At 70.1% G+C, this 56,239-nt stretch carries 51 protein-coding genes, 2 tRNA genes and 1 pseudogene (2 of these 54 cut by a window edge); 26 read left to right on the forward strand and 28 right to left on the reverse strand.

Annotated elements, in window-relative coordinates; all coding sequences use genetic code 11:
* From EOINJALH_RS16610 to EOINJALH_RS16645, 8 genes are all read right to left on the reverse strand, one after another.
* Positions 1-167 carry the beginning of a TRAP transporter large permease gene (locus EOINJALH_RS16610; RefSeq protein WP_088282027.1) on the reverse strand. 1,111 nt of this gene lie to the left of the window's left edge, so 167 of the gene's 1,278 nt are visible here — the first part of the coding sequence; it begins with the start codon at positions 165-167; the stop codon falls past the left edge of the window.
* A complete protein-coding gene (locus EOINJALH_RS16615; RefSeq protein WP_088282235.1) occupies positions 164-658 on the reverse strand; it encodes a TRAP transporter small permease in 495 nt (164 codons plus the stop codon). Before EOINJALH_RS16615 ends, EOINJALH_RS16610 begins: the two co-directional genes overlap by 4 nt.
* A 161-nt stretch (positions 659-819) precedes the next feature.
* The gene (locus tag EOINJALH_RS16620) at positions 820-1,791 is read right to left on the reverse strand and encodes a TRAP transporter substrate-binding protein (protein WP_088282029.1); all 972 of its coding nucleotides are present in this window, start codon (positions 1,789-1,791) and stop codon (positions 820-822) included.
* Positions 1,792-1,911: 120 nt separating this feature from the next.
* On the reverse strand, positions 1,912-2,757 hold the full coding sequence (gene otnI, locus EOINJALH_RS16625; protein WP_088282031.1) for a 2-oxo-tetronate isomerase: 846 nt from the start codon (positions 2,755-2,757) through the stop codon (positions 1,912-1,914).
* Positions 2,758-2,796: 39 nt separating this feature from the next.
* Positions 2,797-3,468 (reverse strand): aldolase, encoded by a 672-nt coding sequence (locus tag EOINJALH_RS16630; RefSeq protein WP_088282033.1) that lies wholly within the window; start codon positions 3,466-3,468, stop codon positions 2,797-2,799.
* Positions 3,469-3,481: 13 nt separating this feature from the next.
* Positions 3,482-4,759, reverse strand: coding sequence for a 3-oxo-tetronate kinase (gene otnK, locus EOINJALH_RS16635; RefSeq protein WP_088282035.1), 1,278 nt, complete (start codon positions 4,757-4,759; stop codon positions 3,482-3,484).
* The gene (gene ltnD / locus EOINJALH_RS16640) at positions 4,756-5,649 is read right to left on the reverse strand and encodes an L-threonate dehydrogenase (RefSeq protein ID WP_088282037.1); all 894 of its coding nucleotides are present in this window, start codon (positions 5,647-5,649) and stop codon (positions 4,756-4,758) included. Before ltnD ends, otnK begins: the two co-directional genes overlap by 4 nt.
* Before the next feature lie 195 nt (positions 5,650-5,844).
* A complete protein-coding gene (locus EOINJALH_RS16645; RefSeq protein ID WP_088282039.1) occupies positions 5,845-6,885 on the reverse strand; it encodes a quinone-dependent dihydroorotate dehydrogenase in 1,041 nt (346 codons plus the stop codon).
* Positions 6,886-6,925: 40 nt separating this feature from the next.
* Here EOINJALH_RS16645 and rpiA point away from each other — a divergent pair, with 40 nt between their 5' ends.
* A complete protein-coding gene (gene rpiA, locus EOINJALH_RS16650; RefSeq protein WP_088282237.1) occupies positions 6,926-7,591 on the forward strand; it encodes a ribose-5-phosphate isomerase RpiA in 666 nt (221 codons plus the stop codon).
* A 3-nt stretch (positions 7,592-7,594) separates the two neighbouring features.
* Here rpiA and mnmC read toward each other — a convergent pair whose 3' ends face one another.
* From mnmC to earP, 4 genes are all read right to left on the reverse strand, one after another.
* Positions 7,595-9,538, reverse strand: a complete 1,944-nt coding sequence (mnmC, locus tag EOINJALH_RS16655; protein WP_088282041.1) for an FAD-dependent 5-carboxymethylaminomethyl-2-thiouridine(34) oxidoreductase MnmC — start codon at positions 9,536-9,538, stop codon at positions 7,595-7,597.
* Complete coding sequence (locus EOINJALH_RS16660) at positions 9,535-10,503, reverse strand: heme-dependent oxidative N-demethylase subunit alpha family protein (RefSeq protein ID WP_144290054.1); 969 nt, start codon at positions 10,501-10,503, stop codon at positions 9,535-9,537. The genes mnmC and EOINJALH_RS16660 overlap by 4 nt, the downstream gene beginning before the upstream one ends.
* 155 nt (positions 10,504-10,658) lie before the next feature.
* Positions 10,659-11,213 (reverse strand): elongation factor P, encoded by a 555-nt coding sequence (gene efp / locus EOINJALH_RS16665; protein ID WP_088282045.1) that lies wholly within the window; start codon positions 11,211-11,213, stop codon positions 10,659-10,661.
* 79 nt (positions 11,214-11,292) lie between these two features.
* The gene (earP, locus tag EOINJALH_RS16670; protein WP_088282047.1) at positions 11,293-12,339 is read right to left on the reverse strand and encodes an elongation factor P maturation arginine rhamnosyltransferase EarP; all 1,047 of its coding nucleotides are present in this window, start codon (positions 12,337-12,339) and stop codon (positions 11,293-11,295) included.
* 83 nt (positions 12,340-12,422) lie between these two features.
* On the opposite strand from earP, the gene uvrC reads away from it, so the two are divergent.
* The 8 genes from uvrC to EOINJALH_RS16710 all read left to right on the forward strand — a co-directional run bounded on the left by uvrC (position 12,423) and on the right by EOINJALH_RS16710 (position 19,208).
* Entirely contained in the window at positions 12,423-14,399 is a 1,977-nt protein-coding gene (gene uvrC / locus EOINJALH_RS16675; protein WP_088282239.1) for an excinuclease ABC subunit UvrC, read from the forward strand.
* A gap of 55 nt (positions 14,400-14,454) precedes the next feature.
* On the forward strand, positions 14,455-14,949 hold the full coding sequence (locus EOINJALH_RS16680) for a hypothetical protein (protein WP_234413889.1): 495 nt from the start codon (positions 14,455-14,457) through the stop codon (positions 14,947-14,949).
* 112 nt (positions 14,950-15,061) lie between these two features.
* The gene (gene pgsA / locus EOINJALH_RS16685) at positions 15,062-15,628 is read left to right on the forward strand and encodes a CDP-diacylglycerol--glycerol-3-phosphate 3-phosphatidyltransferase (protein ID WP_088282051.1); all 567 of its coding nucleotides are present in this window, start codon (positions 15,062-15,064) and stop codon (positions 15,626-15,628) included.
* A 4-nt stretch (positions 15,629-15,632) separates the two neighbouring features.
* Complete coding sequence (locus EOINJALH_RS16690; RefSeq protein ID WP_088282053.1) at positions 15,633-16,541, forward strand: DMT family transporter; 909 nt, start codon at positions 15,633-15,635, stop codon at positions 16,539-16,541.
* A 163-nt stretch (positions 16,542-16,704) separates the two neighbouring features.
* A complete protein-coding gene (locus EOINJALH_RS16695) occupies positions 16,705-16,977 on the forward strand; it encodes an HU family DNA-binding protein (RefSeq protein ID WP_088282055.1) in 273 nt (90 codons plus the stop codon).
* A 16-nt stretch (positions 16,978-16,993) separates the two neighbouring features.
* A tRNA-Val gene (locus tag EOINJALH_RS16700) sits at positions 16,994-17,069 on the forward strand.
* 120 nt (positions 17,070-17,189) lie between these two features.
* A complete protein-coding gene (locus EOINJALH_RS16705; protein ID WP_088282057.1) occupies positions 17,190-19,100 on the forward strand; it encodes a SurA N-terminal domain-containing protein in 1,911 nt (636 codons plus the stop codon).
* A 32-nt stretch (positions 19,101-19,132) separates the two neighbouring features.
* Positions 19,133-19,208: transfer RNA gene (locus EOINJALH_RS16710), tRNA-His, on the forward strand.
* Between the two features lie 463 nt (positions 19,209-19,671).
* Here EOINJALH_RS16710 and EOINJALH_RS16715 read toward each other — a convergent pair.
* Positions 19,672-19,899 (reverse strand): hypothetical protein, encoded by a 228-nt coding sequence (locus EOINJALH_RS16715; RefSeq protein ID WP_088282060.1) that lies wholly within the window; start codon positions 19,897-19,899, stop codon positions 19,672-19,674.
* A gap of 20 nt (positions 19,900-19,919) precedes the next feature.
* Positions 19,920-21,644 carry a lipid A export permease/ATP-binding protein MsbA gene (msbA, locus tag EOINJALH_RS16720; RefSeq protein WP_088282241.1) on the reverse strand — a complete coding sequence of 575 codons (1,725 nt, stop codon included), beginning with the start codon at positions 21,642-21,644 and terminating at the stop codon, positions 19,920-19,922.
* A gap of 251 nt (positions 21,645-21,895) precedes the next feature.
* On the opposite strand from msbA, the gene imuA reads away from it, so the two are divergent.
* Complete coding sequence (imuA, locus tag EOINJALH_RS16725; RefSeq protein ID WP_234413890.1) at positions 21,896-22,807, forward strand: translesion DNA synthesis-associated protein ImuA; 912 nt, start codon at positions 21,896-21,898, stop codon at positions 22,805-22,807.
* Between the two features lie 39 nt (positions 22,808-22,846).
* Positions 22,847-24,418, forward strand: a complete 1,572-nt coding sequence (locus tag EOINJALH_RS16730; RefSeq protein ID WP_088282062.1) for a DNA polymerase Y family protein — start codon at positions 22,847-22,849, stop codon at positions 24,416-24,418.
* Positions 24,419-24,488: 70 nt separating this feature from the next.
* Here EOINJALH_RS16730 and EOINJALH_RS16735 read toward each other — a convergent pair whose 3' ends face one another.
* The 4 genes from EOINJALH_RS16735 to EOINJALH_RS16750 are packed head-to-tail and all read right to left on the reverse strand — an operon-like array spanning position 24,489 to position 27,361.
* Positions 24,489-25,130 (reverse strand): LysE family translocator, encoded by a 642-nt coding sequence (locus EOINJALH_RS16735; RefSeq protein ID WP_310732313.1) that lies wholly within the window; start codon positions 25,128-25,130, stop codon positions 24,489-24,491.
* 15 nt (positions 25,131-25,145) lie between these two features.
* Positions 25,146-25,712, reverse strand: coding sequence for a chromate transporter (locus tag EOINJALH_RS16740; RefSeq protein WP_234413891.1), 567 nt, complete (start codon positions 25,710-25,712; stop codon positions 25,146-25,148).
* Positions 25,709-26,305 carry a chromate transporter gene (locus tag EOINJALH_RS16745; protein ID WP_088282064.1) on the reverse strand — a complete coding sequence of 199 codons (597 nt, stop codon included), beginning with the start codon at positions 26,303-26,305 and terminating at the stop codon, positions 25,709-25,711. Before EOINJALH_RS16745 ends, EOINJALH_RS16740 begins: the two co-directional genes overlap by 4 nt.
* A gap of 48 nt (positions 26,306-26,353) precedes the next feature.
* Positions 26,354-27,361, reverse strand: coding sequence for a D-2-hydroxyacid dehydrogenase family protein (locus tag EOINJALH_RS16750; protein WP_088282066.1), 1,008 nt, complete (start codon positions 27,359-27,361; stop codon positions 26,354-26,356).
* An 86-nt stretch (positions 27,362-27,447) separates the two neighbouring features.
* Between EOINJALH_RS16750 and EOINJALH_RS16755 the strand changes: the two genes are divergently transcribed.
* Positions 27,448-27,957 carry a DUF1993 family protein gene (locus tag EOINJALH_RS16755; protein WP_088282068.1) on the forward strand — a complete coding sequence of 170 codons (510 nt, stop codon included), beginning with the start codon at positions 27,448-27,450 and terminating at the stop codon, positions 27,955-27,957.
* Between the two features lie 29 nt (positions 27,958-27,986).
* On the opposite strand, the gene EOINJALH_RS16760 is transcribed toward EOINJALH_RS16755, so the two are convergent.
* A complete protein-coding gene (locus EOINJALH_RS16760; protein WP_144290055.1) occupies positions 27,987-28,286 on the reverse strand; it encodes a hypothetical protein in 300 nt (99 codons plus the stop codon).
* Between the two features lie 17 nt (positions 28,287-28,303).
* A complete protein-coding gene (locus EOINJALH_RS16765) occupies positions 28,304-28,771 on the reverse strand; it encodes a hypothetical protein (RefSeq protein ID WP_088282072.1) in 468 nt (155 codons plus the stop codon).
* A 148-nt stretch (positions 28,772-28,919) separates the two neighbouring features.
* Between EOINJALH_RS16765 and EOINJALH_RS16770 the strand changes: the two genes are divergently transcribed.
* A complete protein-coding gene (locus EOINJALH_RS16770) occupies positions 28,920-31,367 on the forward strand; it encodes a penicillin acylase family protein (RefSeq protein WP_088282074.1) in 2,448 nt (815 codons plus the stop codon).
* A 54-nt stretch (positions 31,368-31,421) separates the two neighbouring features.
* On the opposite strand, the gene glp (EOINJALH_RS16775) is transcribed toward EOINJALH_RS16770, so the two are convergent.
* The 3 genes from glp (EOINJALH_RS16775) to EOINJALH_RS16785 are packed head-to-tail and all read right to left on the reverse strand — an operon-like array spanning position 31,422 to position 34,294.
* Positions 31,422-32,705 (reverse strand): gephyrin-like molybdotransferase Glp, encoded by a 1,284-nt coding sequence (glp, locus tag EOINJALH_RS16775; RefSeq protein WP_088282076.1) that lies wholly within the window; start codon positions 32,703-32,705, stop codon positions 31,422-31,424.
* A gap of 17 nt (positions 32,706-32,722) precedes the next feature.
* Positions 32,723-33,847 carry a GTP 3',8-cyclase MoaA gene (moaA, locus tag EOINJALH_RS16780; RefSeq protein WP_088282077.1) on the reverse strand — a complete coding sequence of 375 codons (1,125 nt, stop codon included), beginning with the start codon at positions 33,845-33,847 and terminating at the stop codon, positions 32,723-32,725.
* A gap of 24 nt (positions 33,848-33,871) precedes the next feature.
* A complete protein-coding gene (locus tag EOINJALH_RS16785; protein WP_310732314.1) occupies positions 33,872-34,294 on the reverse strand; it encodes a C40 family peptidase in 423 nt (140 codons plus the stop codon).
* A 299-nt stretch (positions 34,295-34,593) separates the two neighbouring features.
* On the opposite strand from EOINJALH_RS16785, the gene EOINJALH_RS16790 reads away from it, so the two are divergent.
* Positions 34,594-36,531 carry a propionate--CoA ligase gene (locus EOINJALH_RS16790; protein WP_088282081.1) on the forward strand — a complete coding sequence of 646 codons (1,938 nt, stop codon included), beginning with the start codon at positions 34,594-34,596 and terminating at the stop codon, positions 36,529-36,531.
* Between the two features lie 83 nt (positions 36,532-36,614).
* On the opposite strand, the gene EOINJALH_RS16795 is transcribed toward EOINJALH_RS16790, so the two are convergent.
* From EOINJALH_RS16795 to EOINJALH_RS16805, 3 genes are all read right to left on the reverse strand, one after another.
* Positions 36,615-38,318 (reverse strand): PhoH family protein, encoded by a 1,704-nt coding sequence (locus EOINJALH_RS16795; protein WP_088282083.1) that lies wholly within the window; start codon positions 38,316-38,318, stop codon positions 36,615-36,617.
* Between the two features lie 132 nt (positions 38,319-38,450).
* Complete coding sequence (locus tag EOINJALH_RS16800; RefSeq protein WP_088282085.1) at positions 38,451-38,930, reverse strand: peroxiredoxin; 480 nt, start codon at positions 38,928-38,930, stop codon at positions 38,451-38,453.
* A 102-nt stretch (positions 38,931-39,032) separates the two neighbouring features.
* Complete coding sequence (locus tag EOINJALH_RS16805; protein WP_199873395.1) at positions 39,033-39,419, reverse strand: Mth938-like domain-containing protein; 387 nt, start codon at positions 39,417-39,419, stop codon at positions 39,033-39,035.
* Between the two features lie 176 nt (positions 39,420-39,595).
* On the opposite strand from EOINJALH_RS16805, the gene EOINJALH_RS16810 reads away from it, so the two are divergent.
* From EOINJALH_RS16810 to EOINJALH_RS16845, 8 genes are read left to right on the forward strand one after another with little or no spacing between them, the layout of a single operon-like run.
* Complete coding sequence (locus tag EOINJALH_RS16810) at positions 39,596-40,822, forward strand: pyridoxal phosphate-dependent aminotransferase (RefSeq protein ID WP_088282089.1); 1,227 nt, start codon at positions 39,596-39,598, stop codon at positions 40,820-40,822.
* Positions 40,823-40,847: 25 nt separating this feature from the next.
* Entirely contained in the window at positions 40,848-42,158 is a 1,311-nt protein-coding gene (locus tag EOINJALH_RS16815; RefSeq protein ID WP_088282091.1) for a homoserine dehydrogenase, read from the forward strand.
* 45 nt (positions 42,159-42,203) lie between these two features.
* Positions 42,204-43,547: a hypothetical protein gene (locus EOINJALH_RS16820; protein WP_088282093.1), complete on the forward strand. Its 1,344-nt coding sequence runs from the start codon at positions 42,204-42,206 to the stop codon at positions 43,545-43,547.
* Positions 43,519-46,068 carry a tetratricopeptide repeat protein gene (locus EOINJALH_RS16825; protein ID WP_158219795.1) on the forward strand — a complete coding sequence of 850 codons (2,550 nt, stop codon included), beginning with the start codon at positions 43,519-43,521 and terminating at the stop codon, positions 46,066-46,068. Before EOINJALH_RS16820 ends, EOINJALH_RS16825 begins: the two co-directional genes overlap by 29 nt.
* Positions 46,065-47,477, forward strand: coding sequence for a threonine synthase (gene thrC, locus EOINJALH_RS16830; RefSeq protein WP_088282097.1), 1,413 nt, complete (start codon positions 46,065-46,067; stop codon positions 47,475-47,477). The genes EOINJALH_RS16825 and thrC overlap by 4 nt, the downstream gene beginning before the upstream one ends.
* A complete protein-coding gene (gene mobB / locus EOINJALH_RS16835) occupies positions 47,474-48,004 on the forward strand; it encodes a molybdopterin-guanine dinucleotide biosynthesis protein B (RefSeq protein WP_088282099.1) in 531 nt (176 codons plus the stop codon). Before thrC ends, mobB begins: the two co-directional genes overlap by 4 nt.
* Complete coding sequence (gene glp / locus EOINJALH_RS16840; protein WP_088282101.1) at positions 47,997-49,250, forward strand: gephyrin-like molybdotransferase Glp; 1,254 nt, start codon at positions 47,997-47,999, stop codon at positions 49,248-49,250. Before mobB ends, glp (EOINJALH_RS16840) begins: the two co-directional genes overlap by 8 nt.
* Positions 49,251-49,256: 6 nt before the next feature.
* A complete protein-coding gene (locus EOINJALH_RS16845) occupies positions 49,257-49,508 on the forward strand; it encodes a MoaD/ThiS family protein (protein WP_088282103.1) in 252 nt (83 codons plus the stop codon).
* On the opposite strand, the pseudogene EOINJALH_RS16850 reads toward EOINJALH_RS16845, so the two are convergent.
* A pseudogene (locus EOINJALH_RS16850) lies at positions 49,495-50,390 on the reverse strand (4-hydroxy-tetrahydrodipicolinate synthase family protein). The gene EOINJALH_RS16845 and the pseudogene EOINJALH_RS16850 overlap by 14 nt on opposite strands.
* Positions 50,391-50,740: 350 nt before the next feature.
* Between EOINJALH_RS16850 and EOINJALH_RS16855 the strand changes: the two are divergent.
* The 4 genes from EOINJALH_RS16855 (at position 50,741) to EOINJALH_RS16870 (ending at position 53,552) form a co-directional block, all read left to right on the forward strand.
* Entirely contained in the window at positions 50,741-51,247 is a 507-nt protein-coding gene (locus tag EOINJALH_RS16855) for a molybdenum cofactor biosynthesis protein MoaE (protein WP_088282105.1), read from the forward strand.
* Between the two features lie 58 nt (positions 51,248-51,305).
* Positions 51,306-51,701 carry a fluoride efflux transporter CrcB gene (gene crcB / locus EOINJALH_RS16860; RefSeq protein WP_234413894.1) on the forward strand — a complete coding sequence of 132 codons (396 nt, stop codon included), beginning with the start codon at positions 51,306-51,308 and terminating at the stop codon, positions 51,699-51,701.
* Positions 51,698-52,216, forward strand: a complete 519-nt coding sequence (locus EOINJALH_RS16865; protein ID WP_199873396.1) for a flavin reductase family protein — start codon at positions 51,698-51,700, stop codon at positions 52,214-52,216. The genes crcB and EOINJALH_RS16865 overlap by 4 nt, the downstream gene beginning before the upstream one ends.
* A 127-nt stretch (positions 52,217-52,343) precedes the next feature.
* The gene (locus EOINJALH_RS16870) at positions 52,344-53,552 is read left to right on the forward strand and encodes an acyl-CoA dehydrogenase family protein (RefSeq protein WP_088282250.1); all 1,209 of its coding nucleotides are present in this window, start codon (positions 52,344-52,346) and stop codon (positions 53,550-53,552) included.
* Between the two features lie 55 nt (positions 53,553-53,607).
* On the opposite strand, the gene EOINJALH_RS16875 is transcribed toward EOINJALH_RS16870, so the two are convergent.
* Positions 53,608-56,239: the 3' portion of a bifunctional diguanylate cyclase/phosphodiesterase gene (locus EOINJALH_RS16875; protein WP_088282109.1), read on the reverse strand. 2 nt of this gene lie beyond the right edge of the window; the window shows 2,632 of its 2,634 coding nt (coding positions 3-2,634); only part of the start codon is in view: it crosses the right edge, with 1 base visible at position 56,239; it ends in the stop codon at positions 53,608-53,610.

The following is a 56,239-nucleotide window of genomic DNA, read 5'->3' on the forward strand; positions in this document are numbered from 1 at the left end:
GCCGCCAGCGGAAACTTGTTGATGGAGGAGAACATCTCCTTCACCGACAGCAGCATGTTGGCGTTGGAGGCCTGGATGCCCAGCATCGCGGCCAGGCCGATCGAGACCGCCACCGAGACGCTGAGCGCGAAGCACAGCACCATGGTCAGCAGCATGGCGGTGGTCATTGCGCGGTCTCCAGTTCATGGCGCTGCGGGTCGATCAGGTTGCCGATCAGGGCCACCACGCTGAACAACCCGCCCACCGGCATGGCCAGGTAGGCCCAGAACATCGACACCTCTTCCAGGCCGGTGACGGTCTGCACCTTGCCGCGGTTGGCGTAGTCCCAGCCCCACCAGATGATGATGCCGATGAGCACCAGCGCGGCCAGACACACCACCCCGTCGAGCACACGCCGGCCGCGTGGGCCGCTGCGCCGGTAGAGCACGTCGACGCTCACCATCGAGCCCTGGCGGAAGGCCATCGGGATGCCCATGAAGACCATCCAGATCAGCGTGAAGCGGATCAGCACCTCGGTCCACTCGGCGGGTGTCTCGAGCACGAAGCGCGTGATGATCTGGAGCATGCCCAGGCCCGAGGCCGTGGCCAGCATGGCACAGGCCACGGCCATCGACACGGCGGTGGTGATCCGTTCCACGCGCAAGAAACCGTCCTTGATGCCAGGCATCCTCGCTCCTGTGAGGTTCAATCGAAGGGGGTGCCGGCACGGCCGCAGGCCCGAAGGGCTGCGCCGCCCACCAGCAGACGCCGCGGAACCGGCTTTGCCGGGCCGCCAGCGTCCGCCCCCTTGGGGGGAAGCGCCGCAGGCGCTCCGGGGGGTTACTTGTAGTTCCGGATGCGGTCGATGTTGGCCTTGCCGAACTGCTTCTCGAACTCGGCATTCACCGGCGTCAGCGCCGCCACGAACTTGGCCTTGTCGACGTTCTCGACCACGCTCATGCCCTTGCTGCGCAACTCGGCCACGCCCTTGGAATCGTCTTCGTCGACGCGGGCCCGGTTGGCCTTGACGCCTTCCTTGGCGGCTTCGAGGAAGGCCGTCTTGTCGGCGGCCGAGAGCTTGTCGAACGAGGCCTTGTTCATCAGGAAGATGGCCGGCGAGTAGACATGGCCGGTCAGCGACAGGTGCTTCTGCACCTGGTCGAACTTGGCGGCCATGATCACCGACAGCGGGTTCTCCTGGCCGTCGACCGTGCCCTGCTGCAACGCGGTGAACACCTCGGGGAAGGCCATCGGCGTGGTGACGATGCCGAAGCCCTTGTAGGCGGCCACGTGCACCGGGTTCTCCATCGTGCGCATCTTCAGGCCCTTGAGGTCATCGGGGGCGTTGACCGCGCGCTTGCTGTTGGTCATGTGGCGCACGCCGTTCTCGCCCCAGGCCAGCGCCTTGAAGCCCTTGGACTCGAACTTGGCGAGCAGTTCCTGGCCGATGCTGCTGTCGAGCACGGCGCGGGCGTGCGGCTTGCCGCTGAACAGGAACGGGATGTCGAGGATCCGCGCCTCGGGCACGAAGTTGGGCACCGGGCCGGTGGAGGTGAAGGTGAGTTCCTGCGTGCCCAGTTGCACCGCCTCGATCGACTCGCGCTCGCCGCCGAGCGAGCCGGAGTAGAAGGGCTGCACCTTGATGCGGCCCGCGGTGCGCTTCTCGACTTCCTTGGCGAAGGTGTCGATGGCCACGCCCTGGTGCGAGTTCTGGGCCACCGAGATGCTGATGCGCATGGTGGTCTGGGCCATGGCCGCAGGGGCCAGGGCGAAGGCGAGGCTGATGCCGAGGGCGAGCGAGGCGAGTTTCATCGGAGATCTCCTGGGGTGAGGCGGCCTGTCTGTGCGGGCCGCAGGGGAACGGAAAAGTTGTCGGACAAGTCTAGGTGGCGCTGGCCCCTGCCGCCGCCGTTGGCGGCTCGGGGTTTTCGCTCAGCGGCCGGGCGAGCTGGCGGTGGCCAGGCGGTTCATCCAGCCCAGGCCGGCCGAGGTGCCGCCGGGTTGGGCGCCGCGGCTGGGCCGGTATTCGCAGCCGATCCAGCCGTCGAAGCCGAGTTCGTCGATCACCTTGAACAGGTAGTCGTGGTTCAGTTCGCCGATGTCCGGCTCGTGGCGCTCGGGCACGCCAGCCACCTGCAGGTGGCCCACGCGGCCGGTGGGCAGGTACTGGCGCAGCTTCATCGCCACGTCGCCCTCGACGATCTGGCAGTGGTACAGGTCCATCTGCACCTTGAGGTTCGGCGCGCCGACCTCGGCGACGATGGCGTGCGCCTCGGCCTGCCGGTTGAGGAAGAAACCGGGGATGTCTCGGGTGTTGATCGGCTCGATCAGCACGTCGAGGCCGGCCCCCGCGGCCTGTTGCGCGGCCCAGGCCAGGTTGGCGACGTAGGTGGCGCGCAGCGCGGCACGGTCCGCGCCGGCGGGGGCCAGGCCGGCCATCACGTGGATGCGCGGGCAGGACAGCGCGGCGGCGTACTCCAGCGCCATCGCCACGCCGGTGCGGAAGTCGTCCTCGCGCCCCGGCAGGCAGGCGGTGCCGCGCTGGCCGGCGTCGAAGGCGGCCACCGCCGAGGCGCCGTCGCGGCCGCCCGGCGGCGCGTTGAACAGCACCTGCTGCAGGCCGTGGTCCTGCAGGCGCGTGCGCAGCGCGGCGGCGTCGAAGGCGTAGGGGAACAGGTACTCGACGGCACGAAAGCCGTCGCGCGATGCCGCCTCGAAGCGATCGAGGAACGGCAGCTCGGTGTACAGCATCGACAGGTTGGCGGCGAAGCGCGGCATGGTTCGTGTCTCCGGAAATGGGGCGGTGCGGCCGTGGCGTCACCAGGTGGCGCCGAAGGCCTGGCGAAGCTCGTCGATCTGTCCGGGCTGCAGCGGCGCGATGGCGCGCTGGCCCAGCAGCCACAGCCGCGCCGTCTCTTCGAGTTCTTCCAGCACGGCCATCGCCGCGGCGGGGCTGTGGTGCCAGACGTTGGGGCCGAGGCGGTCGAGCATCACGGCACGGATGGGCGCGCCGCGTTCGCGTGCGTCGGCGATGGCCGCTGCGACCAGCTCGCCCACCTCGGGGCTGCCCGGCCGGCGGTAGGCGATCAGCGGCACATGCCCGACCTTCATGACGAAGTAGGGCGTGATCGGTGGCAGCATGTCCTGCCCCGGCGACACGCCACCGAGCAGGGTCAACGCCACCAGGTGCGTCGAATGGGTGTGGATGACGCAGCGCGCCGCGTCGTCGGCGGCGTAGATGCGGCGGTGCAGGGCGAGTGTCTTGCTGGCCGCGTCACCTGAGTGCTGCTGTCCGTCCGGGCCCACGTGGGCGAGCCGCGCCGGGTCGAGGAAGCCCAGGCAGGCGTCGGTGGGCGTGATGAGGTAGCCGCCACCGGCCTCGGCCGGCAGGCGCACGCTGAGGTTGCCGGCCGTGGCATGCACCAGCCCGCGCTCGAACAGGCTGCGGCCGACGCGGCAGATCTCGTCGCGGAGAGGGTCGATGCTCATGCCAGCCCCGTGCTCACGCCAGTTGCGCGAAGGCCTTGGTGAAGAAGTCGTCGCTGCCGAAGTTGCCCGACTTCAGCGCGAGGTGCAGGCCGGGCTGGCCCGGCACGTCGGACGGCGCATGGCACCACGGCACACCAGGATCGATCTGCGGGCCGATGCGCAGCCGCGAGACCTGCAAGGCCTGCACGCAGGCGCCGGACGTCTCGCCGCCCGCCACCACCAGCTGGCGCACGCCGCGCTCGACCAGGCCGCGTGCCACGCCGGCCAGCGCGTGCTCGACCAGGCTGCCGGCGGCCTGGGTGCCCAGCTGCTGCTGCACCGACTCCACCGCGCTGGCGTCGGCCGACGAATACACCAGCACCGGCCCGCTGGCCAGCAGCGGCTCGGCCCAGGCCAGCACCTGGTCCACGCTGTCGGCGCCCGACGCGAGTCGCAGCGGATCGATGCTGCGCACCGGGAGCCCCTGGGCCTGGAAGTGCGCCACCTGGCGCAGCGTGGCGCGCGAGCAGCTGCCCGACAGCACGGCCCGCAGGCCTTGGGCCGGCGGCAGGACGGCGGCGGTGGTCGACGGCGCGATGCCGAAGTTGGCCGGCAGCGCGATCGCCAGGCCCGACCCGGCCGTCACCACGGGCATGTCCTTCAGCGCGGGGCCCAGGCGCAGCAGGTCGGCGTTGGACACCGCATCGACGATGGCGATGCCCACGCCGTCGGCGCGCAACGCGGCAATGCGGGCGCGCACGGCGGCCTCGCCCGCGGCCACCGCCGCGTGGTCGATCAGCCCGACGCGGCGACGGCATTGCGCCTGCATCACGCGCACGAGGTTGGGGTCGGTCATCGGCGTCAGCGGGTGGTGCTGCATGCCGCTCTCGTTGAGCAGGCCGTCGCCGACGAACAGGTAGCCCTTGAACACGGTGCGCTGGTTGTCGGGGAAGGCGGGCGTGGCGACGGCGAAGTCGGCGCCCAGGGCGTCCATCAGTGCCTCGGTCACCGGGCCGATGTTGCCCTGCGCCGTGCTGTCGAAGGTGGAGCACACCTTGAAGTAGATCTGCTGCGCGCCAGCCGCGCGCAGCCAGGCCAGCGCCTGCAGCGATTGGGCCACCGCGTCGGCCGCCGGGATGGTGCGCGACTTCAGCGCCACCACCACCGCGTCGGCGGCCAGGTCGAGCGGCTCGGTGGCCACGCCGATGGTCTGCACCACCCGCAGCCCGGCGCGCACCAGGTTGTTGGCCAGGTCGGTGGCACCGGTGAAATCGTCGGCGATGCAGCCGATGAGCAGCTTGGGCGTGGTCATGAGGCTTCCTTGGGCAGTTCGATGCCGGGGAAGATCTTGATCACCGCGCTGTCGTCCTCGCGGGCGAAGCCGGCGGTGCTGGCCTGCATGAACATCTGGTGCGCCGTGCTCGACAGCGGCAGCGGGAACTTGCTGGCGCGCGCCATGTCGAGCACCAGGCCCAGGTCCTTGACGAAGATGTCCACCGCCGACAGTGGCGTGTAGTCGCCGGCCAGCACATGGGCCATGCGGTTCTCGAACATCCAGCTGTTGCCGGCGCTGTGGGTGATGACCTCGTACAGCGCGGCCGGGTCCACGCCCTCGCGCAACCCCAGCGCCATGGCCTCGGCGGCGGCGGCGATGTGCACGCCGGCCAGCAACTGGTTGATGACCTTGACCTTGCTGCCGGCACCGGCCTGGTCGCCCAGCCGGTAGACGTTGGCGGCCATTGCAGAGAGGGTGTCGCCGCAGGCGGCGTAGGCTGCGGGGGTGCCGGCGGTCATCATCGTCATCTGGCCGCTGGCCGCCTTGGCGGCGCCGCCGGAGATCGGTGCGTCGAGGTACAGCAGGCCGCGCTCGGCCAGCCGGGCCTCGAGCGCCACCGACCAGTGCGGATCGACTGTCGAGCACATCACGAAGACGCTGCCCGCGCGCATGGCCGCAGCGCAGCCGCCGTCGCCGAACAGCACCGATTCGGTCTGCGCGGCATTCACCACCACCGAGACCACGACCTCGCACGCCGCCGCCAGCTCGGCCGGCGACGCACAGGCCACGCCGCCATCGGCGACAAAGCCGGCCACGGCCTGCGGCCGGACGTCGAACACGTGCACGTCGAAGCCGGCGCGCCGCAGCGAGCCGGCCATGCCGCGACCCATGGCACCGAGCCCCACCAGTCCGACCTTGCGCCGCATGAATGCCCCCTGAAATTGATCAGGTCATCATACAACTTTGGGGTGTGGCGACCAGCGGGTTGACCCTAGTGTGCCGCGCGGCCGAGGGCGGCGGTCAGGTCGGGGTGGACACACAGGCGCCGCGGCCCGATGCGCGTGGGATGGCCCGCGGCCGCGGGTCGGTGGCGCGGGACGCCGATGCGCGCGCCGTCGCCGTCAGCGCCCGGCGAGTGCGCGGGCCGCCGCGGGCACCAGGCCTGGTCCGCGGTAGATGAGACCGGTGTAGACCTGCACCAGGTCGGCCCCGGCGGCGCGCTTGGCCAGCGCGTCGGCGGCGCTCATCACGCCGCCCACGCCGATGATCGGGAAGTCGGGGCCCAGCGCCTGGCGCAACGCGCGCACCACGCGCTGGCTGGCCTCGCGCACCGGGGCTCCCGACAGGCCGCCGGTCTCTTCGGCATGCGGCAGGCCCTGCACCGCATCGCGGGCGATGGTGGTGTTGGTGGCGATGACGCCGTCGAGGCCATTGCGCTGCAGCGTGGCGGCGATCAACTGGACCTGGGCGTCGTCGAGATCCGGCGCGATCTTGAGAAACATCGGAACGACGCGACCATGCTGGCGGCGCAGTTCGTCCTTGCGCGTGTTCAGCGCGGCCAGCAGGGCATCCAGGGCCTCGTCGGACTGCAGCGAGCGCAGGTTCTTCGTGTTGGGGCTGGAGATGTTGACGGTGACGTAGTCGGCGTGCGGGTAGACCCCGGCCAGGCCGATCAGGTAGTCGTCCACCGCGCGCTCGATCGGGGTGGCGGCGTTCTTGCCGATGTTCAGCCCCAGCACGCCGCCGCCAGCGCGGAAGCGGCGCGAGCGCCGCACGTTGGCGATGAACGATTCCAGCCCCTCGTTGTTGAAGCCCAGCCGGTTGATCAGTGCATCGGCCTGGGGCAGGCGGAACACCCGCGGCTTCGGGTTGCCGGGTTGCGCCTTGGGCGTCACCGTGCCGACCTCGATGAAGCCGAAGCCCATGTCGCCCAGGCCATCGATGCAGCGGCCGTTCTTGTCGAGCCCGGCGGCCAGGCCGACGCGGTTGGGAAAGCGCAGGCCGGCCAGCGTCACCGGATCGTCGACGCGCTTCTGCGCCCACAGGCGGCGTGCGGCGCTGTCCTGCAGCGCGGCGATGGCGTCGAGCGTGAGGTCGTGCGCGCGCTCCGGGTCGAGCCCGAAGAGGAAGGGGCGGGTGAGGGCATAGGGGACGAAAGCCATAATTGCGGATTGTCCCCCACGACCCTCCAACGCCATGTCGATGACCCAGGATGAACTCAAGGCGCTGGTCGCCCGCGCTGCGCTCGATCACGTGGTGCCCGGCACCGTCGTCGGGGTCGGCACCGGCTCCACCGTCAACCATTTCATCGACGCGCTGGCGACGATCAAGGACCGCATCGCGGGTGCAGTGTCCAGTTCGGTGAAGAGCACCGAGCGGCTGCAGTCGCATGGCATCGCGGTACTCGATGCCAACGCCGTCGCCGGCATCCCGGTCTACATCGACGGCGCCGACGAGATCGACGGCCGCGGCCACATGATCAAGGGCGGCGGTGCCGCGCTGACGCGCGAGAAGATCGTCGCCGATCTGGCCGAGCGCTTCGTCTGCATCGCCGACGAGTCCAAGCTGGTCGAGGTGCTGGGCGCCTATCCGTTGCCGGTCGAGGTGATCCCGATGGCGTCGGCGCAGGTCATCCGCCGGTTCGCGGTCGCCTATGGCGGCCAGGCCACCGTGCGGTCCGGGGTGGTCACCGACAACGGCAACCTGATCGTCGACGTGCGCGGCCTGCGCATCGCCGACCCGCTGGCGATGGAGACCGAGGTCAACCAGTGGCCCGGGGTGGTCTCCGTCGGCATCTTCGCGCGGCACCGTGCGCGGGTGTGCCTGCTGGGCACGCCGCAGGGCGTGCGCCGGCTCGACTTCGCCTGACGGTCAGGCGTCGGGCGGCTCGGCGCTGCGCCGGGCCGCCCGCGCGGCAAAGCGTGCGGGGTCGACCGCGTCGACCAGGCTGGCCGGCAGGGGCAGGGGCGCGCCGGTGATCCACGCCGCCAGCAATTCGCCCGCCAGCGGGGCATGCGTGAGTCCGCGCGAGCCCAGGCCGGCCAGCAGGTACAGGCCGCTGCGCCGTGGCACGAGACGGGGCTGGTCGCGCCGGGGCGGCGCGGCCCCATCGAACGACGGCGCCGGGCCAATCCAGGGCAGGCGGTCGGCGGTCTGCATCCGCCAGCCGACGCGGCCGCCGAGCGCCGCGGCGTCGCACGCGTCGACCGACGGGCCGGTCAGGCGCCGCAGCACGCCGAGGTTGTGCGCATGGTCACTGTCGCGCACGGCTGGGTCCTCGTCGTCCGGCTGCGACGTGGCGCCGAACAGCAAGCGGCCATCGGCCAGCGTCAGCGCATAGCCGCTGTCGGCCACGGGGTGCGGCAGCGGGTGCGGCGCGCCGGCCCAGAGGCTCACCTGACCGCGCACGCGCTGCCAGGGCCCGGGCGCGGTGCCCAGCAGGCGCGCCGCATCGGCGGCATTGGCCAGCACCACCACATCAGCGTCGGCCAGCACCTGGCCGTCGCCACCGAGCAGGTGCCACCGATCGCCGTGCCGGCGCAGCGCCTGGACCAGCGTGCCGCCACGCCACTGCACGCCGTCGTGTTGCAGCGACTCGCGCACCAGGGCCGGCGGCGACACCCAGCCGCCGGTGGGGTAGTGCCAGGCCGGGCCGGACCATGGCAGGCCCGTCCAGGCACGGGCCTGTTCCGCCGTCCAGGCCTCGACCCAGGCGGCCGGCAGCGCCTGCGACGCGACGACCTCGCGCATGGCCTCGATCGACATCGATTGCTCGCCACGCAACAGACCGTCGGTGCGCCCGGGCACGGCGCCGGCGGCCACCAACGGGGCGTAGCGGCGATGGGCCAGCAAGGCAGCGGCGCGCAACCAGCGGGCGTGCGGCCCGTCGTCGCGGTGGACGATGCCGTGGAACAGCCCGCCGGCGTTGCCCGAGGTCTCCTGCGCCGGCTCGGCGTGCCGGTCCAGCACCAGCGTGGCCACGCCCTGCGCGGCCAGTGCCTGCGCGGCCGCGGCGCCGGCCAGGCCACCGCCGACGATGACCGCCGAGCGGGCCACGCTGCCCGCCACGGCCGCATGCGCGCGGCGCCCTGGCGGCGGTGGCGCCACATGGCGCGGCGCGAAGCGGCCGACGGTGATCTCCCGCTTGCCGCCGATGCCCGGCACGCGCTCGATCGCGAAGCCGGCGGTGGTCAGGGCCTCCCGCACGTCGCGCGCCACGCTCCAGGTGGCCACCGTGGCGTCGGGGGCGGCCAGCCGGTTCAGGCCACGCAGCAGGCGCGCGTCCCACATCGCCGGGTTGCGCGCGGGCGCGAAGCCGTCCAGGTAGATCGCATCGGCCTGGGCCACCAGTTCGGGCAGCGCCGCGGCGATGTCGGCCTGCACCAGCAGCAGGCGGACGCGGCCACGCTCGAAGTCGATGGCATGCAGGTCGGGCGTGCTGGGCGGCCACTGCGCCTGCAATTCGCCAGCCAGGGCCGACAGCGGCGAGTCGGCATGGACGCGGGCCAGGTCGGCGAGCGTCGGCGGGTGCTTCTCGATCGAGACGAACCAGAGGCGGGTGCAGCGTTGCGCATCCTGCCGCCAGGCGGCCCAGGTGGCCAGGAAGTTGTGGCCCAGGCCGAAGCCCGTTTCGAGCACGACGAAGCGGGGGCGACCGGCCCAGCGCCCGGGCAGCCCGTTGCCCTGCAGGAACACGTGGTGGGCCTGCAACAGCGCCCCGGCACGGGAGTGGTACACGTCGCCGAAGTCGGGCGAGGTGGGTGCTTGCGGGTCGCTGAAGTCGATGCGCGCCGGGCGCACCGGGCCGAACCTCATGGCGACGGCGCGGCGGCCGAGGCGCGCTGTGCCAGCCAGCGCAGCAGCGGCTCGCGCACGGCGGTCAGGCCGCGGTAGCCGAGCACGGCCTCACTCATCGAGGCCACGGCATCGTGCACGCGGGCGGCGCGCTGTGGCGTGTCGAGGGCCTGCGGCAGGGGCTGGGTGTCGACGCCGATCGTGAACACCGCCTGGCGCGCGCCCGGCACCGGGATGAAGGTCTGCCGCTCGGTGCGCCACCAGGTCTGTGCGGCCAGGGCGTCGCCCTCCAGGCCGGGCGCCCAGCGCGCCGGGTCCACGCGCTGCGGGTGCGCGTGCAGCCGCGGGTGGGCCGTGAGGTTCCAGACGAAGCGCTCCCAACGGTCGGTGCCGGTGACCAGGCGCACGAGGTGCTCGCTGGCATTGACGACCAGGCGGTTGTCGGCCACCGGGGCGTGCACCTCGGCGAAGTGTCGGCCGATCTTTTCTTCGGGCGCCCAGACCGAGGGCAGCGCGACGGCCAGCCATGGGATGGTGCCGTCGCGCGCATCCACGATCGCGAAGTCTTCGGCGAAGACCAGCGAGATCAGCGCCGCGCGCCGCCACGGGGCCGGCAGTTGGGCGAGGAAGCTGCCGATCTCGGGCCAGCCGCCGTGCACCTGCACGGGCCGGTCGTCGGCGTCGAGCCGCCAGCCCAGCCAGGGTGCGACCCAGTCGGGGCCGTCGACGCGCAGGGCCCCCGGGTGCTCGGTGGCCGCATGCCCGGCCAGGGCTGCCAGCGCGGGCCCGGCATCGAAGCCCGGTTGCACCAGCAGGGCCTGCCACGGGTAGGCCCACAGCACGGCCAATTTCTCGCGCAGGTGGCGCGCCGCGCCGCGATGCGGCACCACCGACGGCGTGAGCTGGGTGGCCCCCGGGCCCAGCCGGCGCAGGCCGGGCTGCATGCGGAACGGCGCCTGTACCGCCGCGTCGAAATCGAAGCTCATGGCGGCCACGCGCGTCGGCTGCCCGACGCCTCGGTGCCGCCTCGTCGGTCGGTCGGCAGGTTCGGTGGGGGTGTGACAGTCATGGCCGCGACATTAGCACCGCGCCATGACAAAGGGGCACCGCCAGGTGCCCCTTCGATCGACCGCGGTGACGCTCAGACGCGCTTGCGGTACTCGTGCGTGCGGGTGTCGATCTCGATCTTGTCGCCCTGGGCCACGAAGATGGGCACGGGGATCTCGAAGCCGGTGGACAGCTTGGCCGGCTTGAGCACCTTGCCCGAGGTGTCGCCCTTGACAGCGGGTTCGGTCCAGGTGACTTCGCGCACCAGTGAGGTGGGCAGTTCGACCGAGATGGCCTTGCCGTCGTAGAACACCACTTCGACCGGCATGGCGTCTTCCAGGTACTGGATGGCGTCGCCCATGTTCTCGGCCTCGACCTCGAACTGGTTGTAGTCGGAGTCCATGAACACGTACATCGGGTCGGCGAAGTAGGTGTAGGTGCAGTCCTTCTTGTCGAGGACGATCTGGTCCATCTTGTCGTCGGCCTTGAACACGGTCTCGGTGGCCTGGTTGTTCAGCAGGCTCTTGAGCTTCATGCGCACGGTGGCCGAATTGCGGCCGCCGCGAGAGTATTCGGTCTTGAGCACGACCCAGGGGTCCTTGCCCTGCATGATGACGTTGCCGGCGCGGATTTCTTGAGCGATTTTCATGACGGTACCTGCTCGGGGCCCTTCATCGGGCCTCGGTTCTCTGGGTGGATCGGCTGCGCTTTGCGCAAAGCCTTGAATTTTAACGCCTTTCGGCGACCCACCCGCAAAGCTGTGTGCACAGGTCGGATTGGGCCTGCAGCGCCTTGCGCCATCGCAAGGCGGCCTGCCGCCAGTCGTCGGGGTCGGGCAGGCCGTCGGGCCAGGGGGCCAGGCCGTTCCAGGCGAGAGACAAGGCCAGCCGCTCGGCCGCCCCTGGCGCGGCCACCGTGCGCTCGAACAGGCTTCCGAAGGCCTGCAGCTTGGCGGCGTGGGCGCCGTCGTCCTGCGGGTAGATCTGCCAGACGAAGGGCCGGCCGGCCCACATCGCCCGCACGAACGAATCCTCACCGCGCACCAGGTTGAGGTCGGCACTCCACAGCAGGCGGTCGAAGTCGGGCTGGGCGAGCCAGGGCAGGGCGATGCGGCGCAGGCCGGGCGTGTCGGGCAGCGTGTCGAGCGTGCGCTGCGCCGCACCGGGGCAGGCCAGCAGCAGCGTCGGCTGGCCGGCCCAGGCCTGCACCAGCCGCGGCAGGGCCGACGCGTCGTAGCAGAACAGCACCACGACCTGTTCGCCGGGCTGCGCGGCCCAGCCGCGCGCGGCCAGCCAGGCCGGGCCGTCGAAGGCCGCCTGTTCCTCGGTCAGGGTCGTTTCGCGCAACAGCCCGCCGGTGGCCGGCGTGAAGCCCGGGTAGAAGAACCATTTGTTCAAGCCCGCGGCGGGCCCGGTCGATTGCGGTGATCGCAGGCCGTGGCAGCGCTCGACATAGGGCTCGGCGCTGAGGTACTCGAGGTTGATCCACACCGGAGGCGGCTCGCGCGCCGCCAGTGCGTCGACCACCGCAACGGGCAGTTCGCAGCCGAAGAGCTCGATCACCACCTCGCCGGGCGGCACGAACGCACCTTCGGCCGGCCAGGGGTGCACCGACACCCCGGCCGCACCCCGTGGCGCCATCCAGGCCAGCGCGGACGCATCGTCGACCCACAGGCGCACGCGGTGGCCGCGCGCCGCCAGGTCGGCCGACAGGCGCCAGGCCACGCCCAGGTCGCCATGGTTGTCGACGACGCGGCAGAACAGGTCCCACAGCATGGCGGCGATTATCGGCATGGCCCGCCGGGCAGGGCATGGCTTCGATGCGGGCCGCAGGGGCCCGACGGCAGAATGGCGCCACCATGAGCACGCCAGCCGACGAACCTGCTGCCGACCCCGTCGACGACGCCGAGGCCATCGCCCACGCGCGCCTGCTGGCCGAGGTGTCGGCGCTGCCCAGCCTGCCCGGGGTGTACCGCTACTTCGACGCGCAGGACGCGGTGCTGTACGTGGGCAAGGCACGCAACCTGAAGAAGCGGGTCTCGAGCTACTTCCAGAAGGACCACGGCGGCACGCGCATCGGCCACATGATCAGCCGCATCGTGCGCATGGAGACCACGGTGGTGCGCACCGAGGCCGAGGCGCTGCTGCTCGAGAACAACCTGATCAAGACGTTGAACCCGAAGTTCAACATCCTGTTCCGCGACGACAAGAGCTATCCGTACCTGAAGCTGGTGCACCACCCGTTCCCGCGGGTGGCCTACTACCGCGGCGCGGTCGATCGCAAGCACACGTACTTCGGGCCTTATCCGGGGGCCTGGGCGGTGAAGGAGACCATCCTGCTGCTGCAGAAGGCCTTTCGGCTGCGCACCTGCGAGGACACAGTGTTCGCCAACCGCTCGCGGCCGTGCCTGCTGTACCAGATCCGCCGGTGTTCGGGCCCCTGCGTCGGGCTGATCGACCCGGCCGAGTACGGCCGCGACGTGGCCCATGCCGAGCGCTTCCTGCGCGGCGACTCGCAGGCGGTGATCGAGTCGCTGCAGGAGCGGATGATGTCGCTGTCCGATGCGCTGGAGTTCGAGCGGGCGGCCGAGGTGCGCAACCAGATCTCGGCGCTGTCGCGGGTGCTGCACCAGCAGAGCGTCGAGGAGAGTAGCCTGTCGGCGCGCGACCGCGACGTGGACATCCTGGCCGTGCGGGTGCAGGGAGGCCGGGCCTGCGTCAACCTGGCCATGGTGCGTGGCGGGCGCCACCTGGGCGACCGGGCCTACTTCCCGGCTCACGTGGAAGAGGCCGCGGCGCTGTCGGCCGAACAGGCCGACGACCTGGCCGGGCAGACGGCGGTCGAGCCGCAGGTGCTGGAGGCCTTCATCGCGCAGCACTACCTGGGCGTGGCGCCGCCGCCATCGCTGGTGACCAGCCACGCGGTCGACGCGGGCCTGCTCGACGCCCTGTCGGTGCAGACCGGCGTGCGCCTGGCCGCGCAGCACCAGCCACGTGAGCAGCGTCGCGTGTGGCTCGAGATGGCCGACAAGGGTGCGCAGATTGCGCTGGCGCGCTTGTTGGCCGAAGAAGGGTCGCAGCGCGAACGCACGCGCGCGCTGGTCGAGGCGCTGGACCTGGCGGTGGACGACCTGGACCGCTTCCGCGTCGAGTGCTTCGACATCAGCCACACGGCGGGCGAGTCGACGCAGGCCTCGTGCGTGGTCTACGAACAGCATGCGATGCGCAATGCCGACTACCGCCGCTACAACATCGACGGCATCACCGGTGGCGACGACTACGCCGCGATGCGGCAGGTACTGCTGCGGCGCTACGGCAAGGTGGCCGAGGCACGTGCCGCGGCGAACCTGGCCGGCACCGAGGAGGCCGTGCCAGCCAAGGGCCTGCGCCTGCCCGACCTGGTGCTGGTGGACGGAGGTCGCGGCCAGGTGTCGATGGCACGCGATGTATTTATCCAGCTCGGCCTCGATCTGTCGTTGATCGTTGGTGTCGAGAAAGGCGAGGGCCGCAAGGTGGGTCTGGAGGAGCTCGTGTTCGCCGACGGACGTGACAAGGTGTACCTCGGGCATGATTCGGCCGCGCTGATGCTGGTGGCGCAGATCCGCGACGAGGCGCACCGTTTCGCGATCACCGGCATGAGGGCTCGGCGCGCCAGTGTGCGCACCGGCGGAAGTCGGCTGGAAGAGATTGCCGGGGTCGGCCCCAAGAAGCGCGCCAGGCTGTTGCAGCGGTTTGGCGGGGTTCGAGGGGTGGGTGCCGCCAGTGTCGACGAGCTGGCCAGTGTCGAAGGCATTTCGCATGAATTGGCAGAGGAGATCTACCGTGCATTGCATTGAAGCTGTCGTGTCCCCGGCGACCGTGCGTCGTCATCGTGTGCGCGGATGGGTGGGCGTGCTCGCCCTGACGGCCCTGGCGGGCTGCGGCACGCGCCAGCTCGGCACGCCGGCCCCCGTGAGCACCGCGCCGACGTCGGTGGCGCCCAAGCCGGCCGTGGCCGCACGCCCGGCACCGTCGCCGCCGCCGGTCGCGGCCGTGCAGCCGAGCGCGCCGTCGCGTCGCGCGCGCAACTGGGACGACTACCGGGTGATGGCCGCGCAGCGCATGGTGGCCGCCAACCAGTCGACCACCTACACCGGGTTGGTGCCCGAGCCGCTGCTGGCGGTGCCGGTGCTCGAGGTCGAGCTCAACGCCGACGGCAGCGTGAAGCGCATCGAGGTGATGCGCCAGCCCTCGCAGGCGCGCGACACCGTGCAGCTGGCCATCGATGCCGTGCGCCGCGCCGCGCCCTTCGGCGATGTGTCGCACCTGCCGAAACCCTGGAAGTTCAACGAGGTCTTCCTGTTCGACGACGGCCGCCGCTTCAAGCCGCGCTCACTCGACCTTTGATCCACGGCCGGGGTGCTGCGCCGCTTTCTTGGCGCTGCGGTGCTGCGGGCAGGGACTCGGGGCTTGCCAGCGGGGTTTCTTGGCGAGCGCCTGCGTCCGTTAGGATCGGACCATGTTCCTGACGTTGCCGACGCTGCTGACCTGGGCCCGCATCATCGCGATCCCATTGATCGTCGGCGTGTTCTACACGCCCTTCGATGCGCCGACCCGCAACCTGGTTGCCACGGTGATGTTCGTGGTGGTCGCCTTGACCGATTGGCTCGATGGCTGGCTGGCCCGCAAGCTCAACCAGACCTCGGCCTTCGGTGCCTTCCTCGATCCGGTGGCCGACAAGTTCCTGGTCTGCGCGGCCTTGCTGATCCTGGTTCAACTCGACCGTGTCAACGCCCTGGTGGCGTTGGTCATCATCGGCCGGGAGATCGCCATCTCGGCCTTGCGCGAGTGGATGGCCCAGATCGGCGCCTCGCGCAGCGTCGCGGTGCACATGCTCGGCAAGCTCAAGACGGTCACGCAGATGGTGGCCATCCCCTTCCTGCTCTACGACGGTGCCCTGATGGGGGTCGTCGACACGCGGCTGTGGGGTACGGCGCTGATCCTGCTGGCCGCCGTGCTCACCATCTGGTCGATGGTGTACTACCTGCGCAAGGCATTGCCCGAGATCCGGGCCAAGGCGCGCTGAGCCGATGACGCCGCCCGTCGGCGATGACCGCGCCCTGGTCGGCGCGATGCCCTGGGTGTTCGTGCTGATCTGGAGCACCGGCTTCGTGGTGGCGCGCCTGGCCATGCCTCATGCGCCGCCGCTGACCTTCCTGTGCTGGCGCTATGCCTGCTCGGTGCTGGCCTTCGCCCTCTGGGCCCGGATGTCCGGGGTGGCCTGGCCGGTCGGTCGGTCGGCCTGGCTGCACCTGTCGGTGTCCGGCGTGCTGATGCACGCGGGCTACCTGGGGGGCGTGTGGAGCGCCGTGAAAGCGGGCATCCCCGCGGGCACGGTGGCGCTGATCGTCGGCCTGCAGCCGCTGCTGACCGCCGCCTGGGTGTCGTGGCGCGGCACCCACCGGGTGGCGCCGGTGCAATGGGCGGGCCTGTTGCTGGGCCTGTTCGGCCTGGGCCTGGTGGTCTGGCACAAGTTTGCGCTGGGCGTGGTGACAGGCACGAACCTGGCACTGTCCCTGCTGGCGCTGGCCAGCATCACCGTCGGCACGCTGTACCAGAAGCGGCATGTGGCGCCCTGCGATGCGCGCACGGCCAACGGGGTGCAGATCGGTGCTGCCTTGCTGGTGAGCCTGCCGTTGGCCCTGGTCCTGGAGGACCCGACCATCGACTGGGGTGCCGAGGTGGCGCTGGCGCTGGCCTGGTCGGTGCTGGCGCTGACGCTGGGGGGCAGCTCGCTGCTGATGATCCTGATCCAGCGCGGTGCCGCCACGCAGGTGACGAGCCTGCTCTACCTGGTGCCGCCTTGCACCGCGGTGCTGGCCTGGTGGCTGTTCGACGAGCCGCTGACGATGGTCAGCCTGGCCGGCATGGCACTGTGCGCGCTCGGCGTTGCCCTGGTACTTCGTGGCGGAATGCGCCCGTCCATTGCGGCCCGTTGATCGCAGTCGAACAATGGGCAGCGTTTGCTTGACACCTCTTGGCGCCGCCGCTGTAATCCGCTTCCCGGCCGCCATGTCCAGTTGTCTTGTGCGAGCGTGAGACGAGAGTGGTCGCCAGAAATCCAAGTCCGCAGCGACACCGTAGATTGAGGGGGTTGAATTCGTGAACAAGTCCGAGTTGATCGATCACATTGCCAAGCAGGCCGACATTTCCAAGGCGGCTGCCACCAGGGCCCTGGAGGCGGTGATCGGGGGGGTTCGCACCACATTGAAGAAGAATGGGAGCGTGTCGATCGTCGGTTTCGGCACCTTCGCCGTCAGCAAGCGTGCCGCTCGCAGCGGCCGCAATCCCCGCACCGGCGCCACCATCAAGATCAAGGCGGCCAAGGTGCCGAAGTTTCGCCCGGGCAAGGCCCTGAAAGACGCGCTGAACTGATGTCCCGATATTCGGCGGGTGCTTAGCTCAGTTGGTAGAGCGGCGCCCTTACAAGGCGTAGGTCGGCGGTTCGAGCCCGTCAGCACCCACCACACCGTTAGAATCCGGGCTTCGCGCCGCCATGTCCGGCTCGGCCGTCCTGCAAAGGTGAACCGCGGTTCGCTTTTTTTTCGTCTGGCCGCAAGGCGCCGTGATTGCCCTGAAGGTTCGTCATGTTCGATTTCGTTCGCTCGCACACCCGCCTGCTGCAACTCTTGCTGTTGCTGCTGATCCTTCCGTCCTTCGTCGTCTTCGGCATCCAGGGCTACTCGTCGTTTTCCGAGGGGGGCAACCAGAACGTCGCCACGGTCGACGGGCAGGGCATCACCCAGGCCGAATGGGACGCCGCGCACCAGCAGCAGGTCCAGCGGGTGCGGCAGGAAATGCCCAATCTCGACCCCAAGCTGTTCGACTCCCCCCTGGCCCGCAGCGAAACCCTGGACGCGTTGATCCGCGACCGGGTGCTGGCCACCGCCGCCCGCAAACTGCACCTCGGCGTGTCCGACGAGCGTCTGCACCGGCTCTTCGTGTCGGAGCCGCAGTACGCACAGTTGCGCAACGCCGACGGCAGCGTCAACAAGGACCTGCTGGCAGCACAGGGCATGAGCTCCGAGATGTTCGCCTCGCGCCTGCGCCAGGACATGGCCGTGCAGCAGGTGTTGCGCGGCGTGGCCGACACCACCGTGGCCCCGTCGTCTGCCACGTCGGCCGCGTTCGATGCCGTGCTCCAGCGCCGTGAGGTGAAGTTCGTCCGCTTCGATACCAAGGACTACCTGGCCCGCGTCAACCCGACCGATGCCGACGTCGAGGCCTTCCACAAGGCCCACGAGGCCGAGTTCAAGGCGCCGGAGCAGGCCACCATCGAATACGCGGTGCTCGACCTCGAAGTCCTCAAGAAGGGCATCACGGTCGCCGAGGACGACCTGCGCAAGTACTACGACGAGAACGTCGCCCGCTATACAGTCGCCGAGGAACGCCGCGCGCGTCACATCCTGATCAAGGCCGACAAGGACGCGGCATCCGACGTCAAGCAGAAGGCCAAGGCCAAGGCCGAGACCCTGCTGGCCGAGGCCCGCAAGAACCCGGCTGGATTCGCCGATCTGGCCCGCAAGAACTCCGAAGACACCGGCACCGCCGCCCAAGGTGGCGACCTCGACTTCTTTGGCCGCGGGGCGATGGTCAAGGCGTTCGAGGATGCCGCCTTCGCGCTCAAGGCGGGCGAGATCAGCCCGGTCATCGAGACCGATTTCGGCTACCACGTCATCCAGCTCGAAGCCACCCGCGGTGGCGACCGCAAGCCCTTCGATGCTGTTCGCAGTTCCATCGAAGAAGACGTGCGCAGGCAGTTGGCCACCAAGCGTTGGGCCGAGGCCGCCGAGCAGTTCACCAACACGGTCTATGAGCAGGCCGACAGCCTCCAACCGGTGATCGACAAGCTCAAGCTCGAGAAGCTCACCGCCACGGTGATGCGCTCGCCCGCCCCGGATGCCAAGGGGGCACTGGCGTCGCAGAAGCTGCTGGAGGCTGTGTTCAGCGGCGAATCCATCAAGAACAAGCGCAACACCGATGCCGTCGAGGTGGGATCCAACCAGCTGGCCTCGGCCCGCATCGTGTCGCACCAGCCGGCCCGCACACGGCCGCTGTCCGAGGTGAAGGCCAGCGTGCAGGTGCGGGTCAAGGCCAGCCAGGCGGCGGCGTTGGCGCGCACCGAAGGCGCTGCGAGACTGGCCCAGCTGCAGAAGGATCCGGCAGCCGAGTTGCCGACCCAGGCCATCGTGTCGCGCGCCACGCCAGAGGGTTTCGAGCGGCGCGCGCTGGACGCGGTGCTGCGCGCCGACGCGGGCAAACTGCCCGCCGTGGTTGGTATCGATCTCGAAGACCGGGGTTACCTGGTGGTGCGGGTCGACAAGGTGCTGCCGCCCGAACTGCCCCCCGGGCAGGCCGACACGATGAAGGCACAGTTTGCGCAACTGATGGCTCAGGCCGAGGGTGATGCGTACTACAAGGCGCTGAAGTCGCGCTTCAAGGCGGTCGTCGTGGCCAAGGTGCCGACACCGGCGTCTGCCGCGGCAGCGGGCAACTAGCCCGCAGCACGCTATAATTTGCCGCTTCGGTGGTGGCTGTAGCTCAGTTGGTAGAGTCCCAGATTGTGATTCTGGTCGTCGTGGGTTCGAGTCCCATCAGCCACCCCAAGTAACATCAGGCACAGCCCTTCCAGCGGCCCCTCATCGCAAGGTGACGGGCCGTTGTCGCTTGTATTGCCAACTTGACTCGTGTGGTCCCCGCGGCGCAAATGCGCCCGCTGAGTTGGTGAGCTGAGCCTTCGATTCGAAACGACGCCTTCTTGCGGGGCGATTCGACATTGGCCAGCCGCTGTGCAGTGCGGCAGATCGTTGCCACGGGCCCGCGGCCGACTGCGGATGCCACCGACGGCCACCGCGAAGTCCAGGCTTGGGTTGTCCACGCCTGCGGCTTTCAGTCCGTGTGGCGTCGAGGACGCGCTTGCGGCGAGCGGTCGCTTGCCCTGCTTGTCCAGCATCCCGCCACAGCGACGGGTCGCTGCCGCGACGGGCGGGCTCCACGGCCGCATCAGACGGTGGAGGCTGCAACCGGCCCGGCCCGAAGGGCCACGCAGCCGGCATGCGCCCGGTCACCTCAGGTGCTGCGCGCGCGCCACTTTCGCCACAGCTTGAGCATCACCAGCAAGAGCGGTGCCGCGTGCATGGCCAGATCGAACATGTCCAGTGGGCGGACCAGTGCGCCCTGGAACAGAAGGCGCAGTTTCTCGACCAGATGAGGCTCTGGCGTGATCGGCGCAATGGCCATCCAGGCCACCAACAGCAGCAGCCAAGTCCACGGCAAGCGGTCGAGCCAGTTCAGCATCGCGGCAGACGAGCGTGCGATCAACTGCGGAACTGCATCGCGTGCAGCCGCGCATACAGCCCGCCGGAGGCCAGCAGTTCGGCATGGCTGCCCTGCTCGGCGACGCGGCCGGCCTCGAGCACGACGATGCGGTGCGCATGCTCGATGGTCGACAGCCGGTGCGCGATGACCAGGGTCGTGCGGCCCTGCATGAGCTTGTCCAGGGCGGCCTGCACGGCGCGTTCGGATTCGCTGTCCAGTGCCGAGGTGGCTTCGTCCAGGATCAGGATGGGCGCGTCCTTGTAAAGCGCGCGGGCGATGGCCAGGCGCTGGCGCTGGCCGCCCGAGAGCTGGCTGCCGTTGTGGCCGATCGCGCTGTCGAGGCCCTGCGGCAGGCTGTCGACGAATTCGATCAGGTGGGCGCCGGCCAGTGCCGCGCGCACGCGCTCGCGGTCGGGTGCGTCGCCGAGCGCGATGTTGGCGGCCACGGTGTCGTTGAACAGCACCACGTCCTGGCTCACCAGCGCAAACTGCCGGCGCAGCGCGTCGACGTCCCATTCCGCCAGCGGCACGTCGTCGAGCCGCACGTCGCCGCTGCCGGGCTCGATGAAGCGGGGCAGCAGGTTGATCAGCGACGACTTGCCCGCGCCTGACGGCCCCACCAGCGCGACGATCTCGCCGGGGGCGATGTGCAGCGACAGACCATCCAGGGCGTTGGCCTGGTCATCGCGGTAGCGCAGCACCACGTCGCGCAGCGTGATCTCGCCGCGGGCGCGCGCCGGTGCATGGCTGCCGCCGCGCTCGGCCGGGCTCTGGTCGAGCAGTTGCAGGCCGCGCTCGATCGAGGCCAGGCCGCGGGTGATGGGGGTCATCAGATCGGACAGGTGCTTGACCGGCGCCACCAGCATCAGCATCGCGGTGATGAAGGCGACGAAGCCGCCCACGGTGGCGCCGCCGCTGCCGCTTTGCCACAGCGCCACGACGATGACGGCCGACAGTGCCAGCGCGGCGAAGATTTGCGTCAGTGGCGTGATGGCCGCGCCTGAGGCGACGATCTTGAGCAGCACGCGGCGCAGCGCCAGCGCATGGCGCTCGAAGCGCGCGGCCTGCGACGGCCCGGCGCCGTGCATGCGCACGATGCGCCAGGCGAGCACGTTCTCTTCCACCACATAGGCCAGTTGGTCGGTGGCGTCCTGGCCCTCGCGCGTGAGGCGGTGCAGCCGCTTGCCCACCACCCGCATCACCAGCGCCACCGCCGGGAACAGCACGGCCACGAACAGCGTGAGCTTCCAGTTCAGCCAGAACAGGTAGCCGAGCAGGGCCACGAGCGTGAGCGAATCCTTCAGCAGCGTGAGCACCGAGCTGATCAGCATGGTGGTGCCGGTCTGGACCTCGTAGACCAGGGTGTTGGTCAGGCTGCTGGCCGACTGCTGGCTGAACAGCGCACCGCCGGCGGTGAGCACGCGCTGGAAGAGTTGCTGCCGCAGGTCCTGCAGACCGCGCTGGGCCACCCAGCTGAGGGCATATTGCGCGATGAAGCCGGCCACGCCGCGCACGGTGAACAGGCCGACGATGGCCAGCGGCACCGCCCACAGCGGCAACTGGCCGGCGGAGAAGCCCTTGTCGAGCAGCGGCTCGAGCAGCGCCGGGATCATCGGCTCGGTGGCCGCGCCGATCAGCGAGCCGGCAAACGCCACCAGCAAGCCGACACGGGCCTGGCGGAAGTAGGGGGCAATGCGGGCGAAGCGCTGCAGCAGGGTGGGCATGGGCCAGGGGGTCACGCCGGCACGGTGGCAGCGCGGGCGTGATTATCGACGCAGCCTGCGGGCTTGCCTTGGATACTGTATGAACGTACAGTCATTCGGTGGACCTGTCTCTGCCATCGACCCTGCCTGCCCCGGTGCACGCCCCTATGGCGGCGCCCGAGGCCCTGCGCCCGGCGGCGTTGGCCCGGGCGTTCGAGCCTTTGCTGCCGTCTGCAGCCACGGAGACACCTGAATCCTGGCCGGCGCCACCGTTGGCTGGCGCGTCGGAGACCCTGCACCCGGCGCCGTTCACCGGTGCGCCGGAAACCCTGCACCCGGTGCCGTTCGCTGGCGCGCCGGAAGCCCTGCACCCGGCGCTGTGGCGCGCCCACCAGTTGGGCGCTGGCGTCGCGGCCGTCACCCCCACCGGCTTTGCCGCGCTCGATGCCCAGTTGCCCGGCGGTGGCTGGCCGCACCGTGTGCTCACCGAACTGCTGCTGCCGCACCCGGGGCTGGGCGAGATGCGCCTGCTGGCGCCGGCGCTGGCCGCCTGTTCCAGGGGCGGCGAGCCTGGTGCGGGTGGTACCGACGCCGGTGCCGGCCGCTGCGTGATGCTGTTCGACCCGCCGGCTGCGCTGTGCGGCTGGGCGCTGGGGCAACTGGGGCTCGATGCGCGCCAATGGCTGTTGGTGCAGGGCCGGGCTGCGGCGGGTCGACCGGGCGGCGGTGCGCCGAACCCCCGGCTGGCCAGCCGGCTGGGGCCGGGGGCCGACGTGCTCTGGGCGCTGGAGCAGGCGCTGCGCAGTGGCCACCTGGGCGCCGCGCTGGCCTGGCTGCCGGTGGGGCTGAAGGTCGACGTGCTGCGCCGGTTGCAACTCGCCGCGCAGGCACACGACGCGCCGGTGTTCATCCTGCGCGAGGCCGAGGCCCGCCACCGGCCCAGCGTGGCGCCGCTGCGCCTGCTGCTGGCGCCGGCGGGCATCGACACGCTGTCGGTGCGCGTGCTCAAGCGGCGTGGCCCGCCGCTGGCCGAGCCCTTGCTGCTGGCGCTGGCGCCGGTGCTGTCCCCGCGCCAGCGCGACCGGCTGCGCCCCGCGACCGCCCGTCCGGCGTCGCCGCGTCCGGCCCGGGTCGACGCCGTCGCGGGCCTCTCCGGCGTCCAGGGCAGCGCAGTCCGCGCCTGAGGCCCCCGGGCGCACCGATGCGGCCGGACCGTCGTCACCATGCTGTGGATCGCCCTGCACCTGCCGGCCCTGTCGCTGGAGTCCTTCGCCGCGACGCTGGGCCCGGCGCAGGCCGGCCGGCCGGTGGCGCTGCTGGAATCGCACCGCATCGTGCAGGCCGATGCCGCCGCGCAGGCGCTGGGCGTGCAGCCGGGCATGAAGCGCGCCACCGCGCTGGCCTTGGCGCCGGTGCTGGTGCTGGGCGCCGCCGACGTGCACCGCGATGCCCAGGCCCTGGTGGCGGTGGCCCACGCGGCGCTGGCTTTCACCCCGTCGGTGGCCGTGTCGGGGCAGGGCGTGCGGCTCGAGGTGCACGCCAGCCTGCGTTATTTCGGCGGCCTGGTCGCCTTGCTGGCGCGCCTGAAGACCGCGTTGCGGCCGCTGGGCCACCGCGTGCAACTGGCCACCGCGCCCACCGCGCTGGGGGCCGCCCTGCTGGCGCGCTGGCGGCCCGACCTCGAAGCCGGCCCGCACAGCACCGCCCTGGGCCCGCTGCGCACGCTGCTCGACCGGGCCCCTGTGGGCCTGCTCGGACCTGCGCTCGGCAGCGATGCCGCGGCCGCCAGCGACGAGGCCGCCACCTGGCCGTCCACCTGGGAAGCATTGCAGGGCATGGGCCTGCACACGCTGGCCGACTTGCGCGCGCTGCCGCGCAGCGGGCTGGCACGGCGCTTCGGCCCCGGGCTGCTGCTGGCGGTCGACCGGGCCCGCGGCGACGCGCCCGAGCCGCACACCTGGGTCGAGTTGCCGGCCTCGTTCGCCAGCCGGCTCGAACTCTTCACCCGCGCCGACCTCAGCGAGCAGGTGATCGCCGGCGCCGGCATCTTGCTGGCGCGGCTGGTGGCCTGGGCGCAGGCGCAGCATGGCCGCATCGCCCGCTTCACCCTGGTGATGCACCACGAGCGGCGCCACCGCGATGCCGACGACCCCGCCGCGCAGGCCACGGCGCTGGAGGTGGTGCTGGCCGAGCCGGCCATCGACCCGGCCCACCTGCAACTGCTGCTGACCGAACGCCTGGCGCGCACGCCGATGCCCGCGCCCACGCTCGAACTCGGCCTGCGCTGCGACGCCGTGGTGCCCGGCGAGGCGCCCAATGGCGAGCTGTTTCCCACCCGCGCCAGCGAGCATGCGGGCCTGACGCGCCTGGTCGAGCGCCTGCAGGCCCGGCTGGGCCGCGAGCAGGTGTGCCGGCTCGATCCGGTGGCCGAGCACCGGCCCGAGCGCGCCACGCAGGCCTCGGCCGCCGATGCTGCCACGGTGGGCCGGCAGGGCGCCGTGCCGGGCAGGGCGGCGCCGGGGGTGGCGCAGGTGACGCGGCCGGTGTGGCTGTGGCCCGAGCCGCAGCCCCTGCCCGAGCACGGCGCGCGCCCGCTGCTCGACGGCCGCCCGCTGCAACTGCTGGCTGGCCCCGAGCGCATCGAGACCGGCTGGTGGGACGGCGCCCTGGCCGCGCGCGACTACTTCATCGCCGCCACCGGCGACGGCACGCTGGTGTGGATCTATCGCGCCCGGCTGCCACTGGCTGCCGACGGCGAGGGCAGCGGCTGGTTCCTGCATGGCCGCTTTGCCTGAGGCGGCCGGTCGCCTGGCCCTGGCGCAGTTGCCGACGATGCTCGGCGCCGATGGACGCGCCTTTTGAACGTCAGCGATCCTCGCCCAGCGCCAGCCTCAGCCCCAGCACCACGAACAGCAGACCCGCGCCGCGGCCCAGCCAGCGGCCGACGCGCCCGTCGCCGCCCAGGCGCCGGCCCAGTGTCGACAGCACGGCGGCAAAGCCCAGGTTGACCAGCGTGCCATTGACCACGAACACGCCGCCCAGCACGGCGAAGGCCAGCGCCTTGTTCGGTGCGCCGGCATCGATGAACTGCGGCACGAAGGCCAGGAAGAACAGCGCCACCTTGGGGTTGAGCGCATTGGTGAGGAAGCCCTGCCAGAACACGCGCTGCACCGACACCACCGGCGGCGCCTGTGTCGCCTGCACCGCCGGCGTGGCGGCCGGCCCCCGCAGCAGCCCCAGCCCCAGCCACACCAGGTAGGCCGCGCCCAGCCAGCGCAGCACCGTGAAGGCTAAGCTCGACTCAGCCAGCAGCGCCGACACCCCCAGCGCCGCGGCCAGCGTGTGCACCAGGCAGCCGGCCCCCACGCCCACCGCGGCGGCCGCGCCGGCGCGAAAGCCCTGCGCCGTGCTGCGGGCGGCGATCAACGCCACGTCCGCACCGGGCGTCAGGTTCAGCGCCAGCCCGGCGGCGACGAACAGCCAGGGGTCGTGGATGCCTTCGATCACGGACAGTGCCCTGGCTCAGGCCCAGCCCAGCATGCCGACCACCGCGCCGAGCGCGATCAGCCACATCGGGCTGAGGCGCGTGCGCGTCATCACCACCACGGTGACGGCCGCCAGCGCCAGCACACCCCAGTGATCGCGGTTCGGCGACACCAGGATCCAGCCGGTGGACAGCAGCAGCCCCAGCGTCAAGGGCACCATGCCGGTGGTGAAGGCGCGCAGCGGCCGTGCGTCGGCCCGGCGCCGGCCGTAGCGGCCGACGGACAGCGCCAGCACCGACGACGGCAGCATGATGCCGCCCATCGTGGCCAGCACGCCGGCCACGCCGGCGACGTTCCAGCCCATCAGCGCCACGAACAGGATGTTCGGCCCCGGCGCGGCCTGGGCGATGGCCACCGAGGCGGTGAACTGCTCGGCGCTCATCCAGCCCTGCTGCTGCACCAGGTAGCGCTGCATGTCGGGTGCGGTGGTGATGGCGCCGCCCACGGCCAGCATCGACAGCAGCATGAAGTGCAGCGTGAGCTGCAGCAGGTCGCCCCAGCCGTGGCCATGCAGGCCCAGCAGGGCCCAGCCGTCGCCGCTCACGTCGGCGCCTCGCTGGCGGCCAGCCGCCACCAGGCCAGGGCCATGGCGGCCGAGCCCAGGCCCAGCACCACCCCCACCATCGGCCAGCGCAGCAGCCCCACCATCGCGAAGGTGGCCGCGGCCAGGCCCACGGCCAGCGGCAGGCCGAGGGCGTTCTTCTTCAGCGTCGGCCACAGCTTGACGGCGGTGCTCAGCACCAGCCCCGCGGCCACTGCGCCCATGCCGCGCAGCGCACCGGCCACCATCGGCTCGGTGGCGAACTGGCGGTACAGCGTGGCCAGCGCCAGCACCAGCAGCATCGGCGCCGACAGCAGCCCGGCGGTGGCGGCCAGCGCGCCGCGCCAGCCGAAGTGCCGGTCGCCGAAGATCAGCGCCAGGTTGATGATGTTCGGCCCGGGCAGCACCTGGCCCAGGGCCAGGAGTTCGACGAACTCGTCCGGGCTCAGCCAGCGCAGGCGCTCGACCAGCTCGCGGTGGGCCACCGGCAGCACGCCGCCGAAGCCCTGCAGCGCCAGGCGCTGGAAGGCCCGGAACAACTCGCCGCACGAGGCCGGCGCCGGCAGGCCCGGCGCATCGGCCCGGGCTTCAGGCATGGCCGCAGGCCCGCCCGACGGCGCGGTGAGTGGCGTGCCGCCGCCCCGTCACCGGAGCACCTTGAAGGCGTCCGGGTTGACGATGTTCGTCGGCTCGTTGCGGATGAAGTTGATGACGTTGTCGAAGGCCGCGCCGAAGTACAGCTCGTAGCTGTCGGCCTCCACGTAGCCGATGTGCGGCGTGCACACGGCGTTCTCCAGGCGCAGCAGCGGGTGCCCCTGCAGGATGGGCTCGCTCTCGAACACGTCGACCGCCGCCATGCCGGGCCGGCCCTTGTTGAGCGAGGAAACCAGCGCGTTGTCCTCCACCAGCTCGGCCCGCGAGGTGTTGACGAACAGCGACGTGGGCTTCATGTGCGCCAGGTCGGCCATCGTCACGACACCGCGGGTGGCGTCGGTCAGGCGCAGGTGGATGCTGAGCACGTCGGATTCGCCGAAGAAGGCCTCGCGGCTGTCGGCGGCCAGGTGGCCGTCGGCCACGGCCTTCAGGCGTGAGGATTCGCTGCCCCACACCAGCACCTTCATGCCGAAGGCGCGGCCGTAGCCGGCGACGAGCTGCCCGATCTTGCCGTAGCCCCACAGCCCCAGCGTCTTGCCGCGCAGCACCGTGCCGATGCCGAAGTTCGGCGGCATGGACGCCGTCTTGAGCCCGCTCTGCTGCCAGGCGCCGTGCTTCAGGTTGCCGATGTACTGGGGCAACCGGCGCATCGAGGCCATGATCAGCGCCCAGGTCAGCTCGGCCGGCGCCACCGGAGAGCCCACGCCCTCGGCCACGGCGATGCCCAGCCGAGTGCAGGTCGGCACGTCGATGTGCGATCCCACCTTGCCCGTCTGGGCGATGAGCTTGAGCTTGGGCAGCTTCTCGAGCAGCGCCCGCGGGAAGTGGGTGCGCTCGCGGATCAGCACCAGCACGTCGGCGTCGCGCAGGCGCACCGACAGCTGACCGATGCCCTTGACCGTGTTGGTGAACACCTTGGCATTGAAGGGTTCGAGCCGCGCTGCGCAGTGCAGCTTGCGCACGGCGTCCTGATAGTCGTCGAGGATGATGATGTTCATGTTGTCGCTGGCGATTGTGCCGCGTCCGGCAGGCGCAACGCTCTGGCACTAGCATCGCTGACCTTCGCTGACCTCGGTAACCCAACATGACGATTTCGATGCACTCGGCCAGCGCGCCGATCCTCCTGCAGCAACTCGGCGCGATGCTCGGCTGGCTGGACAAGGCCGAGGCCCATGCGCAGGCGCGCAAGTTCGACACTGCGGTCTACCTGGGCCAGCGCCTGGCACCCGACATGCTGCCCTTCGCGTCGCAGATCCGCATCGCCAGCGACGCCGCCAAGGGCTGCGTGGCGCGCCTGGCCGGGCAGGAGCCGCCGAAGTTCGAGGACAATGAGGCCACGCTCGACGACCTGCGGCAGCGCATCCGCAAGACCATCGACTACGTGAAGTCGGTGCCGGCCGAGGCCATCGACGGCAGCGAGGAGCGCGACATCACCATCCCGATGCGCACCCGCGAGGCCTACCGGTTCAAGGGCGAGTACTTCCTCAAGCACTGGGCGCTGCCCAACTTCTTCTTCCACTGCACCATGGCCTACGCACTGCTGCGCCACAACGGCGTGGAACTGGGCAAGCCGGATTTCCTGGTGGTGAGCTGAGTTCGGGGCGGCTGCGGCCGCTCAGCGTTTCAGCCGCCGGGCAGCGAGAAGGTGCGGGCCAGGAGCTCGTCCAGGTCAGCCTGGGCCTGGCGCCCGGGCTCACCGGCCCGTTGCAGGGCGCGGGCCATGTCGGCGCGCAGACCCCACAGGTCGCCCGGCTCGCGGGCCAGGTGCACGCGGCGGCGCAAACCGTCGCCGCGGTGCCCGGGCAGGTGTGCCAGGGTCTGGTCGAAATGCGCCTGCAGCGCAGCATGCGTGGCCTCGGCTGCCAGTCGGGCCAGCCGTTCCTGCGGCAGTCCGGCGCCCGCCAGCGGTCGGGGGGTGGCCATGGCGGGCCTGCCCGGCATCACACGGCGCGCTGATCCTGCGGCGACAGAGGCGAGCGCGGCGCGCGGGTCGGGAAGTGGCGGTTCAGCTGGGCCAGCCGGCGCTCGGCCTCGGACTGGTCGCGCTGCACCGCCAGCAGGCCATACAGCGTGGACCTCAGGTGCCACAGCTCGCGCAGCGAACGGGCCCGCTCGATCTGCTCGGACAGGCGCACCGATTCGGCGCCCTCCAGACCGTCCATTCCCAGGTGGAACTCCGACTTCACCAGCGCCAGCCGGTTCACCGGCCGGGCCGAGGCGGGCGACCACGGGTTGTCCTGCATCAGCCAGCGCTGCATGCGGCCCCACAGCGTCACCGAGGACGGCCACAGCTGCGGCGGTCGCACCTCGATGCGCGACGTCAGGCTGCTGGGCGTCACCGACGCGTGGCGGCTGGCGGCGAATCGGCGGCGCATGCTGGACGGGAAGAAGCGGGACAGCGGGCTCATGGCGGTGTTGTCGGCCGGAATCGTCCGAACCTGAAACGATGGTGACAGCCTGTTGTGACGCCGATGCGGCGAAGTGCACCGAATCGACCGCTCATTTCCGGGCTGGTACCCTCGGCGCCCGGGTTGGACCGGGCAAAGGACGCTGACGATGCGCTGGATGAAACGGGGGGGGCTGCTGGTCCTGGTGCTGGTGCTGCTGGCCGCCGCAGCCGCTTGGATCTACAGCCGACGCGTGTTGCCGCAGGTGGATGGCACGCTGGCGCTGCCCGGTCTGGGCGCCGAGGTGCGCGTGGAGCGCGACGAGCACGGCATCGCCACGATCCGCGCCGGGAGCCTGGACGACGCGATGCATGCGCTGGGCGTCTTGCACGTGCAGGACCGCCTGTGGCAGATGGAGACCCACCGCCGCATCGGCGCCGGCCGGCTGGCCGAGGCCTTCGGCGAGGGTGCAGTGGACACCGATCGGGTGCTGCGCACCCTGGGCGTGCGCCGCGCCGCGCAGGCCCAGTGGGCCCAGACCACCGGCCCGGCGCGCCAGGTGCTGCTGGCCTACACCCGCGGGGTCAATGCCGCCCTGGCCGAGGCGGTGCGCGCGCTGCCGCCGGAATTCCTGATCCTGGGCGTGCGACCCGAGCCCTGGGACCCGGTCGACAGCCTGGCCTGGTCGATCATGATGGCCTGGGACCTGGGCGGCAACTGGACGCACGAGCTGATGCGACTGCGCCTGGCATTGAAGCTGCCCAAGGCCCGCATCGACGAGGTGCTGCCGCCTTACCCGGGCGAGGCCCCGCTGCCCAGCCGCGACTACGCCGCCCTGTACCGCGAGCTGAAGCTCGAGGCGCCGCGCACCGCGCTGGCCGCCACGATCGATCGGCTGCTGGCCGCGGCGCCGGCCTCGGGCCTGGAAGGCGTGGGCTCCAACAACTGGGTGTTGTCCGGTTCGCGCACCGCCACCGGCACGCCGCTGCTGGCCAACGACCCGCACCTCAAGCTGTCGGCGCCGGCGCTGTGGTACTTCGCCCGCATCGTGACACCCGAGCTCACCGTGGCGGGCGCCACGCTGCCGGGGCTGCCGGGCGTGGTGCTGGGGCAGTCGCCGCACATCGCCTGGGGCTTCACCAATACCGGCCCGGACGTGCAGGACCTGTACCTCGAACGGGTCGATCCCGCCGACCCCGGCCGCTACCAGACGCCCGACGGCTGGGCGAGGTTCGAGACCGTCGCCGAGGTCATCCGCGTCAAGGGCAAGCCCGACGTGCCGATCGTCGTGCGGCGCACGCGCCACGGCCCGGTGATCTCGGACGCCGGCCTGGCCGACGACGTGCCGGGCGTGGTGGCGCAGGCTGGCCACGTGCTGGCGATGCGATGGACGGGGCTCGACGCCGACACCGATTCGGTCGGCACGTCGCTGCGCATGGCGCAGGCGAAGTCGGTGGCCGAGTTCATCGACGCCACCCGTGGCTGGGTGGCGCCGATGCAGACCATGGTGGTGGCCGACCGGGACGGGCACATCGGCTTCATCGCTCCCGGGCGCGTGCCGGTGCGCCAGCCCGCCAACGACCTGTTCGGCCTGGCGCCGGCACCGGGCTGGGAGGCGCGCTACGACTGGGACGGCTGGCTGCCCTTCGACGCGCTGCCGCAGCAGCGCGACCCGGCCGCGGGCTTCATCGCGTCGGCCAACCAGCGCATCGTGCCGCCGGATTACCCGCATTTCCTGTCCAGCAACTGGGCCCTGCCGCATCGCCACAACCGCATCGTGCAGATGCTCGAATCCCGCCCGAAGCACTCGATCGACGACCTGCGCGTGATGCAGGCCGACGTGCGATCGCTGGCCGCGCCACCGCTGCTGGCCTGGCTGAAGAAGGCCAGGAGCCCGCATGCACTGGCCGCCGCCGCCCAGCAGCAGCTCGCCGCCTTCGATGGCGACATGCGCGGCGACGGGGCCGGCGGGCTCGTCTACTGGGCCTGGTCGCGGCACCTGTCGCGCCGCCTGCTGGCCGATGAACTGGGCCCGTTCTATGTGCGCACGCTGGGCATGCGCGGCTACTACGACGCCATCGAAGGCGTGATGGCCCGCAACGACGCCTGGTGGTGCGACGACAAGGGCACCGCCGACGCCGTCGAGACCTGCGCGGCGCAGGCCGATGCCGCGCTCACCGAGGCGCTGGACGAGCTGCAGGTGCTGCAGGGTGCCAACCCTGCCACCTGGCGCTGGGACCGCACCCACCTGGCCCGCTCGGAGCACCGGCCGTTCTCGCGCGTGAAGGCGCTGGCCCGCTGGTTCGAACTGCGCACGTCGGTGGGGGGCGACACCTACACCGTGAACGTCTCGCGCGTGGGCCTGGTGCCCGACGCGGCCACCGGCGAGTTCTACCTCAGCGACCACGGTGCCAGCCTGCGCGGGCTGTACGACCTGGCCGATCCGAACCGGTCGCGCATCATGCACAGCACCGGCCAGAGCGGCGTGCCCTGGTCACCGCTGTACCGCAGCTTCGTCGAACCCTGGACGCGGGTGGAGTTCGTGCCGCTGTGGCCGGCGCCCGGGGCGCGCAGTGAGGTGCTGGTGCTGACCCCCGCCGCCGGCGCGGCGCGCTGAGCCCGCGCTTCGGCGGGCGCCGACCGGTACGTGGCGGCCGGGCCACGCCCGGCCTCAGACCAGGCCGTGGAAGGGGATCACGTCGACCAGGTCGCCCGCCGCGACATGGCCCTGGCCGTGGTGCAGCACCACCATGCCGTTGGCCTCGCTCATGCTGCGCAGGATGCCCGAGCCCTGGGCGCCGGTGATGCGCACCATCCAGCGGCCGTCCGCCGCCTGCGAGACGATGCCGCGCTGGTATTCGGTGCGGCCGGGCTTCTTGCGCAGCCCGGCCTCGCTGACGGCGCGCAGCACCGGCACGGGTTCGGGCGTGGCGCCGCTCATCGCCAGCAGCGCGTCGCGCACGAAGGCATAGAAGGTCACCATCACCGCCACCGGGTTGCCGGGCAGGCCGAACAGCATGGCCTCGCGTCCGGGCGGGCCCAGGCGGCCGATGGCCATCGGGCGGCCCGGGCGCATCGCGATCTTCCAGAACAGCACCTCGCCGAGCCGAGCCATGATCTGCTTGGTGTGGTCGGCCTCGCCGACGCTGACGCCACCCGAGGTGATCACCGCATCGGCGCTGGCGGCGGCCTCGGTGAAGGCGGCCTCCAGCGCGGCCGGGTCGTCGCGCACCACGCCCAGGTCGAGCAGGTCCACCCCCAGCCGCTGCAGCATGCCGTGCAGCGTGTAGCGGTTGCTGTCGTAGACGCAGCCCTCGTCCAGCGGCTCGCCGATCGAGCGCAGCTCATCGCCGGTGGAGAAGAAGGCCACCCGCAGGCGCCGGAACACCGCCACCTCGGCCTGGCCCAGCGAGGCCAGCAGGCCCAGGTCGGCGGGCCGCAGGGTGCGGCCGGCCACCAGCGCGGGCTCGCCACGCGCCAGGTCTTCGCCGCGCAGGCGGCGGTTGTCACCGGTGCGCACCACGCCGGCCGGCACCTGCACCACGCCATCGGCGTCGAGCGTGGTGAACTCCTGCGGCACCACCGTGTCCAGGCCGGCGGGCATCACCGCGCCGGTCATGATGCGCACCGCATGGCCCGGCGGCACCAGGCCGGCGAACTGCTGCCCAGCCAGCCCGACGCCGGCCACCGGCAGGGCGGTCGGGCCCTCGGCGGCCAGGTCCATGCCGCGCAGCGCGTAGCCGTCCATCGCCGAGTTGTCGTGCGTGGGCACGTCGATCGGCGACACCACGTCGGCGGCCAGCACCCGGCCCAGGGCGGCGCGGATGGGCAGCTTCTCGACCGTGCGCACGCGGGGCACCAGCCGCGCGATGAACTCCTGCGCCTGCGCCACCGGCAGCGCATTGGGGTCGTAGCCGGTGATGCAGGAGGCGATCTGTTCGAGGGAAGGGGTCATGGGGCGCGGGCGGGCGTTCAGCCGCCGATGTAGTGCATCTCGACGCGGCGCTCGCCGGCACCGGGTTGGCCGGGCGCTGCGCCGCGCAGTTCGGAATAGCGGTCTTCGCGGCCGGCCCACACGGCGCCGAGCGCGGCGCTGATCTCGGCGTCGCTGCGGCCCTGTCGCAGCAGAGCGCGAAAGTCGTGGCCCGAGGTGGCGAACAGGCACATGAAGAGCTTGCCCTCGGTGGACAGGCGGGCGCGGTTGCAGTCGCGGCAGAAGGCCTGCGTCACGCTTGAGATGAGGCCGATCTCGCCGCCGCCGTCGGCATAACGCCAGCGCTCGGCGGTCTCGCCGACCACCGTGGGATCGAGCGCCTCGAGCGGCCATTCGGCCTGCAGGCGCTGCAGCACCTGCGCCGACGGCAGCACCTCGTCCATGCGCCAGCCATTGCTGGCGCCGACGTCCATGTACTCGATGAAGCGCAGCACCACCTTGCCGTCGTAGTGCTGCCGGAAGTGCCTCGCCATCGGCACGATCTCGTGGTCGTTGGTGCCGCGCTTGACCACCATGTTCACCTTCACCGGCCCCAGGCCGGCGGCCAGCGCCGCATCGATGCCCGCCAGCACCTCGGCGACGGGGAAGTCGACATCGTTCATGCGCCGGAACACCGTGTCGTCGAGCGCGTCGAGGCTGACGGTCAGGCGCTTCAGGCCGGCCGCGGCCAGCGCCTGGGCCTTGCGCGCCAGCACCGAGCCGTTGGTGGTGAGCGTGAGATCGAGCGGTTCGCCGTCGGGCGTGCGCAACTGGGACAACTGGGCCACCAGCGATTCCAGGCCCTTGCGCAGCAGCGGTTCGCCGCCGGTGAGCCGGATCTTCTGCACGCCATGGCCCACGAAGACGCGGGCCAGCCGGGTGATCTCCTCGAAGCTCAGCAGCGAGGCGTGCGGCAGGAAGACGTAGTCTCGGTCGAAGGTCTCCTTCGGCATGCAGTAGCTGCAGCGGAAGTTGCACCGGTCGGTGACCGAGATGCGCAGGTCGCGCAGCGGGCGGCCCAGCCGATCGGACAGCAGCCCGGTGGGTGCGCTCAGGTTCGCGGGGATGGCCGGCACCGGCGCAGCGTAGCGCAGGTCGGCCAGCGGGATGACGGTCTCGCCCATGCCGACATTGTGCCGGGCGCAGCGTCAGCGCACGGCGGGCAGGGTGGTGGCTGCGTTGGCCAGCTCGGCGCGGCGGGCGCCGGTGAAGCGCTTCGACCAGTAGCCGTCGCTCATGTCCTCGACGCGCACCAGGGCACCAGTGCGTGGCGCGTGGATGAACTTGTCGTCCCCCACGTAGATGCCCACGTGCGAGAAAGTGCGGCGCATGGTGTTGAAGAACACCAGGTCGCCCGGGCGAAGTTCGTTGCGCTGGATGGGCAGCAGGCCGGCGGTGGTGGCCTGCTCTTCGGCGCGGCGCGGCAGCACCAGGCCGAGCGTGGATTCGAAAATGTGCCGCGTGAAGCCGCTGCAGTCGAAGCCGGTGTCGTTGCTGTTGCCGCCGCGGCGGTAGGGCACGCCGAGGAAGTTCATCGAGTGCATGACCAGCTCGGAGGCCGTGTCGCGCATGCTCCGCACGATGGCCGAATTCTCGAGGGGGCGGAGCAGTCCGCGATCGACCAGGCCGCTGAGCCCATCTGAAGCCGGCGCGGGCGCAGGCTGCTCTGGGGCCGCCGACACGGCAGTGCAGGCGGCGAGGGACAGCGTGATCAGGAGTCGCTTCAAGGGCAGTCGGGTGGGCGGCACGGGGGGCGAGGATACCACCCCCATGTTCTAGGGGGCTCAGGGTCAGCCCCAGGGGTTTGATCTGCGGCAGATGCCACGGACGTTGCCCGCGGAATGAGTCAGGGCCTTGTCAGTGCCCCGCCGTGCAATCCTCCGCAACGCATGACACAAAGGAGACACCCTTGACCAGCTATAGCGATTTCCACCGGCGTTCGATCGAAGACCGCGACGGCTTCTGGCGCGAGCAGGCGGCCCTGATCGAATGGGAAACGCCATTCACGCAGGTCTGCGACTACTCCAACCCGCCGTTTGCGCGCTGGTATGCGGGTGGCAAGACGAACCTGTGCCACAACGCCGTCGACCGCCATTTGAAGGATCGGCCCGACCAGAACGCGCTGATCTTCGTCAGCACCGAGGTCGACAAGGAAATCATCTACAGTTTCCGGCAGTTGCACGCCGAGGTGCAGCGCATGGCCGCCAGCCTGCAGGCGCTGGGCGTGAAGAAGGGCGACCGCGTCCTGATCTACATGCCGATGATCCCCGAGGCAGCCTTTGCGATGCTGGCCTGCACGCGCATCGGCGCCATCCATTCGGTGGTGTTCGGTGGCTTCGCCAGCGTCAGCCTGGCCAGCCGCATCGACGACTCGCAGCCCGTGGTCATCGTCAGCGCCGACGCCGGCAGCCGCGGCGGCAAGGTTGTGCCGTACAAGGGCCTGCTCGACGAAGCCATCCGCTTGGCACAGCACAAGCCGGCGCGGGTGCTGATGGTCGATCGCGGCCTGGCCGCCTTCGACAAGGTCGACGGCCGCGACGCCGACTACGCCGCGTTGCGCCAGCAGCACCTCGACACCGTGGTGCCCTGCACCTGGGTCGATGCCACTCACCCGAGCTACACGCTGTACACCAGCGGCACCACCGGCAAGCCCAAGGGCGTGCAGCGCGACACCGGCGGCTACGCCGTGGCGCTGGCCGCGTCGATGAAGCACATCTACTGCGGCAACCCGGGCGAGACCTACTTCTCCACCAGCGACATCGGCTGGGTGGTGGGCCACAGCTACATCATCTACGGCCCGCTGGTCGCCGGCATGGCCACCATCATGTACGAGGGCCTGCCGATCCGCCCCGACGCCGGCATCTGGTGGCAACTGGTCGAGAAGTACAAGGTCACGGTGATGTTCAGCGCCCCCACCGCGGTGCGGGTGCTGAAGAAGCAGGACCCGGCCTACCTGAGCAAGTACGACCTGTCGTCGCTGCGCGCACTGTTCCTGGCCGGCGAGCCGCTGGACGAGCCCACCGCCAAGTGGATCGCCGAATCGCTGGGCCGCCCCATCATCGACAACTATTGGCAGACCGAGACGGGCTGGCCCATCCTCAGCATCTGCAAGGGCGTGGACGATTCGGCGACCAAGTTCGGCTCACCCGGCAAGGCGGTGTACGGCTACGACGTCAAGCTGATCGACGAGGCCACGGGCACCGAGATCACCGAGCCCGGACAGAAGGGCGTGGTCACGGTCGAAGGGCCGCTGCCTCCGGGCTGCCTGCAGACCGTCTGGGGTGACGACGACCGCTTCGTCAAGACCTACTGGACCAGCGTCCCGGGCCGCATGGTCTACAGCACCTTCGACTGGGGCATCCGCGATGCCGACGGCTACTACTTCATCCTGGGCCGCACCGACGACGTGATCAACGTCGCCGGCCACCGCCTCGGCACGCGCGAGATCGAGGAGAGCATCTCCAGCCATCCCAACATCGCCGAGGTGGCCGTGGTCGGCGTCGCCGACCAACTGAAGGGTCAGGTGGCGATCGCTTTTGCCGTGCTGAAGGACACGAGCAAGGCCGCCACCACGGCCGATGCGCTCAAGCACGAGGGCGAGATCATGAAGCTGGTCGACGAGCAACTCGGCGCCGTGGCCCGCCCGGCGCGGGTGCGCTTCGTCTCCGCCTTGCCGAAGACGCGTTCCGGCAAGATGCTGCGCCGGGTGATCCAGGCGGTGTGCGAAGGCCGCGATGCGGGCGACCTCAGCACCATGGAAGACCCGTCGGCGCTGCAGCAGATCAAGGACCTGATGGCGCCCAAGTAAGCCACGGGAGGGCCGGCCACGGCCCCGATGGAGGAAGGACCACGGCGTCCCACTGGACGCCGTGGTCCTTTCTGGCGCCTGGGTTACAGCACCTCGGACGCGAAATCTGCCAGCCGCGAGCGCTCGCCGCGCGCCAGCATCACGTGGCCCGAGTGCGGCCAGCCCTTGAAGCGGTCGACCGCGTAGGTCAGGCCTGAGGAGCCTTCGGTGAGGTAGGGCGTGTCGATCTGCGCCAGGTTGCCCAGGCAGACGATCTTGGTGCCGGGCCCGGCGCGCGTGATCAGCGTCTTCATCTGCTTGGGCGTGAGGTTCTGCGCTTCGTCGATGAGCACGAACTTGTTCAGGAAGGTGCGCCCGCGCATGAAGTTCAGGCTCTTGATCTTGATCTTGCTGCGCACCAGGTCTTGCGTGGCGGCCCGGCCCCATTCGCCGGCCGAGCCGTCGCCGCGCGCCAGCACCTCGAGGTTGTCGTCGAGCGCGCCCATCCACGGGCCCATCTTCTCTTCCTCGGTGCCGGGCAGGAAACCGATGTCCTCGCCCACCGGCACGGTGACGCGGGTGACGATGATCTCGGTGTAGCGGCGGTCGTCCAGCACCTGCGACAGGCCGGAGGCCAGCGTCATCAGGGTCTTGCCGGTGCCGGCGGTGCCGGTGAGCGAGACGAAATCGCAGTCGGGATCCATCAACAGGTTGAGGGCGAAGTTCTGCTCGCGGTTGCGCGCCGAGACACCCCAGACGCCGTTCTTCGGGCTGGTGTAGTCCTTCAGCGTCTTGAGCACGGCGGTCTTGCCGGTGATCTCGGCCACGCGCGCGTACAGTGGCGCCGCGCCGGGCGTCTCGAGGAAGACGAACTGGTTGACCAACAGCGACGGCACCAGTGGCCCGCTGATGCGGTAGAAGGTGGCGCCGCCCTGCTGCCAGCTCTCCATCGTCTTGCCGTGCCGCTCCCAGAAGTCGGCGGGCAGCGGCAGGATGCCGGTGTACAGCAGGTCGCCGTCCTCCAGCACCTTGTCGTTGAAGTAGTCCTCGGCCGGCAGCCCCAGCGCGCGCGCCTTGACGCGCATGTTGATGTCCTTGGACACCAGCACCACCTCGCGCTCGGGGTACTGCTCGCGCAGGCTCTGCACCACGCCCAGGATCTGGTTGTCGGCCTTGCCTTGTGGCAGCCCGACGGGCAGGCGGATCTCGAACAGCGTGGTCTGGAAGAACAGCTTGCCCTGGGCGTCCTTGTGGCCGGTCTTGGCCAGCGGGATGCCTTCCTTGGGGTCGAACTTGGTGTCGGTGGCCAGCGCGTCGAGCGAGCGGCTGACCTGCCGTGCATTGCGCGCCACCTCGCTCATGCCCTTCTTGTGGCCGTCCAGTTCTTCCAGCGTGATCATCGGCAGGAAGACATCGTGTTCCTCGAATCGGAACAGGCTCATCGGGTCGTGCATCAGCACGTTGGTGTCCAGCACGAAGAGCTTGGCCGGCCCCGTGCCCCGGGGCTTGCGCGCGCGCGGAGCGGCGGCCGGGGCGGCCGACGCCGTCTTCACCGGCAGGCTGTTGGTGGTGCGCGCCGCCGGCGCCACGGCGGCGGGGGCTCGGGCGGCCGGCGACACGGCGCCGCGGGCGGTGGGTTTCGGCGCGGCCACCGGGGCGGCGCCATCGAACAGGTCGAGCGAGGCGGGCACCGCCGGCTCGGCGGCGACCTTGGTGCTGCGCTTGTCCTTGCGCGGGGCCGCCTGGGCCTCGAAGTCGACCGGTGACAGCAGGGTGGCCTTGGAGGCTGGGGGCTTGGGCAGTGGCATGGACGCGGGCGGTTCTCAGCGGTTCGGATAAGAAAAAAGCCGCACGGCAGGCCGGTGCGGCTTTCGGGAGAGTTGGATGCGCCGGGCTCGGCTCAGGTGCATGAATCGATCATACACAGAAGCCCGCGGGGCTCAGGCGGCCTTCTTGCCGAGATCCTTGACGGCCTTGAGCACATCGTCGACATGGCCGGCCACCTTGATGCCACGCCATTCGGCGCGCAACACGCCGGCGGGGTCGATCAGGAAGGTGCTGCGCTCGATGCCCTTCACCTTCTTGCCGTACATGATCTTGTTCTTGACCACGCCGAACATGTGGCACAGCTTTTCTTCGGTGTCGGCGATCAGCTCGTACGGCAACTCGAGGTTCTGGCGGAACTTCTCGTGCGAGGTCATGTTGTCGCGCGACACGCCGAACACCACCGCGCCGGCCTTGACGAAATCCTTGTGGCGATCGCGGAACTGCATGGCCTCCGTGGTGCAGCCTGGCGTGTGGTCCTTCGGGTAGAAGTACAAGACCACCGAGCGGCCGGAGAAGGCCTGGGGCGTGAACTTCACACCGCTGGTGGCTTGGGCTTCGAACTCGGGGAGTGCTTTGTTGAGGACAGGCGTCATGAGCGGTGTGGGAGTTCTGACCTGATTGCCCTGGCAGGGCTCAACCCGAGATTATAAAGTTACCCCGGCCTCGACGATCGTTCGGCAAACCCTGCGCACCGTTCAGGCCGCCCCCGGGGGTTGCAGCAGGAGGGCCGCCACCGCGGACCGCCCCTCGCTGACCAGCACGTTGAAGGTGCGGCACGCGGCGCCGGTGTCCATGGTCTCGACGCCGATGCGCCGCTCGATCAGCCCGCGCATGAAGGCGGGGGAGACGAAGCGCAGGCGAGGCCCGCTGCCGAAGATCACCAGCTCGGGGCGCAACTCGAGCAGCGCATCGAAGTCGTCCGCGGCCAGTTCTTCGGGTGTGCTCGGGCGCCAGGGCTTGACCATGCCCGTCCACGGCACCATCAGGCTGTGGCTGAAGCGCTGGTTGCCGATCCACAGCGCATCGGCGTCGATGCGGGTGACGACATTCGTGCCGGCGAGAACGTCGGGCTGGAACTTCACGGTGGGCTCGCAGTCCGGAGTGTGGGGGTTGCGGATGGGAAGAAGGCCTGGCCCGGGCCGCGGCCGGCTGCTGCGCGACGCGCGCATCGGCCAGAAGCGGCTCGACACCCTGGGGCTAAAATTATAGGTTTTGCGGCGCGCCATGGACTGGCCGAGCCCGCGCCCTGGAGTCTGTCTTGAAGCCCATCGCCAAGTCCGCCAAGCTCGCCAACGTCTGCTACGACATCCGGGGTCCCGTGCTGGACAAGGCCCGGCAGATGCAGGAAGAGGGCCACAAGATCATCCAGCTGAACATCGGCAACATCGCCGCCTTCGGCCTGGAGCCGCCGGACGAGATCGTGCAGGACATGATCCGCAACCTGCCGCATTCGGCCGGCTACACCGACAGCAAGGGCCTGTTCGCGCCGCGCAAGTCGGTGGTGCACTACTGCCAGGAAAAGAAGATCGCCGGCGTCACGGTGGACGACGTGTACCTGGGCAATGGCGCCTCCGAGCTCATCACGATGAGCATGAACGCGCTGCTGAACACCGGTGACGAGATCCTGGTGCCGGCGCCCGACTACCCGCTGTGGACGGCCTCGGTGGCCCTGTCCGGCGGCACGCCGGTGCACTACCTGTGCGACGAGCAGGCCGAGTGGATGCCCGACATCGCCGACATCCGCCGCAAGATCACGCCCAACACCAAGGGCATCGTCGTCATCAACCCGAACAACCCGACTGGCGCCCTGTACCCCGACAGCGTGCTGCTCGAAATCGTTGAGCTGGCGCGGCAGCACCAGCTGATCGTCTTTGCCGACGAGATCTACGACAAGACGCTGTACGACGGCAACGTGCACACCAGCCTGGCCTCGCTGGCCGACGACGTGCTGTTCCTCACCTTCAACGGCCTGTCCAAGAACTACCGCTCCTGCGGCTACCGTGCCGGCTGGATGATCGTCTCGGGCGACAAGCGCCACGCCAAGGACTACATCGAGGGACTGAACATGCTGGCCTCGATGCGCCTGTGCGCCAACACGCCGGGGCAACTGGCCATCCAGACCGCGCTGGGCGGCTACCAGAGCATCAAGGACCTGGTGGCGCCCACGGGCCGCCTGTGCCGGCAGCGCGATCTGGCCTACCAGCTGCTCACGCAGATCCCGGGGGTCAGCGTTGTCAAGCCCAAGGCGGCGCTGTACATGTTCCCCCGGCTCGACCCCAAGGTCTACCCGATCGAGGACGACCAGCAGTTCGCCTACGAGCTGCTGGCCGAGGAGAAGGTGCTGATCGTGCAGGGCACCGGCTTCAACTGGATCGCGCCCGACCATTTCCGCCTGGTCTTCCTGCCCAATTCGGACGACCTGGCCGAGGCCATCGGCCGCATTGCCCGCTTCCTCGCGCACTACCGCAAACGCCACACGGCCTGAGAACCAGGCAGAAGAGAGACACCCCATGAATCCCATCCAGGTCGGCCTGCTCGGCATCGGCACCGTCGGCGGCGGCACCTACAAGGTGCTGACGCGCAACCAGGCCGAGATCCGCCGGCGCGCCGGCCGCGGCATCGAGATCACGATGGTGGCCGATCTCGACACCGCCCGTGCCCGGGCGCTGGTCGGCGACCAGGTCGAGGTGGTGGCCGATGCGCGGGCCGTCATCGCCAACCCGGCGATCGACATCGTCGTCGAGCTGATCGGCGGCTACGGCATCGCCAAGGCGCTGGTGATGGAGGCCATCGCCGCAGGCAAGCACGTGGTCACCGCCAACAAGGCGCTGCTGGCGGTGCACGGCACCGAGATCTTCGCCGCGGCCCGCGCCAAGGGCGTGATGGTCGCCTTCGAGGCGGCGGTGGCCGGCGGCATCCCGATCATCAAGGCGCTGCGCGAGGGCCTCACCGCCAACCGCATCGAGTGGATCGCCGGCATCATCAACGGCACCACCAACTTCATCTTGAGCGAGATGCGCGACAAGGGCCTCGACTTCGGCGTGGTGCTGAAGGAAGCCCAGCGCCTGGGCTATGCCGAGGCCGACCCCACCTTCGACATCGAAGGGGTGGACGCCGCGCACAAGGCGACGATCATGAGCGCCATCGCCTTCGGCATCCCGGTGCAGTTCGACAAGGCCCACGTCGAGGGCATCACCAAGCTTCAGGCCGCCGACATCCGCTACGCCGAGCAACTGGGCTACCGCATCAAGCTGCTCGGCATCACGCGCCGCCAGCCCACCGGCATCGAGCTGCGCGTGCACCCGACCCTGGTGCCGGCCAAGCGGCTGATCGCCAATGTGGAAGGCGCGATGAACGCGGTGGTGGTGCACGGCGACGCCGTGGGCACCACGCTGTACTACGGCAAGGGCGCCGGCGCCGAGCCCACCGCCAGCGCGGTGGTGGCCGACCTGGTGGACATCACCCGCCTGCACACGGCCGACCCCGACCACCGCGTGCCGCACCTGGCCTTCCAGCCCGACGAACTGGCCGACACGCCGATCCTGCCGATCGACCAGGTGGTGACCTCGTTCTACCTGCGCCTGCAGGTGGCCGACCAGACCGGCGTGCTGGCCCGCATCACCACCATCCTGGCCGAGCACGACATCTCGATCGATGCGGTGCTGCAGCGCGAGAGCGCCGAAGGCGAGAAGCAGACCGACCTGATCATCCTCACCCACGACACGGTGGAGGGCCGCATGCGCCAGGCGCTGGCCCTGATGCAGGCCCTGCCCACGGTGCTGGCGCCGATCGTCAACATCCGCAAGGAAGAGTTGAACTGAAGCGCGTCGTGCCACACTGGCCTGTGAACCCTTGGAGCTTGTGAGATGGCCCTGACGCCCGCCAACCGAGCCCAGATGAAGGCGCTGTACAACGCGCTGAGTTTCGAACCGCTCGAGCCCAAAGACGCTGCCTACGTGGAGCAGGTCAACGCGCGCAGTGCTTCGGGTACCGATGCGGTGACCGAGATCGCCACCGAAATCGACTTTCAGGAAGGCGGCGGGGTGAGCCTGTTCACCGGCCAGCGCGGCACCGGCAAGAGCACCGAACTCAAGCGCTTGAAGGCGAGGGTGGACCAGCCCGCCACCCTGGGCAGCGTGGCCTTCTACGCCGATTTGTCGGAGTACGTGCTGCTGACCAAGCCGATCGAGATCACCGACTTCCTGATCTCGATGGCCGGAGCCCTGTCGGACCGCATCGAAGCCGATGAGCGGTTTGGCCAGACACTCGCGCACCGCAACTACTGGACGCGGCTGGACCACTTCCTGAAATCCAAGGTCGAGTTCGAGGGGGCGGGGATCAAGGTGGAGGGCGTGGCCGACATCAAGGCCTCGCTGAAGAATGACCCCGATTTCAAACAGCGCATCCAGCAGGCCGCGCGCGGACACGTGGCGCAGATCGTGGCCGATGCGCACGCGTTCTTTCGCGATGCGGTGGTGTCACTTCGGCAGAGCAGCGGCCTGCCCGACCTGAAGGTGGTGCTGATCGTCGATTCCATCGAGCGCATCCGCGGCGTGGGTGATGAATCGATGAAGGTATACGAGAGCGTGCGCAATCTCTTTTTCGCGCACGCCGAGCACCTGCGCATTCCCATGATGCACATGGTCTATACGGTGCCGCCGTACCTGTCGATCCTAGCGGCTGGGGCTGGGGCGTTGATGGGTGGCGCCACGGTTCGGCGGCTCGTCAGCACGCACATCTTTCAGGACCGCAGCCGCGAGGTTGACCCAGAGGGTCTTGCCCTCATGCGCCGAGTGATCGAAAAGCGCCATGCGGGCTGGTCCGGGCTGTTGTCGCCCGAGGCGCTCGATCGTTTGGCCATCAGTTCGGGCGGTGACCTGCGCGAGTTCTTTCGACTGGTGCGGCAATGCCTGCCTTCGGTGCGCGACGACGAGCAGTTGCCTTTGTCGGCGCAGGCGGTGGCCCATGTGGAGACCTCGGCCCGTGCCGAGATGCTGCCGATTCCCGCCGACCACCTCGACTGGTTGCAGCAGATCTCGGCCACGCACGACACTTGCCTGCAGTCGGACGACAAGTTGCCTTTGCTGGCCCACTTCCTGGACAACCGCCTGGTGCTGAACTACCGCAACGGCAGCGACTGGTACGACGTGCATCCGCTGCTGCGTGATTTTGTGGATGCCCATGTCGCAAACCCCCGAACTGCTGCCTGAGGGCGTTCCAGAGGCGGTGGCGGTGGCGATGCTGCGCCACCTCGAATGGCAGGACCACAGCTTTTCGTTGACCTTTCTATTTTCGGATGTCGGACCAGCCATCACGCTAATGCAGTGGTTGGGCCAGCGGCTCGTACTTCAGGGCAAGCCACTGCATCAGCGCCATGCGCCCGAATCGTTCGTGTCCCAACCCGAAGCGTGGCTTGACAGCGTCCTTCAGGAACTCACTATATGTGCGGCGGCGGGCGGATCGCTGTGGCTGCTGATGCATCGGCAGGGCAGCGACATGCAATGGCGGGATGCGCGACGTCGGTTCATGGCCCGGATCAATGAACGCCGGTACCTGTTGGAGCAGAACTTCCAGCGCCCGCTGGTGCTAGTGCTGCCGCTGAGTTTCAAGGACGACGCCAGGCGCATGGCGCCCGACCTTTGGCATGTTCGGTCTGTCAGCCATGAATTGGCCGCGAAGCGTCATGTTGAGATGTATGAAGTCAGTGGTGTCGATTCCACGCTCACCGGGCCGGGACAGGCCGAAGCTGACGCGTCCAGCGAATGGCTGCGGCTCGGCAAGGTGTCGGACCGCAATCGCCTCTATTTGCCGACGCTGCGGGCGACAGTGAAAGACCTGTTGAGCCAAGGCCGAACGGCGGACGCGCAGGTGGCGGCCGCCGAACTCACAGACGAAGCGACGCGCCGTGTTCGCGAGGCCGGCGATGCAGCGTCGCCGGGTTTGCTGCGCGAGATCGGCATGTCACTCGATCTGGAGGGTCGGGTGGCGAGAGCGCAAGGCGACTGGGCGCAAGCGGAAAGCGTGTACCGCGAGAGCCTAGCGATCGGCCGTCAGTTGGTCGAACGGCTGGGTGGGACGCCAGAAACGCTGCGCGACGTGTCGGTGTCGCTGAACAACCTAGGGCAGGTGGCGTTGGTGCAAGGCGACTTGGCGCAAGCGACAAGTGCGTACCAGGAGAGCCTTGCGATCAGCCGTCAGCTGAACGAACGCTTGGGTGGCACGCCGGAAGTGCTACGCGCCTTGTCGGTGTCGCTGATTAACGTAGGCCAGGTTGCGATAGCGCAGGGCGACTGGGCGCAAGCGGAAAACGCGTACCGAGAGAGTTTGGAAATTCGCCGTCATTTGGTCGAGCGCTTAGGAGACACGCCGGAAGCGCTGCGTGACATGTCGGTGTCGCTTAGCAAGGTCGGCCAAGTGGCAAGAGCGCAAGGCGACCTGGCGCAAGCGGAAGGCGCGTACCGCGAGAGCCTGGATATCAGCCGTAAGTTGGCCGAACGTCTTGGGGGTACGCCGGAAGCGCTGCGCGATGTGGCGGTGTCGCTGAACAACGTAGGCCAGGTGGCGGTAGCGCAAGGCGATTGGGTGGGAGCGCTAGGCGTGAACCGGGAGAGTCTGGAGATCTTCCGTCAATTGGTCGAACACCTCGGTGGCACGCCAGATGCACTGCGCGACGTGTCGGTGTCACTGAATAGCGCAGGGCAGGTGGCGCGAGCGCAAGGCGACTTGGCGCAAGCGGAAAGCGCGTTCCGAGAGAGTTTAGAGATTCGCCGTCAGTTGGTCGAACGTCTGGGCGGCACGCCCGAAGCGCTGCGCGATATGGCGGTGTCACTGAACAACGTAGGCCAGGTGGCGATAGCGCAAGGCGATTGGGCGCAAGCGGAAGTCGCGTACAGGGAGAGCCTTGAGGTCTTCCGTCAGTTGGCTGAACGCCTAGGTGGCACGCCGGAAGCGCTGCGCGACGTGTCGGTGTCGTTGAATAACGTCGGTCAAGTGGCGCGAGCACAAGGGAGCTGGGCGAACGCGGAAAGCGCTTACCGTGAGAGCCTGGAGATTCGCCGTCAATTGGTCGAACGCCTGGGCGGCACGCCGGCAGCACTGCGCGATGTGTCGGTGTCATTGGACAATGTGGCCGAGGTGGTGAGAGCGCAAGGCGACTGGGCGAAAGCGGAAGACGCGTACCGTGAGAGTTTGGAAATTCGCCGTCATTTGGGCGAGCGCTTAGGAGACACGCCGGAAGCGCTGCGTGACATGTCGGTGTCGCTGAACAACCTAGGCCAGGTGGCGATAGCGCAAGGTGACTGGGCTAAAGCGGAAGATGCCTGCCAGGAGAGCCTCGCGATCAGCCGACAGCTGGTCGAACGCCTGGGTGGTACGCCGGAAGCGCTGCGTGATGTGTCAGTGTATTTGGATGGTGTGGGACAGGTGGCGAGAGCGCAAGGCGACTGGGCACAAGCGGAAAGAGCTTTCCGAGAGAGTCTGGAGATTCGCCGTCAGTTGGTCGAACGCCTGGGTAGCACGCCGGAGGCGCTGGACGATCTGGCAGTCGCGTTGGTTCGCAACGCCGAACTGCCCGGCGTAGACGGCAATGCTCTCATCGGTGAAGCGCACGCCATTTACGAGCGGTTGGCAGCCACCCACCCCAACGTCGAACGCTACCGTCAGGCGCTGGCCGCCTTGTCAACCTCTCACCCAGGCGACAATCAACCATCCCCTAACCCGACTGCACCGTGAACTACATCACCACCCGCGGCGACCAGACCGAGCGCCATTTCTGCGAGATCCTGCTCGAGGGCCTGGCGCCCGACGGCGGGCTGTACCTGCCGACGCACTACCCCAAGATCGACGATGCCACGCTGACGCGCTGGCGCGGCCTGTCGTATGCGCAGCTGGCCTTCGAGATCCTGTCGATGTTCATCGACGACATCCCGCCAGCCGACCTGAAGGCGCTGGTCGAGCGCACCTACACCAAGGCCACCTACGGCACCGACACCATCGTGCCAGTGCGCAAGCTCGAAGACGGCCTCTTCATCGAAGCCCTGTCCAACGGCCCGACGCTGGCCTTCAAGGACATGGCGATGCAGTTGCTGGGCCAGCTGTTCGAATACGAGCTGGCGCGCCGCGGCGAGGAGCTGAACATCCTGGGCGCCACCTCGGGCGACACCGGCAGCGCGGCCGAGTACGCTATGCGCGGCAAGAAGGGCGTGCGCGTGTTCATGTTGTCGCCGCACGGCCGCATGAGCCCGTTCCAGCAGGCGCAGATGTTCAGCCTGCCCGACGCCAACATCCACAACATCACCGTCGAGGGCGTGTTCGACGATTGCCAGGACATCGTCAAGGCCGTCAGCAACGACCTCGAGTTCAAGCGCCGGCACAAGATCGGCACCGTCAACTCGATCAACTGGGCGCGGCTGCTGGCGCAGGTGGTGTACTACTTTGCGGGTTACTTCCAGGTGACTTGCGCCAACGACCAGAAGGTGAGCTTCGCGGTGCCGTCGGGCAACTTCGGCAACGTGTGCGCCGGCCACGTGGCGCGCATGATGGGCCTGCCGATCGAGCAGCTGGTGGTGGCCACCAACGAGAACGACGTGCTCGACGAGTTCTTCCGCACCGGCACCTACCGCGTGCGCGCTAGCGCCGAGACCTGGGAAACGTCCAGCCCGTCGATGGACATCAGCAAGGCCAGCAACTTCGAGCGCTTCGTGTTCGACCTGCTGGGCCGCGATGGCGCGCGGGTGTCGGCGCTGTTCGGTGCCGGCCTGGCGCGCGACGGCGGCTTCACGCTGACGGCCGACGAGCACGCGCGCATCGCCCGCTTCGGCTTCGTCTCGGGCAAGAGCACGCACGCCGACCGGCTGGCGACCATCCGTGACACCTGGCAGCGCCACCAGGACATGATCGACACGCACACGGCCGATGGCCTGAAGGTGGGTCGCGAGCACATGAGGCCGGGCACGCCGATGGTGGTGCTCGAGACGGCGCTGCCGGCCAAGTTCGCCGCCACGATCGAAGAGGCGCTGGGCCGCGCACCCACCCGGCCGGCCGCGCTGGAGGGCATCGAGTCGCTGCCCAAGCGCTTCGTCGTGATGCCGGTGGATGCGCAGCGCGTCAAGGACTACATCGACGAGCATTGCCGCGCATGAACGTCGTGTGCTTCTGCGGCCCCTCAGGCGTCGGCAAGACCACGCTGGTCGAGCGCCTGATCGGCGAATTGAAGGGCCGCGGCCTGCGCGTGTCGGTGATCAAGCACGCGCACAAGACCTTCGACATCGACCACCCCGGCAAGGACACCTGGCGCCACCGGCAGGCGGGCGCCTTCGAGGTGCTGATCGCGTCGGGCCATCGCCTGGCCAAGATGCGCGAGTACGAGGTCATGGGCCAGCCCACGGTGCACCAGTTGCTGGCCGAGATGGTCGAGTGCGACTGGGTGCTGGTCGAGGGGTTCAAGCATGCCGACCTGCCCAAGGTGGAGGTCTGGCGCGCCGTGCTGGGCGAGGTGCCGCTGTACCCGGAAGACCCTTTCGTCTTCGCCGTGGCCACCGATGCGGCATCGTCGCTGCCTGTCGCCACCCAGCGGCCGGTGTTCGACCTGGACGACGCGCCGGCGCTGGCCACCTACCTGATCGAGCACACCGATCGCTTCGACTACAACCCGGATCACCATGGCTGATGCGCGTCCCACCCTGTTGACCTTGGACGAGGTGCTGCAGCGCGTGCTGGCGGTGGCGCAAGACCGGCTGATCGCCGAGACCGAGAAGGTCGACACCTTCGACGCGCTCGGCCGCGTGCTGGCCAGGCCGGTGCGCTCGGCGCTCGACGTGCCGCCGGCGGACAACACCTCGATGGACGGCTATGCGATGCGCGCGGCCGACGTGCCGGCGGCCGGGCAGGTGCTGGCGGTGAGCCAACGCATCCCGGCAGGCGTGGTGGGCCAGCCGCTGCAGCCCGGCACGGCGGCGCGCATCTTCACCGGGGCGCAGGTGCCGGCCGGCGCCGACGCCGTGGTGATGCAGGAGTTGTGCGAGGCGCTGCCCGGCGAGGGCCTGGGCCAGGTGCGTGTCGGCACGGTGCTGGTGGCCGGCCAGTGGATACGCCGCCGTGGCGAAGACGTGCAGCACGACGCAGAGGTGCTGTTGCCGGGTGCGCGGATGACACCTCAGGCGCTGGGCCTGGCGGCGTCGGTGGGGGCCTCGCGCCTCACGGTGCGCCGCCGCCCGCGCGTAGCGCTGTTTTCCACCGGCGACGAACTGGTGATGCCCGGCGAGTCGCTGAAGCCCGGCGCCATCTACAACAGCAACCGCTTCACGCTGCGCGGCCTGCTGCAGGCCGCCGGCTGCGAGGTGCAGGACCTGGGCATCGTGCCCGACCGGCTCGACGCCACGCGCGATGCGCTGCAGCGCGCGGCGGTGGGCAACGACCTCATCCTCACGTCCGGCGGCGTGTCGGTGGGCGAGGAAGACCACCTGAAGCCCGCCGTCAAGGCCGAGGGTTGGCTCGAGGACTGGCAGGTGCTGATGAAGCCCGGCAAGCCGCTGGCCTTCGGCGCCGTGCGTCGCGGCGATGGCGAGACGGAGGCGTTGTTCATGGGCCTGCCGGGCAACCCGGTGTCGAGCTTCGTGACCTTCCTGCTGCTGGTGGCGCCCGTGCTGCGCGCGCTGCAGGGCTGCGCTCAGGCGGTGCCGCCCGCGGTGCAGGTGCGCGCCGATTTCGACCTGCCGCGGCCGGACAAGCGGCGCGAGTTCCTGCGCGCCCGCTTCAATGCGGCGGGGGGCGTCGAACTGTTCCCCAACCAGAGCTCGGGCGTGCTGACCTCGGCCGTGTGGGCCGACGGCCTCGTCGACAACCCCGGCCAGCAGGTCATCGCTCGTGGCGACACGGTGCGCCTGCTGTTGCTGTCGTCGCTCATCGGAGCCTGAAACGCCATGGCCGTGCAAGTGCGCTACTTCGCCTCGCTGCGCGAGGCCCTGGGCCCGGGCGAATCCGTGACCATCGAACCCGGCGCCACGCTCGGGCAACTGCGCGAAGCGCTGATCGCCCGCGGCGGCCGCCATGCCGAGGCACTGGCGCGCGGCCGCGCGCTGCGCTGCGCGCTCGACCAGGTGATGCAGGACGAAACCACCCCGGTGCGCGACGGCGCCGAGGTGGCCTTCTTCCCGCCGGTCACCGGCGGCTGAGCTCGCCCGGCGTCCGTCCGGCGCCGCGTTCGATCAACGCCCAGGCCCGCTCGACACTGTCGCGCGAGGCCGGCAGCATCGGTGCCCGGCACCCGTCGCCCATCCAGCCCTGGCGCGCCAGCACGCCCTTGATCACCACCGGGTTGGGCTCGGCGAAGAGGGCGCGGGTCAGCGGCAGCAGCTCGCGCCACAGCCGGCGCGCTTCCGACAGGCGGCCAGCGCGCAGGCCGTCGACCAGGCGCACGAAGTCGGCAGTGCGCACCTGCGACGAGGCCGCGATCACCCCGCTCGCACCACGCGCCAGCTGATCGAACATCTCGTCGTCGTTGCCGCCCAGCAGCGCCAGGCGGCCATCGGCCAGCAGGGCTTCGGCGGCACCGGCATCGGCGCTGCAGTCCTTCACCGCGCGGATGCGCGGGTGGGCGGCCAGCGCCGCCAGCGTGGCCGGGCGATGCGCACGCCGGTGCGCGCCGGGATGTCGTAGGCGACGATCGGCACCGGCGAGGCGTCGGCCACCGCCTCGAAGAAGCGCTGCAGCCCGGCCTGCGACGGCTTCACGTAGCTGGGCGGCGGCAACAGGAAGCCCGCCAGCGCGTGCGCACGGGCGAGTGCCTCGGCGCGTCGCGCCACCGCCGCGGGCCGCACGCCCGACAGCCCCATCAGCACCGGCTTGCCGGCGGCGGCCTGCAGCGTGGCGGCCAGCACGGCCTCCTGCTCGGCCTCGTCCAGCATCGCGGCCTCGCCAGTGCTGCCGCAGGCGACGAAGCCGGCGATGCCCTGCGAGGCCAGGTGCGCCACGAAGCGCTGCAAGGCCGGAAGGTCCGGCCTGTCGTCTCGAAAGGGCGTGACCAGGGGAACCCAGACGCCGGAAAACTCCACCATGACAAACACTCCTGCATGCGACCGTGTGGAAGAACCGGTCGGGCGGGCGGCGGAGCTTGCGTCGGGGGTGTGGCAGCCGGGACGGCGTGCCTGGGGAGCCTTTTGCAGCGGTTCCGTCGCTCGTCCGACGGAACAGCTGCCCCGGTCAGACGAGCGGCTGCTTTTTCGATTTCACGGCCCCATGCGCGGTGCCCGGCAGGTGACCGGTGGCGCGCAGGTGGGGTGCCGTGAACATGCGATCGATTCTAGCGGTGAGGGCGACGGGCCCCGCGACCGCACCCGACCCGCCACCAAAAGGGGCAAGGAAACACGGGGCCGGGTCGGCGTGGGCTTGAGAGACAATTTCAGCCATGAGCCGCGTCAGCATCCAGACCCAGGATTTCGATCTGTCCACCGAAGTGGCCGCCTTGCGGGCCGGCGATGGCGGCGTGGGCGCGGTGGCCAGCTTCATCGGCACCGTGCGAGACCGCCACAGCGCCGAGTCCGGTGCCGCGGCCGTCAGCGCGATGGAACTGGAGCATTACCCCGGCATGACCGAGCGCTCGATCGAGGCGATGATCGACGAGGCCTGCCGGCGCTTCGCGCTGCGCGGCGCGCGTGTGATCCACCGCGTCGGCGTGCTTCAGCCGGGCGACCAGATCGTGCTGGTCGCGGTGAGTTCGTCGCACCGTGGCGACGCATTCCAGGGCTGCGAGTTCCTGATGGACTACCTCAAGACGCAGGCCCCGTTCTGGAAGAAGGAGACGACGCCCCATGGCGCGCACTGGGTCGATGCCCGCGTGGCCGACGACCGCGCGCTGGCCCGCTGGGGCCTCACGGCCGGCAACGCTGTCGAGCGATCGGCCGGGCCGGCATGAGGTCGTCGGGCTGCCACGCAGCGCGAAGGCCGACGCGCGCCAGGCCGAGGGCGGTTCAGTGAGTGCGGCTGTCACCGCGACCCAGGCGGTCGCCGTGGCGGTGGGGGCCGGCCTCGGCGCATTGGCCCGCTGGATGACCGGGCTGGCGCTCAACCCGCGGTGGGGTGGCTTTCCGCTCGGCACATTGCTGGTCAACTGCCTGGGCGGCGCGCTGATCGGCGTGGCCATGGTGTGGTTCCAGCGCTCGCCGCACGAGGTGCAGCGGCTCTTCCTTGTCACCGGTGTGCTCGGTGGCTTCACCACCTTCTCGGCCTTCTCGGCCGAATCGCTGGGCCTGATCCAGCGCGGCGACTGGGGCCTGGCACTGCTGCACAGCGGCGCGCATCTTCTGGGCGCACTGGCCTGCACGGCGCTGGGCTACCACGTGGCGCGCGCGGTGCTGCGGGTCGCATGAACGACCGCTCGATCGACCTGCAGACCGCCGAGCCGGCCGAAGCGGCCCGGGCCCTGCGCACGACGCTGGGCCGCTTTGCCACAGGCGTGACCATCATCACCTGCCGCGATGCCGCCGGCCGGCCGGTGGGCTTGACGGCCAATTCCTTCGGCGCGCTGTCGCTCGACCCGCCGCTGGTGCTGTGGTCGCTGCGGGCCAGCAGCCCCAGCCTGGCGGCCTTCGGCCAGGCCACCCACTTTGCGGTCAATGTGCTGGCCGAGACGCAGGTCGACCTGTCGCGGCGCTTCGCATCGCCGGTGACCGACAAGTTTGCCCACGGCGCCTGGGGCGCGGGGCAGGGCGGGGCGCCGGTGCTGGCCGGCTGCGCCGCGGTGTTCGAGTGCCGCACCGAGCGGTCGCACGAGGCCGGCGACCATGTGCTGTTCATCGGCCGGGTGGTGCGGGTGGCCGACCTGGCGGTGGCGCCGCTGCTGTTCCAGGGCGGCCATTACCGGATGCTCGGCGAGGTGCTGTGACGGTCGGCCGCCTCGGCGCCGCAACGCCCACGACCCGAGCCTGCGAGGAGTCGCCATGACCGATCCCGTCGTCGCCACCGGCTACCGGCCGTCCCACATCGCTGGCAATGCGGCACTGCTGACACCGATGCAGCGCGAGCTGATCGACCGCGTCGCCCAGCTGGGCCCGCGCTTCGCCGAGCGCGCGGTGCGCCACGACCGCGAGGCCAGCTTTCCGGTGCAGAACCGCGAGGACCTGCGTGCCGCGGGGCTGCTCGGCATCTGCGTGCCGCGCGCACAGGGGGGCCTCGGCGCCGACTACGCCACCTACCTGCTGGTGTCGGCCGAGATGGGGCGCTGGTGCGGCGCCACGGCGCTGAGCTTCAACATGCACGTGGCGGCCAGTCTGTGGGCCGGCGAGATCGCCGACGCACTGGACATGAGCGTCGACCAGCGCGCCGACCACGATCGCAAGCGCAGCCTGCACTTCCGGCGCATGGTGGCCGAAGGGCGGCTGTACGCCCAGCCGTTCTCGGAAGGCGGCGCGGCCGCCGCGGGGGTGGCGCCCTGGGGCACTGTGGCCCGCAAGACCGACGGGGGCTACGTGGTCAACGGCCGCAAGATCTTCGCGTCGCTGGCCGGCGTGGCCGACTACTACGGCGTGCTGTGCACGCTGGACCTGCCTGGCCATGCCGAAGGCGGCACGCGCGACGACGCGATGTACCTGGCCGTGCCGGCCGATGCGCCCGGGCTGACCGTGCAGGGCGACTGGGACCCGCTGGGCATGCGCGGCACGGTGAGCCGCAACCTGGAGTTCACCGACGTGTTCGTCCCGGAGGATGCGCGCCTGATGCCCGAGGGCCTTTACGCGCAGGCGGCCAGCCGCTTCCCCCACATGTTTGCCACGCTGTCGCCCACCTACCTGGGCGTGGCGCAGGCCGCCTACGACTTCACCGTGCGCTACCTGCGCGCCGAGGTGCCGGGCATGCCGGCCGTCAAGCGGCGCATGTACCCGACCAAGCAGCATGCGGTGGCCGAGATGCGCATCCGCCTGGAGGCCGCCCGCGCATTGATGCTGCAGGTGGCGCGCGACGCGCGCATCGACCCCGACACCGACACCCGCATGCGCCTGTTCGCCGCGCACCACAGCATCATGGAAGGCGCCAACGACATTTGCCGCCTGGCCGTCCGCACCTGCGGCGGGCAGGCCTTGCTGAAGTCGCTGCCGCTCGAGCGCCTGTACCGCGACTCTCGCTGCGGCTCGCTGATGCTGCCCTGGACGGCCGAGCTGTGCCTGGACCGGCTGGGTCGCGAGTGCCTGTACCAGCCCGATGAGCAGGACGAGGTCATCGACTGACCTGGCGCCGCCCCGGTGCGGGCGATGACCGCGCCCTGCCGGCATGCCGCGCCGGTCAGTGCACCAAGGGCGGCCTCGGCAGGATGGACAGCGCGGGCAGCCGGTCGGTGTCTGCTCGGTGGCCCTTCAGCAGCTTGTCGATGCCCTCGGGCGGCAGCGGACGCGACAGGTGGTAACCCTGGCCGTTGCCGCAGCCCAGGTCGCGCAGCAGTTCCATCTGCGCCTGGGTCTCGATGCCTTCGGCGATCACGTCCTTGCCCAGCGAGGTGCCCAGCAGCACGATGGCGCGGATGACGGCCGCCTCCTTGCTGCCGACGCGCAGGTGACGCACGAAGGACATGTCGATCTTCAGGCTGTCGATCGGCAGCGTCGACAGGTGGCTGAGCGACGAGTAGCCGGTGCCGAAGTCGTCGACGCTCAGGCCCACACCCAGCGTGCGCAAGGCCGTGAGCGTGCCCATGGCGGCGGAAAGCTGGGCCATCAGGATGTTCTCGGTGAGTTCGATCACCAGGTGCCGGGGCTGCAGCCCGGTGGACAGCAGCGCCTGCCCGACCCGGGTGACGAAGCCGGAGTCGGCCACGTCGCGGGCGGCCACGTTGACGTGCACGGTCAGGGCGGCGAAGGCGGGGTCGCTGTCATGCCACAGGCGCAACTGTCGGCAGGCCTGCAGGATCAGGCCATCGGTCAGGCGGGTGATGAGGCCGGATTCCTCGGCGATCGGGATGAAGATGGCCGGGCTGACCGGGCCCAGTTCAGGGTGGGTCCAGCGGCTCAGGGCCTCGAAGCCGATCAGCTTGCCAGTGTGCAGGTCGTGCATCGGCTGGTAGGCGATGGCCAGGCCCTGGTCGGCCAGCAGGATCTGCCGCAGGTCGCCTTCGAGCCGCACGCGCTGGGCCAGCTCGGTGTGCAGGCGCACGTCGAACAGGGCGTAGCGTGCCTTGCCCTCGTTCTTGGCGCGGTACATGGCGATGTCGGCGTCGCGCAGCATGTCCTCCGGCCGCGAGTAGCCGATCGAGCTGAAGGTGATGCCCAGGCTGGCCGTGGCGGTGATCTCCATCGTGCTCAGGCGCAGCGGCGTGCGCAGGGCTTCGAGCACGCGTTCGGCCACATCCACCGCATCCTGGTCGCTGGTCAGGCCGGTGGCCAGGATGGCGAACTCGTCACCGCCTAGCCGGGCCAGCAGGTCGCCCTTGCGCAGGCAGCGCGCCAGGCGGCGCGAGGCCTGCACCAGGAACTCGTCGCCGGTGGTGTGGCCTTTGCTGTCGTTGATCAGCTTGAAGCGGTCGAAGTCGAGGAACAGCACTGCGAAGGAGCGGCCAGGGCCGGCGTCGCTGCGGGCGATGGCCAGCGTCAGCGCATCGTGAAAGCACTCGCGGTTGGGCAGGCCGGTGAGCTTGTCGTGGAACGCCCGGTGCTGCAACTCGGCCTCGGCGCGGCGGCGCGCCGTGATGTCCTGGATTTGTAGGATCAGGCTCGGCCCGGCGGCATCCGGCTCCGAAAACAGGCTGCAGCTGATGCTGGCCCACACCTCGGCGCCGTCGGTGCGGCGACAGCAGAACTCCACCGGCAACATGTCGCCCTGGCCATCGGCCACCAAGGCCAGCGTGGCGTCCAGGCGCTGCAGGTCGGCTGCGCCCACGAAGTCGCCAAAGCGCCGGCCTTGCAGGTTCAGGTCCTGGCAGCCCAGCAGCGCGCGCAGCGCCGGGTTGACCTGGTGGATGGCGCCGTCCAGCGACACCAGCGCCATGCCGATCGACGCGTGCGTGAAGGCGCTGTGGAAGCGGCGTTCCGAGGTCTCCAGGTCGCGCAGGTGCTGGGCGGCCAGTTCGGCCTCGCGCTGCCGGGCCTGGCTGGCGGCCAGTTCGGCCTCGTGCTCCAGCGCCTTGGCGGCGGCACGCTGCGCGGCTTCGTCGGCTTCCTGCTGGCGTGAGAAGAAGTGCAGGGTGGTCAGCAGCAGGGCAATGATCGGGATCAGCGGCAGCATCACGCTCAGGCCCGCCTGCCGCTGGGTGATGTGCAGCAGCGCCGCGGCCGCGGCCGAGCCTGCGCTGGCGCTGGCCACCCAGCCGAAGATGCTGATGAAGTCGGACCACCGCAGCGACTGGCTGCGCTTGAGCCGCGCGACGGTGGACATCAGCAAGGCATTGCACGCGAAGTACAGCACCCCGAACACCATGGCCGCCAGCACCAGGCCGGCCGATTGGCGCGAGCTGTCCAGTGCCAGGCTGGCCGACGCCCACTGCAACGCATGGCCGCAGACGAACATCGAGACCGCGGCAATCGAGGCGCTGCCGAGCCGGGTGGTCCAGCGCCGCGAGCTTCGCCAGGCCGAGACCAGCGCCTCCAGCGAGGCCGCCAGGCAGGCGGCTCCGGCACCCAGCGAGAGCAGCAGCAGAAAGATGAACAGATCGCCGATCGTGAAGACCTGGTTTGTCCGCGGGATCTTCAGCGGGAACAGGGCCATCACCATCGCCAGCAGCACGCCACCGGCCAGTTGCAGCAACTCGACCTCGGACAGTGCCGACACTTCCCACAGCGACCGTGCACAGGCCGCCGTGCCCAGCAGCACCATCGACCACCAGTAGACGGCGGCAGGGCGGTTGTAGTCGGGCATCAGCGCCGCATGCAGCCGCCGAACCGCGCCGGGCGGCGGCTCGGGCGGCCTGGGGGCACCTGCCGAATCGGGC

The sequence above is a fragment of the Ideonella sp. A 288 genome, assembly GCF_002198735.1.
Lineage (GTDB): Bacteria > Pseudomonadota > Gammaproteobacteria > Burkholderiales > Burkholderiaceae_C > Pseudaquabacterium.

Bases quoted from the DNA above. Each gene is read 5' to 3' on its own strand.
- EOINJALH_RS16620 (WP_088282029.1), bottom strand. From the start codon at position 1,791: ATGAAACTCGCCTCGCTCGCCCTCGGCATCAGCCTCGCCTTCGCCCTG.
- otnI (WP_088282031.1), bottom strand. From the start codon at position 2,757: ATGCCGCGCTTCGCCGCCAACCTGTCGATGCTGTACACCGAGCTGCCG.
- EOINJALH_RS16630 (WP_088282033.1), bottom strand. From the start codon at position 3,468: ATGAGCATCGACCCTCTCCGCGACGAGATCTGCCGCGTCGGCCGCAGC.
- otnK (WP_088282035.1), bottom strand. From the start codon at position 4,759: ATGACCACGCCCAAGCTGCTCATCGGCTGCATCGCCGACGATTTCACC.
- ltnD (WP_088282037.1), bottom strand. From the start codon at position 5,649: ATGCGGCGCAAGGTCGGACTGGTGGGGCTCGGTGCCATGGGTCGCGGC.
- EOINJALH_RS16645 (WP_088282039.1), bottom strand. From the start codon at position 6,885: ATGGCTTTCGTCCCCTATGCCCTCACCCGCCCCTTCCTCTTCGGGCTC.
- rpiA (WP_088282237.1), top strand. From the start codon at position 6,926: ATGACCCAGGATGAACTCAAGGCGCTGGTCGCCCGCGCTGCGCTCGAT.
- mnmC (WP_088282041.1), bottom strand. From the start codon at position 9,538: ATGAGGTTCGGCCCGGTGCGCCCGGCGCGCATCGACTTCAGCGACCCG.
- EOINJALH_RS16660 (WP_144290054.1), bottom strand. From the start codon at position 10,503: ATGAGCTTCGATTTCGACGCGGCGGTACAGGCGCCGTTCCGCATGCAG.
- efp (WP_088282045.1), bottom strand. From the start codon at position 11,213: ATGAAAATCGCTCAAGAAATCCGCGCCGGCAACGTCATCATGCAGGGC.
- earP (WP_088282047.1), bottom strand. From the start codon at position 12,339: ATGCTGTGGGACCTGTTCTGCCGCGTCGTCGACAACCATGGCGACCTG.
- uvrC (WP_088282239.1), top strand. From the start codon at position 12,423: ATGAGCACGCCAGCCGACGAACCTGCTGCCGACCCCGTCGACGACGCC.
- pgsA (WP_088282051.1), top strand. From the start codon at position 15,062: ATGTTCCTGACGTTGCCGACGCTGCTGACCTGGGCCCGCATCATCGCG.
- EOINJALH_RS16690 (WP_088282053.1), top strand. From the start codon at position 15,633: ATGACGCCGCCCGTCGGCGATGACCGCGCCCTGGTCGGCGCGATGCCC.
- EOINJALH_RS16705 (WP_088282057.1), top strand. From the start codon at position 17,190: ATGTTCGATTTCGTTCGCTCGCACACCCGCCTGCTGCAACTCTTGCTG.
- EOINJALH_RS16715 (WP_088282060.1), bottom strand. From the start codon at position 19,899: ATGCTGAACTGGCTCGACCGCTTGCCGTGGACTTGGCTGCTGCTGTTG.
- msbA (WP_088282241.1), bottom strand. From the start codon at position 21,644: ATGCCCACCCTGCTGCAGCGCTTCGCCCGCATTGCCCCCTACTTCCGC.
- EOINJALH_RS16730 (WP_088282062.1), top strand. From the start codon at position 22,847: ATGCTGTGGATCGCCCTGCACCTGCCGGCCCTGTCGCTGGAGTCCTTC.
- EOINJALH_RS16745 (WP_088282064.1), bottom strand. From the start codon at position 26,305: ATGCCTGAAGCCCGGGCCGATGCGCCGGGCCTGCCGGCGCCGGCCTCG.
- EOINJALH_RS16750 (WP_088282066.1), bottom strand. From the start codon at position 27,361: ATGAACATCATCATCCTCGACGACTATCAGGACGCCGTGCGCAAGCTG.
- EOINJALH_RS16755 (WP_088282068.1), top strand. From the start codon at position 27,448: ATGACGATTTCGATGCACTCGGCCAGCGCGCCGATCCTCCTGCAGCAA.
- EOINJALH_RS16760 (WP_144290055.1), bottom strand. From the start codon at position 28,286: ATGGCCACCCCCCGACCGCTGGCGGGCGCCGGACTGCCGCAGGAACGG.
- EOINJALH_RS16765 (WP_088282072.1), bottom strand. From the start codon at position 28,771: ATGAGCCCGCTGTCCCGCTTCTTCCCGTCCAGCATGCGCCGCCGATTC.
- EOINJALH_RS16770 (WP_088282074.1), top strand. From the start codon at position 28,920: ATGCGCTGGATGAAACGGGGGGGGCTGCTGGTCCTGGTGCTGGTGCTG.
- glp (WP_088282076.1), bottom strand. From the start codon at position 32,705: ATGACCCCTTCCCTCGAACAGATCGCCTCCTGCATCACCGGCTACGAC.
- moaA (WP_088282077.1), bottom strand. From the start codon at position 33,847: ATGGGCGAGACCGTCATCCCGCTGGCCGACCTGCGCTACGCTGCGCCG.
- EOINJALH_RS16785 (WP_310732314.1), bottom strand. From the start codon at position 34,294: ATGCGCGACACGGCCTCCGAGCTGGTCATGCACTCGATGAACTTCCTC.
- EOINJALH_RS16795 (WP_088282083.1), bottom strand. From the start codon at position 38,318: ATGCCACTGCCCAAGCCCCCAGCCTCCAAGGCCACCCTGCTGTCACCG.
- EOINJALH_RS16800 (WP_088282085.1), bottom strand. From the start codon at position 38,930: ATGACGCCTGTCCTCAACAAAGCACTCCCCGAGTTCGAAGCCCAAGCC.
- EOINJALH_RS16815 (WP_088282091.1), top strand. From the start codon at position 40,848: ATGAATCCCATCCAGGTCGGCCTGCTCGGCATCGGCACCGTCGGCGGC.
- EOINJALH_RS16820 (WP_088282093.1), top strand. From the start codon at position 42,204: ATGGCCCTGACGCCCGCCAACCGAGCCCAGATGAAGGCGCTGTACAAC.
- EOINJALH_RS16825 (WP_158219795.1), top strand. From the start codon at position 43,519: ATGTCGCAAACCCCCGAACTGCTGCCTGAGGGCGTTCCAGAGGCGGTG.
- mobB (WP_088282099.1), top strand. From the start codon at position 47,474: ATGAACGTCGTGTGCTTCTGCGGCCCCTCAGGCGTCGGCAAGACCACG.
- glp (WP_088282101.1), top strand. From the start codon at position 47,997: ATGGCTGATGCGCGTCCCACCCTGTTGACCTTGGACGAGGTGCTGCAG.
- EOINJALH_RS16845 (WP_088282103.1), top strand. From the start codon at position 49,257: ATGGCCGTGCAAGTGCGCTACTTCGCCTCGCTGCGCGAGGCCCTGGGC.
- EOINJALH_RS16855 (WP_088282105.1), top strand. From the start codon at position 50,741: ATGAGCCGCGTCAGCATCCAGACCCAGGATTTCGATCTGTCCACCGAA.
- EOINJALH_RS16865 (WP_199873396.1), top strand. From the start codon at position 51,698: ATGAACGACCGCTCGATCGACCTGCAGACCGCCGAGCCGGCCGAAGCG.
- EOINJALH_RS16870 (WP_088282250.1), top strand. From the start codon at position 52,344: ATGCAGCGCGAGCTGATCGACCGCGTCGCCCAGCTGGGCCCGCGCTTC.